At 65.3% G+C, this 57,671-nt stretch carries 54 protein-coding genes and 2 tRNA genes (1 of these 56 running past the window's edge); 45 read left to right on the top strand and 11 right to left on the bottom strand.

Annotation, left to right across the window (positions count from 1 at the left end; genetic code table 11):
• From VN934_02065 to VN934_02030, 8 genes are all read left to right on the top strand, one after another.
• Window positions 1-1,096, top strand: the 3' portion of a protein-coding gene (locus VN934_02065) for a protein phosphatase 2C domain-containing protein (GenBank protein HXM17576.1). It extends 17 nt beyond the left edge of the window; only the last 1,096 of its 1,113 coding nucleotides appear in the window; the start codon falls outside the window, past its left edge; the stop codon is at window positions 1,094-1,096.
• Between the two features lie 51 nt (window positions 1,097-1,147).
• Complete coding sequence (locus VN934_02060; protein HXM17575.1) at window positions 1,148-1,843, top strand: hypothetical protein; 696 nt, start codon at window positions 1,148-1,150, stop codon at window positions 1,841-1,843.
• Window positions 1,828-3,114, top strand: a complete 1,287-nt coding sequence (locus VN934_02055) for an FtsW/RodA/SpoVE family cell cycle protein (GenBank protein ID HXM17574.1) — start codon at window positions 1,828-1,830, stop codon at window positions 3,112-3,114. The genes VN934_02060 and VN934_02055 overlap by 16 nt, the downstream gene beginning before the upstream one ends.
• Window positions 3,115-3,247: 133 nt before the next feature.
• Window positions 3,248-3,736, top strand: a complete 489-nt coding sequence (locus VN934_02050) for a hypothetical protein (protein ID HXM17573.1) — start codon at window positions 3,248-3,250, stop codon at window positions 3,734-3,736.
• Between the two features lie 58 nt (window positions 3,737-3,794).
• Complete coding sequence (locus tag VN934_02045; GenBank protein HXM17572.1) at window positions 3,795-4,724, top strand: divergent polysaccharide deacetylase family protein; 930 nt, start codon at window positions 3,795-3,797, stop codon at window positions 4,722-4,724.
• 13 nt (window positions 4,725-4,737) lie between these two features.
• Window positions 4,738-5,757: a medium chain dehydrogenase/reductase family protein gene (locus VN934_02040; protein ID HXM17571.1), complete on the top strand. Its 1,020-nt coding sequence runs from the start codon at window positions 4,738-4,740 to the stop codon at window positions 5,755-5,757.
• 78 nt (window positions 5,758-5,835) lie between these two features.
• Window positions 5,836-6,729 carry a hypothetical protein gene (locus VN934_02035; protein HXM17570.1) on the top strand — a complete coding sequence of 298 codons (894 nt, stop codon included), beginning with the start codon at window positions 5,836-5,838 and terminating at the stop codon, window positions 6,727-6,729.
• A 37-nt stretch (window positions 6,730-6,766) separates the two neighbouring features.
• On the top strand, window positions 6,767-7,393 hold the full coding sequence (locus tag VN934_02030; GenBank protein HXM17569.1) for a hypothetical protein: 627 nt from the start codon (window positions 6,767-6,769) through the stop codon (window positions 7,391-7,393).
• Between the two features lie 7 nt (window positions 7,394-7,400).
• Here VN934_02030 and VN934_02025 read toward each other — a convergent pair whose 3' ends face one another.
• The 4 genes from VN934_02025 to VN934_02010 are packed head-to-tail and all read right to left on the bottom strand — an operon-like array spanning window position 7,401 to window position 9,650.
• Window positions 7,401-7,997 (bottom strand): hypothetical protein, encoded by a 597-nt coding sequence (locus tag VN934_02025; protein ID HXM17568.1) that lies wholly within the window; start codon window positions 7,995-7,997, stop codon window positions 7,401-7,403.
• Window positions 7,998-8,001: 4 nt separating this feature from the next.
• On the bottom strand, window positions 8,002-8,400 hold the full coding sequence (locus VN934_02020) for an SRPBCC domain-containing protein (protein HXM17567.1): 399 nt from the start codon (window positions 8,398-8,400) through the stop codon (window positions 8,002-8,004).
• A 33-nt stretch (window positions 8,401-8,433) separates the two neighbouring features.
• Complete coding sequence (locus VN934_02015; protein ID HXM17566.1) at window positions 8,434-8,826, bottom strand: vitamin K epoxide reductase family protein; 393 nt, start codon at window positions 8,824-8,826, stop codon at window positions 8,434-8,436.
• Window positions 8,823-9,650, bottom strand: a complete 828-nt coding sequence (locus tag VN934_02010) for a 2,3,4,5-tetrahydropyridine-2,6-dicarboxylate N-succinyltransferase (GenBank protein HXM17565.1) — start codon at window positions 9,648-9,650, stop codon at window positions 8,823-8,825. The genes VN934_02015 and VN934_02010 overlap by 4 nt, the downstream gene beginning before the upstream one ends.
• A 98-nt stretch (window positions 9,651-9,748) precedes the next feature.
• Between VN934_02010 and VN934_02005 the strand changes: the two genes are divergently transcribed.
• The 4 genes from VN934_02005 to VN934_01990 all read left to right on the top strand — a co-directional run bounded on the left by VN934_02005 (window position 9,749) and on the right by VN934_01990 (window position 11,396).
• Window positions 9,749-9,824 (top strand) — tRNA-Gln (locus tag VN934_02005).
• A gap of 1 nt (window position 9,825) precedes the next feature.
• Window positions 9,826-9,901 (top strand) — tRNA-Glu (locus VN934_02000).
• Window positions 9,902-9,975: 74 nt separating this feature from the next.
• Window positions 9,976-10,446, top strand: a complete 471-nt coding sequence (locus tag VN934_01995; protein HXM17564.1) for a cupin domain-containing protein — start codon at window positions 9,976-9,978, stop codon at window positions 10,444-10,446.
• 425 nt (window positions 10,447-10,871) lie between these two features.
• Window positions 10,872-11,396, top strand: coding sequence for a hypothetical protein (locus tag VN934_01990; protein HXM17563.1), 525 nt, complete (start codon window positions 10,872-10,874; stop codon window positions 11,394-11,396).
• A 22-nt stretch (window positions 11,397-11,418) separates the two neighbouring features.
• Here VN934_01990 and VN934_01985 read toward each other — a convergent pair whose 3' ends face one another.
• The gene (locus VN934_01985) at window positions 11,419-11,799 is read right to left on the bottom strand and encodes a DUF1801 domain-containing protein (protein HXM17562.1); all 381 of its coding nucleotides are present in this window, start codon (window positions 11,797-11,799) and stop codon (window positions 11,419-11,421) included.
• 50 nt (window positions 11,800-11,849) lie between these two features.
• Between VN934_01985 and VN934_01980 the strand changes: the two genes are divergently transcribed.
• The 11 genes from VN934_01980 (at window position 11,850) to VN934_01930 (ending at window position 25,523) form a co-directional block, all read left to right on the top strand.
• Window positions 11,850-14,021: a hypothetical protein gene (locus VN934_01980; GenBank protein ID HXM17561.1), complete on the top strand. Its 2,172-nt coding sequence runs from the start codon at window positions 11,850-11,852 to the stop codon at window positions 14,019-14,021.
• 39 nt (window positions 14,022-14,060) lie between these two features.
• Entirely contained in the window at window positions 14,061-15,107 is a 1,047-nt protein-coding gene (locus VN934_01975) for an NDP-sugar synthase (protein HXM17560.1), read from the top strand.
• 111 nt (window positions 15,108-15,218) lie between these two features.
• The gene (locus VN934_01970) at window positions 15,219-16,505 is read left to right on the top strand and encodes a glycosyltransferase (GenBank protein HXM17559.1); all 1,287 of its coding nucleotides are present in this window, start codon (window positions 15,219-15,221) and stop codon (window positions 16,503-16,505) included.
• The gene (locus VN934_01965; GenBank protein HXM17558.1) at window positions 16,502-17,593 is read left to right on the top strand and encodes a hypothetical protein; all 1,092 of its coding nucleotides are present in this window, start codon (window positions 16,502-16,504) and stop codon (window positions 17,591-17,593) included. The genes VN934_01970 and VN934_01965 overlap by 4 nt, the downstream gene beginning before the upstream one ends.
• A 52-nt stretch (window positions 17,594-17,645) precedes the next feature.
• Window positions 17,646-19,802 (top strand): UvrD-helicase domain-containing protein, encoded by a 2,157-nt coding sequence (locus tag VN934_01960; protein ID HXM17557.1) that lies wholly within the window; start codon window positions 17,646-17,648, stop codon window positions 19,800-19,802.
• A 17-nt stretch (window positions 19,803-19,819) separates the two neighbouring features.
• Window positions 19,820-20,575, top strand: coding sequence for a 4-hydroxy-tetrahydrodipicolinate reductase (gene dapB, locus VN934_01955; protein HXM17556.1), 756 nt, complete (start codon window positions 19,820-19,822; stop codon window positions 20,573-20,575).
• Window positions 20,572-21,585, top strand: a complete 1,014-nt coding sequence (locus tag VN934_01950) for an aspartate-semialdehyde dehydrogenase (GenBank protein HXM17555.1) — start codon at window positions 20,572-20,574, stop codon at window positions 21,583-21,585. The genes dapB and VN934_01950 overlap by 4 nt, the downstream gene beginning before the upstream one ends.
• Complete coding sequence (locus VN934_01945; protein HXM17554.1) at window positions 21,582-22,823, top strand: aspartate kinase; 1,242 nt, start codon at window positions 21,582-21,584, stop codon at window positions 22,821-22,823. The genes VN934_01950 and VN934_01945 overlap by 4 nt, the downstream gene beginning before the upstream one ends.
• Window position 22,824: 1 nt before the next feature.
• Window positions 22,825-23,727, top strand: a complete 903-nt coding sequence (gene dapA, locus VN934_01940; protein ID HXM17553.1) for a 4-hydroxy-tetrahydrodipicolinate synthase — start codon at window positions 22,825-22,827, stop codon at window positions 23,725-23,727.
• Window positions 23,691-24,491, top strand: coding sequence for a WecB/TagA/CpsF family glycosyltransferase (locus tag VN934_01935; GenBank protein HXM17552.1), 801 nt, complete (start codon window positions 23,691-23,693; stop codon window positions 24,489-24,491). The genes dapA and VN934_01935 overlap by 37 nt, the downstream gene beginning before the upstream one ends.
• A 33-nt stretch (window positions 24,492-24,524) precedes the next feature.
• Window positions 24,525-25,523 carry an NDP-sugar synthase gene (locus tag VN934_01930; GenBank protein ID HXM17551.1) on the top strand — a complete coding sequence of 333 codons (999 nt, stop codon included), beginning with the start codon at window positions 24,525-24,527 and terminating at the stop codon, window positions 25,521-25,523.
• On the opposite strand, the gene VN934_01925 is transcribed toward VN934_01930, so the two are convergent.
• The 6 genes from VN934_01925 to VN934_01900 all read right to left on the bottom strand — a co-directional run bounded on the left by VN934_01925 (window position 25,520) and on the right by VN934_01900 (window position 31,569).
• Entirely contained in the window at window positions 25,520-26,404 is an 885-nt protein-coding gene (locus VN934_01925) for a YegS/Rv2252/BmrU family lipid kinase (GenBank protein ID HXM17550.1), read from the bottom strand. The genes VN934_01930 and VN934_01925 overlap by 4 nt on opposite strands.
• A gap of 1 nt (window position 26,405) precedes the next feature.
• Window positions 26,406-27,875 (bottom strand): ATP-binding cassette domain-containing protein, encoded by a 1,470-nt coding sequence (locus tag VN934_01920; protein HXM17549.1) that lies wholly within the window; start codon window positions 27,873-27,875, stop codon window positions 26,406-26,408.
• Window positions 27,868-28,797, bottom strand: coding sequence for a branched-chain amino acid ABC transporter permease (locus tag VN934_01915; protein ID HXM17548.1), 930 nt, complete (start codon window positions 28,795-28,797; stop codon window positions 27,868-27,870). Before VN934_01915 ends, VN934_01920 begins: the two co-directional genes overlap by 8 nt.
• Window positions 28,797-29,657 (bottom strand): branched-chain amino acid ABC transporter permease, encoded by an 861-nt coding sequence (locus tag VN934_01910; protein HXM17547.1) that lies wholly within the window; start codon window positions 29,655-29,657, stop codon window positions 28,797-28,799. The genes VN934_01915 and VN934_01910 overlap by 1 nt, the downstream gene beginning before the upstream one ends.
• 43 nt (window positions 29,658-29,700) lie before the next feature.
• Window positions 29,701-30,888: an ABC transporter substrate-binding protein gene (locus VN934_01905; protein HXM17546.1), complete on the bottom strand. Its 1,188-nt coding sequence runs from the start codon at window positions 30,886-30,888 to the stop codon at window positions 29,701-29,703.
• Between the two features lie 66 nt (window positions 30,889-30,954).
• A complete protein-coding gene (locus VN934_01900; protein ID HXM17545.1) occupies window positions 30,955-31,569 on the bottom strand; it encodes a phosphoribosyltransferase family protein in 615 nt (204 codons plus the stop codon).
• 104 nt (window positions 31,570-31,673) lie between these two features.
• Between VN934_01900 and ribD the strand changes: the two genes are divergently transcribed.
• The 22 genes from ribD to purF form a co-directional block, all read left to right on the top strand.
• Window positions 31,674-32,795, top strand: coding sequence for a bifunctional diaminohydroxyphosphoribosylaminopyrimidine deaminase/5-amino-6-(5-phosphoribosylamino)uracil reductase RibD (ribD, locus tag VN934_01895; protein HXM17544.1), 1,122 nt, complete (start codon window positions 31,674-31,676; stop codon window positions 32,793-32,795).
• Complete coding sequence (locus tag VN934_01890; protein ID HXM17543.1) at window positions 32,777-33,406, top strand: riboflavin synthase; 630 nt, start codon at window positions 32,777-32,779, stop codon at window positions 33,404-33,406. Before ribD ends, VN934_01890 begins: the two co-directional genes overlap by 19 nt.
• Before the next feature lie 7 nt (window positions 33,407-33,413).
• On the top strand, window positions 33,414-34,619 hold the full coding sequence (locus VN934_01885) for a bifunctional 3,4-dihydroxy-2-butanone-4-phosphate synthase/GTP cyclohydrolase II (protein ID HXM17542.1): 1,206 nt from the start codon (window positions 33,414-33,416) through the stop codon (window positions 34,617-34,619).
• Between the two features lie 7 nt (window positions 34,620-34,626).
• The gene (gene ribH / locus VN934_01880) at window positions 34,627-35,088 is read left to right on the top strand and encodes a 6,7-dimethyl-8-ribityllumazine synthase (protein ID HXM17541.1); all 462 of its coding nucleotides are present in this window, start codon (window positions 34,627-34,629) and stop codon (window positions 35,086-35,088) included.
• 39 nt (window positions 35,089-35,127) lie between these two features.
• Window positions 35,128-38,187: a pentapeptide repeat-containing protein gene (locus VN934_01875; GenBank protein HXM17540.1), complete on the top strand. Its 3,060-nt coding sequence runs from the start codon at window positions 35,128-35,130 to the stop codon at window positions 38,185-38,187.
• Between the two features lie 10 nt (window positions 38,188-38,197).
• On the top strand, window positions 38,198-38,458 hold the full coding sequence (locus VN934_01870) for a hypothetical protein (GenBank protein HXM17539.1): 261 nt from the start codon (window positions 38,198-38,200) through the stop codon (window positions 38,456-38,458).
• Window positions 38,392-39,582, top strand: coding sequence for an RtcB family protein (locus VN934_01865; GenBank protein ID HXM17538.1), 1,191 nt, complete (start codon window positions 38,392-38,394; stop codon window positions 39,580-39,582). Before VN934_01870 ends, VN934_01865 begins: the two co-directional genes overlap by 67 nt.
• A gap of 14 nt (window positions 39,583-39,596) precedes the next feature.
• Entirely contained in the window at window positions 39,597-40,817 is a 1,221-nt protein-coding gene (locus VN934_01860) for a serpin family protein (protein HXM17537.1), read from the top strand.
• Between the two features lie 15 nt (window positions 40,818-40,832).
• Window positions 40,833-42,146 carry an aspartate aminotransferase family protein gene (locus VN934_01855; GenBank protein ID HXM17536.1) on the top strand — a complete coding sequence of 438 codons (1,314 nt, stop codon included), beginning with the start codon at window positions 40,833-40,835 and terminating at the stop codon, window positions 42,144-42,146.
• Window positions 42,143-43,222: an S-methyl-5-thioribose-1-phosphate isomerase gene (gene mtnA / locus VN934_01850; protein ID HXM17535.1), complete on the top strand. Its 1,080-nt coding sequence runs from the start codon at window positions 42,143-42,145 to the stop codon at window positions 43,220-43,222. Before VN934_01855 ends, mtnA begins: the two co-directional genes overlap by 4 nt.
• Window positions 43,219-44,244, top strand: a complete 1,026-nt coding sequence (locus VN934_01845; GenBank protein ID HXM17534.1) for a hypothetical protein — start codon at window positions 43,219-43,221, stop codon at window positions 44,242-44,244. The genes mtnA and VN934_01845 overlap by 4 nt, the downstream gene beginning before the upstream one ends.
• Before the next feature lie 45 nt (window positions 44,245-44,289).
• A complete protein-coding gene (purB, locus tag VN934_01840; GenBank protein ID HXM17533.1) occupies window positions 44,290-45,741 on the top strand; it encodes an adenylosuccinate lyase in 1,452 nt (483 codons plus the stop codon).
• A 17-nt stretch (window positions 45,742-45,758) separates the two neighbouring features.
• Entirely contained in the window at window positions 45,759-47,033 is a 1,275-nt protein-coding gene (locus tag VN934_01835; protein HXM17532.1) for a phosphoribosylaminoimidazolesuccinocarboxamide synthase, read from the top strand.
• Complete coding sequence (gene purL, locus VN934_01830) at window positions 47,030-49,393, top strand: phosphoribosylformylglycinamidine synthase subunit PurL (protein ID HXM17531.1); 2,364 nt, start codon at window positions 47,030-47,032, stop codon at window positions 49,391-49,393. The genes VN934_01835 and purL overlap by 4 nt, the downstream gene beginning before the upstream one ends.
• Complete coding sequence (gene purQ / locus VN934_01825) at window positions 49,386-50,123, top strand: phosphoribosylformylglycinamidine synthase I (protein ID HXM17530.1); 738 nt, start codon at window positions 49,386-49,388, stop codon at window positions 50,121-50,123. The genes purL and purQ overlap by 8 nt, the downstream gene beginning before the upstream one ends.
• 1 nt (window position 50,124) lies before the next feature.
• Window positions 50,125-50,679, top strand: a complete 555-nt coding sequence (locus tag VN934_01820; GenBank protein ID HXM17529.1) for a hypothetical protein — start codon at window positions 50,125-50,127, stop codon at window positions 50,677-50,679.
• A 2-nt stretch (window positions 50,680-50,681) separates the two neighbouring features.
• Window positions 50,682-51,173 (top strand): hypothetical protein, encoded by a 492-nt coding sequence (locus tag VN934_01815; GenBank protein ID HXM17528.1) that lies wholly within the window; start codon window positions 50,682-50,684, stop codon window positions 51,171-51,173.
• A gap of 11 nt (window positions 51,174-51,184) precedes the next feature.
• Window positions 51,185-52,297: a formate--phosphoribosylaminoimidazolecarboxamide ligase gene (locus VN934_01810; GenBank protein HXM17527.1), complete on the top strand. Its 1,113-nt coding sequence runs from the start codon at window positions 51,185-51,187 to the stop codon at window positions 52,295-52,297.
• 25 nt (window positions 52,298-52,322) lie between these two features.
• Entirely contained in the window at window positions 52,323-53,456 is a 1,134-nt protein-coding gene (locus tag VN934_01805; GenBank protein ID HXM17526.1) for a DUF1297 domain-containing protein, read from the top strand.
• 17 nt (window positions 53,457-53,473) lie between these two features.
• Window positions 53,474-55,015, top strand: a complete 1,542-nt coding sequence (gene guaA, locus VN934_01800; protein HXM17525.1) for a glutamine-hydrolyzing GMP synthase — start codon at window positions 53,474-53,476, stop codon at window positions 55,013-55,015.
• 145 nt (window positions 55,016-55,160) lie between these two features.
• The gene (gene purD, locus VN934_01795; GenBank protein HXM17524.1) at window positions 55,161-56,519 is read left to right on the top strand and encodes a phosphoribosylamine--glycine ligase; all 1,359 of its coding nucleotides are present in this window, start codon (window positions 55,161-55,163) and stop codon (window positions 56,517-56,519) included.
• Between the two features lie 11 nt (window positions 56,520-56,530).
• On the top strand, window positions 56,531-57,671 hold a 1,141-nt coding region (gene purF, locus VN934_01790; protein ID HXM17523.1), incomplete at its 3' end, for an amidophosphoribosyltransferase.

Below are 57,671 nucleotides of genomic sequence, written 5' to 3'. Positions count from 1 at the left end.
CACCGACATCGGCGCCGGCCAGCGCGCGAACGACGACGCCTGGTGCGTCGAACAACTGCACCCGAACGTCACGCTGCTGGCGATCGCTGATGGCTTCGGCCGGGCGGACGGCGTTCAAGCTTCCGCGATCGTCGTGGACGGCGTTCGCGAAGTCATCCGCCGAGAGCTGCTGCGCGCCACCTTCCCACAGCGCAGCCTCACCCCGACCAATATCCGCGAACTCCTGACCGAAGCGTTCGCCGAAGCGAACGATCGTCTACTGCACGGCGGCGGCAGCACCGACGATCACGTCGCCGCAGCCTCGACGTGCACGGCCGTGCTGCTCGTGGACGACAAGGCATTCGTCGCCCACGTGGGTGATTCGCGGGCGTTTCTGATGCGCCGCAACGAGTTGGTGCAGCTCACACCCGACGAATCGATCGTCCCCGAGTTCGTGCGCAGCGGCGGCGGCAAGCAGCGCCTGGCCAGACCGCAGCGCATAACCAGGCCGCTGCTGACCCGCGTGCTGGGCGTCGAAGAAGCTGCCGCGGTGCCGCCGCGCGTGGCGCACTACACGCTGCACGCGCGCGACGCGGTAGCGCTGTGCACTGACGGTGCGTATCGCGGCGTCGCGCTGTCCGATCTGCAAGCCGCGCTCTCGGCCCGGGAGAGCGTGCACGAGTGCGCCGCACGCGTTGTGGCTTTGGCGCGGGGCGCCGGCGGGGCCGATAACGCCACGGTCATCCTCGCTCGGGAAGCCACCGTGCACGGGTCGCCGTCAGATGCAGCGCCGCGCCGCCGCGGTACGCCTCGCCCGCTGCTGATCGTCAGCACGGCACTCGCCGTCTTCGTCGTCGCCACAACCGGCCTCGTCGGTTGGTGGGTAGGCGACAACCATCTCTATTTGGGCGCCGACTCAGGCGGCAGAGTCGCGCTGTACGCGGGCGCTCCCGCTAGCGTCTTCGGCGTGCCGCTGCACGTGACTCGCAAGACCTATCCGGTCTTGGAAGAGAGCCTGCCGGCCGACGTGCAAGCCAAGCTGCACGAAGGCTTGCCGATCTCCAAAGCCGCCGACGCCGACGCGTTCGTGTTGCTCAAAGGTCACACGCAGAAATAGCGCGTAGTTAAAGTCGATTCACTCAAAACGAACCTAAGAAGAGGAGCGTTGATGTCCATCAAGGGCTACACTTGGCATATGGCCATCCTTGGAGTCGCCGGCGTCTTGGCGATGGGGTCCAGTTGCGGCACCACTTCCGGCGGACCGCCTCCGCCACCGGCTCCGCCTCCGATCACCGTGTCAGCTGCGGATCCGTTAGGAGACACGATCCCCGGGGCAATCGGAACCGTTTACGACATCACCAATATTTCGATGACGCGGAGCGCCCCCGTGGCGGGTCCGCGCAACACCGTGTCCGTGACCATCACGTTCGCGCAGCCGGTGGTGATCCCGCCGCCGGGCGGCTCCCCGACCGCCACGACCCTTGCCGCGATCGTCGGCTTCGACATCGACGGGAACTTCAGCGACGGATTTACCGAGGGCTTTTGCGGGCCGACCGGCACGTACAACAACGATGAAGAAATTGCCATGTTCAACCGCCTTGCGGACGGCAACTATCCGATAGCCAACAAATCAGGATTCAACGGCGAGGCGACGCCATTCGTGAGCGGCAACACCATCACGTTTCTTTTGGGGCTCGCGACCATCGGCGGTGCTCCCTTGAGCTTCGACATAACGGCTGGAAATGGCCCCAATCCGACCGACTGCGCGCCGAACACCGGGTATCTTACGGAGAATTCCGTTAGAGTGCCATTGAGCACGGTACGCGGCGTCAGCAGGCCGTGGGGTCCGTGGAAGGGGCACTAGCTAAAACCTCGCAAGCGGCGGTCGGGCGGCCGCCGCTACCCCGCGCTCGTTGGCTGAACCCGGCGCTGCTCGTCGTGCTGTGCGGCGCCGGCGTCGTCCTCGCACTGCTGCTGCCGCTGGACGGCTATTTCCCTTGGTGGACGCTCTTGCTCGCAGGCGCCGGGTTTTTGCTGTGGCAAGCCGGCGCACCCGACGCGGCGGAGCGCGACCAGACCCTCATCCCCATCGTCGTGGCGCTGTGCGCGCTCGGCATACTCGTGATCAGCAGGATCGACCCGTATCTCGGCCGTCACCAGATAGGCGCGCTGATCGTCGGCCTCGCGATCGTCATCCTGGGTCAGCGCCTTTTCGCGCAGTACCGCCGCCTGGAAAGCGTCACGTATCCGTGGGTGCTGGTGTCGCTCGCGCTCTTCGTGCTGCTCATGCTCTTCGGCCAAGAAGTCAATGGCGCTCGCCTCTGGTTTCGCATCGGCCCGTTCAGCGCGCAGCCGGTCGAAGGCATCAAGCTGTTCATGGTGTTCTTCATGGCGGCGTACCTTGCGCGCAACGGCGAGGCGATCGCCGCGCTGCATTGGCACGAAGTGCGCGCAAACGTCAAGCTGCTGGGACCTCTCGTGCTCGGTTGGGGCGTCTCCATCCTCACGCTGGCGCTGCAGCGCGACGTCGGCATGGCCGCGCTCTTCTTGGGCATCTTCCTCGTCATGCTGTATGCCGCGTCGCGCCGGCTCGACATCGTGATCGCAGCAGCCGTGATCTTCGCACTCGGCGCGTGGCTCATCGCGAGCCATTTCTCGTACGTGCAGACGCGCATCGGCGTGTGGTTGAATCCGTGGAACGATCCGCTCGGCCGCGGATACCAAGCCGAGCAGAGCTACTTCTCGCTGGCGGCCGGCGGTTTGTTCGGCACGGGCTATCATCTCGGCCATCCGGGCTTCATCCCCGACGCCGCGACCGACTACACTTTCGCCGCCTGGGCAGAAGAGTTCGGTCTCATCGGCGGCCTGGCGCTGCTCGCGCTGTACATGGTCCTCGTCGTGCGCGGTTTTGCGATCGCCTTTGCAGCCGGCGATCGCTTCACCGCATTGCTGGCGACCGGCTTTTCGGCGACGCTCGCGATCCAAGTGTTCGTAATCGTCGGCGGCGTCGTCGGCCTTTTCCCGCTCACCGGCATCACGTTGCCGTTCTTCTCGTATGGCGGGTCCAGCATGGTCGCGAATTTGGTGATGCTGAACCTGCTGTGGCTGTTTAGCGCTCGCGCTAAAAGCTCATAAAGCAGGCCACCGAGAGCCGAAAAGGAAACCCCGGAGCGGGACATCCGCAACCTGCCGCCGCTCTTTTCCGTTTCTATACTAAAGACGCGCAGCCCATCGGCCCCCGCTTCCAAGCCCTCAATAGGAGAACTTCATGCGAACGCCCCACAAATATGGCGCCGCCGCCATCGTCGCCGCGGTCCTCGCCGCAGCGGGCTGCTCGAGTCACTCGTTGTCGATCACGATGACCCCGAACCCGATCGTCGTAGGCCTGCTCGACAAACAGGCGACGATACACCTCCATGCTGTCGCGCACGGTTTTGGCAAAGTGCCGATCAACAGCGTGCAGCTTGCCGCGTTCAACGGCTCGGACGCGCTTATCGCGAGTCAGACCGAAGCGGTGGACCGGAGCATCCCGGCGACGCCCCTCGGTTACGTGATCGATCGTGACTTCACGGTGCCGATCAACGGTGCCGCTGTCGCGCTTTCGGGAGCGCGCTACATCACGGTCAAGGTGCTCGATCCGGGGGGTGGCGTGCTCGCGGAGCAGCGCATCAACATCACCATCAACGCGCTCAAGGGCCTCCCGCTGCCCGATATCTTTAAGCCGTCAGCTTCGCCAACCCCCTCACCCGGCCACTGACCGCCATAGCCTGATGTAACGAGGGCCGCATCGCGCAGCGTGCGAACTTCCGTGCGGTATGCCACTCAGGCGTCGCCGCAGGCGACGCGCGCGTCCGCCCCGTCAGTCTGCATGGATCCCGCTTCTTGTCGTAGCGGCGGTTCTGGTAGCCGTTTGGTTCACCGTCGGCTATCTGAAGGAACGCAACGCGGCGAATAGCCGCGCACACAAAGCTCACGCCACCGCCCGGCATGGCGCGGTCAGCGTGGGAGCGCCTTCGCCGCCCATCCCGTCGCGCCAAGTAAAGGGCGCTCCAGGCGCGAGCCCGCTCGCGAGCGGCCCGAGTCCGCTGCCGCGCGTGGCGATCATCATCGACGACTGCGGCAATGACTTCGAACGCTGTAACCGCTTCATCCAACTGCCGGTTCCGTTGACGTTGGCGATCTTGCCGCTGACCCCGCATGGACGCGACATCGCGAATGCGGCGCTGGCCGCCGGCCAGTCGGTGATGCTCCACCTCCCGATGCAGCCGGAGTCGGACACGCACAATCCCGGACCAGGAGCGATCACCACGCAAATGACCGACGCTCAGATCGCCGCGCAAGTCGAACAGGATATCGCTTCACTGCCGCCGGTGCCCGGCGGCAACAACCACATGGGCAGCAAGGGGACGAGCGATCCGCGCGTCATGCGCGACGTGCTCGCGGTCTTCAAGCGGAACAATCTGTTCTTCATCGACTCGGAGACGAGCAACACGAGCGTCGGCATCCAGACGGCGAAGTCGCTCGGCGTGCCGAATGCCGCGCGAGACGTGTTCCTGGACAACGAGATCTCGCAAAAGGCGATCGAAGAGCAATTGAAGGCCGCGCAAACGGTTGCGCTCAAGACTGGGCAGGCCATCGCCATCGGTCATCCAAATCCCGAAACCGCGGACGCCATCGCAAAGATGATCCCGGAAATGATCGGAGCCGGCGTGACGTTCGTTCCCGCGAAAACCCTGGTCAAGTAGAAGAGGAAAAGTCATGCGCGCTCTGTGGCTCACAAAGCACGGCGGTCCGCAAGCGTTCGAAGTCCGTGAAGCGCCCGAACCCACGCCGGCCGCCGGGCAGGCGCGCGTGCGCGTGCACGCGGCGGGTCTCAATTTCGCCGACCTGCTCGCCAGTCAAGACCTGTATCCGGGCGCCCCGAAACCACCGTGCATCTTGGGCTACGAGGCGGCCGGCGTCGTCGACGCGGTAGGCGAGGGCGTCGAAGCGGCGCTCGTCGGCAAGCGCGTCATGGCGCTGGCCCACTTCGGGGCGCAGGCAGAAGCGGTCTGCGTTCCGAGGCGCTTGGTCGCGATCATGCCCGATGCCATGTCGTTCGAAGAAGGCGCGGCGTTGCCGGTGAACTTCATCACGGCGTATCATATGTTGCACCGCGTCGCGCATGTGCGCGCCGGCGAATCGGTCCTCGTCCATCAAGCAGCGGGCGGCGTCGGTATCGCCTCGCTGCAGATCTGTCGCAGCATCGGCGGCTTGACGACGTTCGGCACCGCATCGTCCGGCAAGCTGCCCATCGTGAAGTCGTACGGATGCACTTACCCGATCGACTACCGCGCGACCGACTATGCCCTCGAAGTGCGTCGCATCACGGATGGCGCGGGAGTCGATGTCGTCCTCGACGCCCTCGGCGGCGCGGACTGGAAGAAGGGATACGATCTGCTCAAGCCGTGCGGCCGGCTGATCTGCTTCGGGTTTGCCAATCTTGTCGGCGGGGATAAGCGTAATCTGTTGCGCCTTCTCACCCAATTGCGGCGCGTGCCGAAATTCAATCCGCTGGAGCTGATGCCGCGCAATCGAACCGTCGCGGGCGTCAATATCGGCCGGCTCCTGGACGCGGCCGACATCCTCGCCGAAGAGATGACCGAGCTGATGCGGCTTTACGAGGCCGGCGCCATCAAGCCGCACATCGACAAGGTTTTTCCTGTCGCCGACGCCGTCTCCGCGTTCTTGCGCCTGCGACAGGGCAAAAACGTCGGCAAAATAGTCCTCGCGTTCTAGACCGCGCCTCAACAGCGCGGCATCGGTCCGCAATGACTTCGCCTCAAACCGGCAATACGTGCGCGCCACACTGCGGCAATGTCCGCAGCGCGCCTCAAGCTTGCTGATGTGTCTCGTCCGCCGGATACGTCGGCGCTTGTTCCTTGCAGCGAGACCGAAACCGCCGAGGGGATCGAGGAAGTCCGCCATCGGCTGCTGCGGCGGCGCAAGTCGCTGCTCGCGCGCAGAGCCGACGCGGCGGGGCTGGACGGCGTCATCGCGTCGCTGCGCCGGCTGCAAAACCCGCAATTGTGCCTGTACCGGACTTCGCGCGGCTGCGTGTTGTCCGAGCCGTTCAACGGCATTCCGAGCGTAGTTTTGAACGCGCCCTGCGAGACCGCCCAAGCAATCGTGTCGCGCATGGCGGATGCCGAAGCTGCGCCTGAGCTTGCGAGCGTCCTCGCGCCGTTCGGCGAAAGCGCCTTGCGTGCTGCCGCGCGCGCCGGCGTGCGCATCACGCTCGTGCCGGAAGGCGAGCGCTTCGGGCGTTTTTCGGAGTCGGTCGCGCGCTGTGCACCCGGCATCGACGACTGGCCTTCGCCGCCCTCCGGGCTGTTCGTGGTCGCGGACCGGCAGGTCTTGCTGCGCAAAAATTCGCTGCGCATGACCGCCGCGCACGAGTTCGCGCACGCGCTCGACTCGGTCATGGCCAAACGGCCGCGCTCGTATTTCTCGTTCGAAAGCGAAGAACTGCGCTATTATTTTGCCACCGCGACGGGCTACGTCAACGAATACGCGGCCAGTGGACTGGACGAGTATTTCGCCGAGAGCCTGCGCGCGTACGTCGAGATCAACGACGAGCGCTGCGCGTGGCTGCCGTTGACGCGCCAAGATCTGTACCTGCGCGACCCGCGCATGTTCGCGCTGGTCGAGCGGCTCTTCAGATCGAACCTTGCGCACCGCGAACGACGACTCGAAACCCGTCCCGCATGAAGGGTTCTTTCCGCGAACTTCAAAAGGCCACTCCGCCATGAGACGACTACTTATCGTCGCGATTTTCGCCGCGCTCGTGACGCCGAGCGCAGCGCTTGCCGCCGCGCCCGACGCGGGAATCGCTCGCGCGGTGTCAAGCGTGAAATGCTACGCGGAGAACGCGGTCAAGCCGGTCGCGACGACCAGCGTGTTCTTCAATGCCTTCGCCGCGGTCGGGGTTCAGTGCGGCAATGCAGCCTGGGTTTTGGTCTTGCGACACGGCGCAGCGGGTTGGATTAAAGTAGGCGACACGCTGAGCAATGCAGGCACGACGATACCGTTCGCCATGCAAGGCGTGCCTGCGGATGCTGCAAAGGGACTGTGGGATCGCTGGCGCGCGTGGGGCGCGGACCAAAACGCCAGACCAGGGTCCAAGGACGACCTCGCGGCCATCAAGAGCGCTTCACTGAAGCGCGCGCCCAAGCTCAAGGTCCTGCACACCGTCGTGTACGGTGATTGGGGCTTGATGTTCTGGAGCGAGAGCGTAGCCGGAGGCGAGGAACTGTGGCATAAGGCGCGCGGCGTTTGGTCGCGCGTGGCCGGCGGCGGCGGAGCGATGGATCCGCTGTTGCTCTCGGCGTTTGGGGTGCCATACTCCATCGCGATGAGATTGGCACCATCCTAGCTGCGCGCTAGGGAGCGCTCCAGGTCGTCTTGCCGGAATTGTTTTTCAAAAACGCGCCGGCGGTTTGATCGGTGTACACGCCGAAGAACGCGCGGGCCTGGCCCGCACCGTCGGTCACGCGGAGGAACGGCTTGTCGGACCCCACGATGACCGCTCGCTCGTTCTGATCGCTGCCGTTGAGCAGCAGCTGACCCACGCGATTGGTCGTCTCCTCGAGCCTGATCAACCGGTGCCCGCTGGCGTTGCTGATGCGAAAGACCCCAAGCCCGTCGGGCGCGAGATACATCGAGATCCGGTTCTGGCCGGTCGAATCGTTGAGATCTACATAAGGCTGGCCGGAGTCGTAGCCCTCCCAGAGACGCGCTTTGCCGCTCCCGTCGTAGAACACGAGCTTATCGCCGTCGATGCGAATGCTCTTCCCGCCGGTCCCCTCGATCGTCAGCGGGCCTGTTCGAGAGTTTTGCGTCGCGCCCATCAGCAGCGCAGCCACTGCCACGCCCGCGGCGAGGATGCCGCCGATCCGCCAGCCGCGGTTTTCCCGCTCGACCCGTTCGAGCCGGGCCGCCAACGATTCCAACAATGCGGGTCCGGACATGCTTGACATGGCGCTATCCTTTCTTGGGTTTGAAGTACGTGTTCAAAGCCTTCCAATAGTGCAATTCCCAACCGCTCTTGAGGTCCTTGGCGTGGGCCGCAGGCACCGCGGAGTGCACAAGGGTCACCTTCGCGCCCCTGCCGCTGCGCGCAAGTCGAATGTCGACGATCGACTCGGGGCAGTTCTTTGGCCAGGAGGACGATTTCCAGGTTTGGATGATGCGTTTTCCTGGCTGAAGCGCGAGCATGGTGCCCGAGAGCACGCCGTACGCCGACATCTTTTCGCCGACCTTGCCGATGCGCGCGCGATGGCCGGTGAACGTCGAATGCTTCTTGGAGTCCGTCAACGCCGCGTACACCTCGCGCGGGGTCGCGGCGATGCGGGCGGATTGGTGAAAGGTTGCAAGCTTCATGGAGACTCCTGGACCGGGGCTAAAGCCCCGGCACTACACGGGGTGGGCGACGAGGACCAAAGCGAGGACGCTCCAGTTCACCACATGCCCCGTCCAACAAAACGGACACGGCATGCGCGTGCGAAACAACAAACTATATGCGAGAATCACGGAAAGCAGGCCTGCCGCCGCGGATGCGACGAGCGCTCCGTACCACACCGCTGTGTTGAGGAGCAGCCATGCCGCGGGGAGCATCAAGACGTAGTAGGCGATGCCGAACGCGCTATTGGGGATCCCGCCGAAGACCCTCGCCATCGGCTGCTGCACGACGCTGGGTTCGGTGAGCTGTCCTCGAGCAAAGCGGTTCGCCTTGTCCTGCATGAACAGCGCGGCGCCGAGGCCGACGCAGCACAGCACGCAGATGAGCGGCGAGACGACCGGGATCAACCGCCGACGTTGAAGTCGCGCAACGCCGCGTTGAGCGACGTCTTGCGATCCGTCTCCTCGGTGCGCTGTCCGATGATCAAAGCGCACGGCGTGCTGTAGGTGCCGGCGGCGAACTCCTTGGGTTGGACGCCCGGGATGACGACCGCGCGCCGCGGTATGACGCCCTTGCTGACCGTCGCGGGCACTGTCGTGACGTCCACGATCGGCGTCGAGGCCGTCAACACCACGCCCGCTCCGATGACCGCCTCGGCGCCCACGTGCACGCCTTCGACGATCACGCAGCGCGAGCCGATGAACGCGCCATCTTCCACGATCACAGGGCGCGCGGCGGGCGGCTCGAGCACGCCGCCGATGCCGACGCCGCCGGACAGGTGCACGCCGGCGCCGATCTGCGCGCAGCTCCCGACCGTCGCCCACGTATCGATCATCGTGCCGTCCCCGACCCATGCGCCGACATTGATGAAACCCGGCATGAGGATGACGTTGGGGCTCAGGTACGAACCGTAGCGCGCGGTGCCGGGAGGCACGATGCGTATCGTGCTGTTGTCCCAAAACGATTTGAGCGGGATCTTATCGTAGAAGTGCATCGGACCCGCTTCGGTCGGCTCGCTGTTATGCAACGCGAAATAGAGGAGGATAGCTTCCTTAATCCACTCGTTGATCACCCACTCGCCGTCCACGGGTTCAGCCGCGCGCACCCAGCCGCTGTCAAGCGCGCCGAGAACGCGCTCCACGGCTTTGCGCACCACGCCCGAAGCAAGAAGAGAGCGGTCCTTGTACGCGGCCGATATCGTGGCCGCGAGAGCTTCGCGGTCGAGCTGCATTGCGCCGCAAGCGTTCGGCGCTTGCCCGCATCGCCCCCGCGCGCGTTTGGCGCGAAATCGAAAGCAAAACGCCCGGCGGCAGCGAATCGGACATGCGATCCCGGGTGGTGTAATTGGCAACACGCCTGGCTCTGAACCAGGAGAGTCAAGGTTCGAGACCTTGCCCGGGAGCCACGGCCCCATCGTCTAGAGGCCTAGGACGCCGCCCTCTCAAGGCGGAGACAGGGATTCGAATTCCCTTGGGGCTACCACTGACCGGGGCTTTCCAAGATAAGTGCCGCCTCTAGTTCGCGACGAAAACGCGCACGCACGTAGGAGACAAACCGTGGGTCTTCATCGCCGCGGATCCGGACCAAAGATCCGCGTTCTCACCGGGCACATGGAGTGGATACTGACGCCGTCCGACACCGGCGGCCAGTACTGCATGCTTGAGACGTTCGTACCACCTGGTGGGGGCGTACCGCCGCACCAGCATCCGGATCACGAAGCCTTTTCGGTCATCGAGGGATCGATCGAGGTTGCGCGTATGGACGAATCCGGTTTAGGTTGGATTCCCGCTTCAGCCGGCGATGTGATCAACGTGCCGAGCGACGAGATCCACGGCTTTCGAAATACAACCGGTGCGCCAGCCCGACTTCTCGTGACCGGTTCGGCTCGGCTGGGCGCGTTCTTTGAAGAAGCCGGTGTTCCGCTTGCGGTAGACGCGGCCCCAAGTCCGCCGACCACGCAAGACGTTCAAAGGGTTATGGCGATCGCGCAAAAATATGGCCATCGTTTCCAGGCCCGCGAGCATTAGACGATTCTGGTTCTCCTGCGAACCTCGGCCGGCATACTAAGGTGGTTGAAAGGTAGTTGTAGGCTAGAACCCGCACCACTACAAGGCCGCCAAGGACTCTCAAGGCGGAGACAGCTCCTTCCGCGGTTATGTACTTGAAAACTACGGAGACGACTCATGCAAGTCTACATCTTCAGGGGCGCAGGCCGCGTCTTCGGTTTCACAGAGGACAGCACGGGAGCAAACCTGCCATCGCGGTTCGGGGACTGGAGCGCTTTCAAGACACTTACGATGATCAGAGGGGAGTCTCAGCCTGGCGTAAATGTCGATGACTGTATCAATGATATCGAAAAATACGGATTGCACTTAACCGACGCCCATATCCGTATTACCGAGCAGGTTGTTTGATGCTCGTTAGCCGCGACCATCCAGACGGAGGTTCAACCATGTCGATTACCCGATCGCTTGCGTACCTCGCACTTGTCGCCACGCTTGGCTGCGCGTTTGGTGTGGGGAGCGCAGCACCCTCGCTCGCGGCGAACTCAGCCAACGCAAAGGTGTGCCGCCTCATGCCGACCGCTGACGTGGAACGCGTCCTCGGAAAAAAGGCCACGAAGGTCTACGGCAGCGACAACGCCGCCGTGTCGATTTGCACCGCGGTATTCGGTGGGGGCACGGCGGCAACAGTGGAATACGCACAAGTGCAATACGCCAAGCCCGGCAGCCCCGGGCTGCCTCCCGATGTGCAGACGATGCTCAAGCTTCCCCGCAGGATGAAAGCGAACGGAGAGAACGTCGTCGTCCAGCAATTCGGCAACGTCGGCTGCTATAGCCTCAAGGTGAAGACCGTGTTGTCCGCGACTTGCGGCGATCCGAGCGGCTACATCACAATGATCGTTGGTCGCGTCGGGTCAATGGTGCCCTTCGACACCGTTCGAAAATTACTGGCGACCGCAAAATCAAAGATCTAAACGCGACCGCTAGGCAGCTCGTTCAGCGCTGTTTCCTGCGTTCGTTCTCCGCTATCCGCGCCTTCACCAATTTCTTCACGAGGCCGGCAGACAGAGGCTTGTCCAGAAGGAAGCGGATGGTACCTTTAGACGTGTCAAGCTTCTTTAGGTCGTTCTTGAACTTCCTCATCACTGCCATGCTCATGGGAAAAAAACTGCAGTGCTTCGAAAACGCGGCGAATGCGACCAGCGAGCCTTTGTACCTGAAGGTGGGGATCTGATAGCTGATGGCCTCGGTCGCCTCCGGCGGCACAGCTGAACGAATCGCCGCGCGCACTTTTTTCAGTGTGCTGCGCGCAGGCTCCGGGACCCCCGCGATGTATTTGTCCACGTCCTTGCGATAAGCGGAATTCGTTTTTTTCATAATGCGCGGTTCCCGAAGGGGACTCTCGAATCATGTGTAAGCAGCGCCAAATGAGTGCGGGGTTCGGCGCGTTGCCGGCCGCGGCTGCGACGGCGGCCGCGGCAATCGCACTTTGGCTGGCGTGCTTGCCGGCAGCGGCCGCCGTCGATCATCTCAAGTCCTACGCCGCTGCGCGGGTGGACGTGCCGCCCAAGTTCGATGCGGCGCTCTCGGACCCGGCGTGGCAAAAGGCTGTCACCGCGTCGGACTTCCAAGACCTTACGGCGCGCAAGACCGCCCCGCTTGAGACCACGGCGTATCTGCTCTACGACGACAAGAATGTGTACGTCGCATTTCGCGTCAGGCAAGAGGGCGTGCCGATCCACGCGGACCAAACGACGAACAACATCGGCTTCGGCCAGGATGACTGCGTCGGCGTGGGCATCGACACGAGCGGCGCAGGTTCGGCGGTCTACTATTTCGAGACCACCCCGCGCGGCGTGCGCTATCAGCAGTCGATCGAGTCCGCTCGCTACGCGCCGCCCTGGGAGGCGCAAGCCGCGGTCCAAGGCTCCACCTGGACCGCCATGCTCACCATTCCTCTGAACGACTTGCGCGCCGCCGGCGGCAAGAACCAGACTTGGCGCATCAACTTCGTCCGCAACGTCGCCGCCACCGCCGAGCACTACACGTGGGCATATGACGGGCTCATGCAAGACGGGCAGCCGCCGAACTGGCCTGCACTCACCGACGCGCGCTGGTGGCCCGCCCTGAGCGGTCTCGACATCGCCGGATCGGCGGCTCGGCCCAAGCCGCGCGCCGAGATCTACGGCCTGGAGAGCTTCGGCAAGGACCGCAAAGTCTTCCAGCAGTCGAACAACACGTTTGCGACGCAGAGCGTGCGCAACTACGGGCTCGACTTCGTCTATCCGGTGACGAGCACCATCGCGGCGGTGGGGACGCTCAATCCCGACTTCTCGAATGTCGAAGTGGATCAGCAGACGATCGTGCCGCAAGAGTTCCAGCGCAACCTGGCGGAGTATCGCCCGTTCTTCGCCCAGGGCGGGCAGTATTTCACGAACATCTCCTTCCCGCTCGGCGGCCTCATCGGCCCGGCGGATCAGGTTCTCTACACGCCGAGCATCGGCACCTTCGATCGCGGTTTCAAAGTGGAGGGAACCTACGGCATGCAGCAGCTCGGCGCGCTCTCCGTGCGCAGCACGGCACAGGGCGCGCGCCTGGACGATGAGGCGTTCTCATTCAAGCATGCGCTGCAGGACCGCACGTTCTTGTACTGGGTCAACGCGGTGGAAGGCCATCACGACATCGGCAACGACACCACGGTCGAATCCGGCATCGCCGGGCGAAATCTCAAGACCGGCTTCGTGTGGGGATACGATCAGTCGCTCGAGCAGCGTCGCATCATCAGCGACCCGACGCATCAGTTCGCATACGGCCGATCGGGTTTCCTCGACGTCCACAAGCCGAACTACGAGTGGAACATCGGTTATCTCGATGTCGGTCCGGGCTACGGCCCGATCGACGGTTTCACCACCGTCAACGACATCCGCGGCCCGGAGGCGTTCACCGATTTTCTCACGACGACGCGGGCCCTTAAGACCTGGACCGGATTTTTCGCGGCCGACCGGTTCCTGACGCGCGCGGGTGCGGTCCACGAAGCGGATTTCTTCGGCACGACGGATCTCTTCACGAAGGGGCTGTTGCACCTCAATCTGACCCAAGCGACCAGCTCGCTCGACGACCCCGTGCTCACCGGCGGAATCATGCTGCCATTCAATCAATCGTCGTTCACGCTCGGCTATCGCGACGGCACACCCTCGCCGGTCGATTTCTTCTACGGGGCCGGCCCCTTCGCGACATTCTACCTGCAACAGTTCAATGTGTTCACCACGCGGCCGATCGGAACGCGGTTCAACGTATCGCTCACCTACGCGGGGACGCACGAGCGCTCGGCCGCGATCGGCGTCGACGGGCAGATCCTGCGCAGCCTGGCCGTGGGCGAGTCGTTGGGGCCTGAGACGAATCTGACGCTTGCTTTGCGCTCGATCAACGGCAACGGCGGCTTCGCGACCTCCGGCGTGAATTTCGCGGCAGGCCTGCACAACAAATTCAAGAGCGGCAGCGAGTTGTTCGTGTCCTTCGGCACGCCGGCCGCGCCGACGACGCTGGATCGGGTCATCGTCAAGTATTTGTGGCGCATCGGCGGCGGCGCCGGCACGTAGGACTCCAGGAGGGCCGCTCGGAAGGCTAACGGCACTTCCGTGCAAGCAGTCATCTTAGTCGGCGGCGAGGGCACGCGCCTGAGGCCGCTCACCTATGCGTTGCCCAAACCGATGGTGCCGCTCCTCGGGCGGCCCTTCATCGGCTGGATCATCGAGCGCTTTCGCACGGCCGGCGTCGACGAGGCCATCCTCTCGTGCGGCTACCTGCCGGCGGCGATCCAAGCGCATTTCGGTGACGGGCGCGCGTACGGCGTGCGCCTCAAATACGTGCACGAAGTCGAACCGCTGGGCACGGCCGGAGCCATCAAGAACGCGGTCGATCATATCGATGGCACCATTTTCGCCTGCAACGGCGATGTGCTGACCAGCCTCGATCTCGTCGCGCTGCTTCAGGATCATCGCCGACAGGGCGCCATCGCCACGATTCATACGCGCCCTGTCGAAGACCCAAGCCAGTTCGGCGTCGTCGAAACGGACGCCGTTGGGCGCGTGTTGCGCTTCGTGGAGAAGCCGAAGCCGGGCGAGAGCAGCGCGCGCGACATCAACGCTGGGACCTACGTGCTCGAACCGGCGGCGCTCGAGGCGATACCGGCAGGCCGTCCGGTCTCGATCGAGCGTGAGACCTTTCCCCAACTCATCGAAAAGACCGGCGCGGTCTTCGCGCGCTGCACCGAAGATTATTGGATCGACGTAGGCCGCCCCGACACGTATCGGCAAGCCCACCATGATATTCTCGACGGCCGATTTGCCGCTCCAATCGGCGTCGAAATCGCACCAAGCGTGTGGTCGGCTGATGGCGCGCCGCTGCCACTTGGAGTCGAGGTGCGCGGACCGGTGTATGTCGGCGCGGGCGTGGAACTCGAACCAGGTGCCAGCCTCGAACCCTATGCCGTGTGCTACGACGGCTGCAGCATCGGGCGCGATGCGATCGTCGCTGACAGCATTCTGTGGCCCGGTTGCTCGGTGGGCCAAGGAGCTTGCGTTCGAGGCGCGATTTTGGGGATCGACGTCGCAGTGGATCGCGAGGCCGTTGTTCCGCCCGGCGCGGTGCTCGCCAGCGGCGAAAGTATCACCAGGTCCCGCTAGACGGCTGTCCCGTCCCGCCATGCACCTCGTGCAAGTGTTTGTGACCTGCGTCCAATGGTATAATAGTAGCGATACATCCGAATTTGAACCAAGCTTTTTCCTGAAGGTGCAATGCTAACGCGTACGTTGCCTCCGCTTCTCATTTCTGCTCCCTGGCGCGCCCGCCCGAAGGCTGCGCTTTGGGTAGGCTCGTACCCGCCGCGCGAGTGCGGCATCGCGACGTTCACTGAAGATATCCGCGGCGCGTACGATGCGCTGACCAAGGAGTCGAGCGACGTCATCGCCGTGACCGATGCCGACAAGTCCTATGCCTATCCCGCATGCGTGATCGGCGAGATCGGGCGCGATCACTTCGCTTCGTACGCCGCTGCGGCACGGCTGGCGAACGCGCACCGCGCAGATGTCATCAACCTGCAGCACGAATACGGCCTCTTCGGCGGCGAGCGGGGCAACATGCTCCTCGAGTTCATGAGTCGCGTCCGCAAGCCGATCGTGACGACGCTGCACACCATCCTCCCGAACCCGGAGCCCAGCCTTCGCCACGTCACGCGCGAGATATGCAACCGCAGTGACGCCGTCATCGTGCTCGCCGAGGCCGGCCGGCGCTTGCTGGACCAGCACTACGGCATCGATCCTCGTCGCGTGCACATCGTGCTCCACGGCGTTCCCGACGTGCCGCTGCGCGTGAGCCGCCATTTCAAGCGCCCGCTGGGCCTGCGCGGCAAGACCGTGCTCTCGACCTTTGGTCTGCTCAGCCGCGGCAAGGGCATCGAATACGTCATCGACGCGCTGCCTTCGATCTTCCGGCGGAATCCGGACGCGGTCTACCTGCTGCTCGGTGAGACGCATCCTGGCGTGCGCCGGCACGAGGGCGAAGCCTACCGCGAATCGCTGTGGCAACGCGTGTGCGAACTTGGCATGCAAGATCGCGTGTTCTTCGACGACCACTACATGTCCGACGAAGAAGTCGTCACGCACTTGCTGGCGACCGACGTCTACGTCTCGCCATCCCTCGACCCGCACCAAATCGTCAGCGGCACGCTCTCCTACGCCGTAGCGTGCGGCAGAGCGGTCGTCGCAAGCGCCAGCGCCTATGCGCGCGAACTGCTGGGCGCGGGTCGCGGCATCGTCGTGCCGTTCCGCGACGCTGCAGCCGTCGCTTCTGCGGTCAACTCCATCTTGGGCGATCGGCATCTGCGCACGTCCATAGAGCTCTCCGCCTATCGCTTCGGCCGCCAGATGATCTGGCCGCGCGTCGCCCGCGCATATGAAGACGCGTTCGCTGGGGCGATCCGCCAACAGGTCGTGGTGCGCGAAGCCGCGCGGATGCCTGCTGGTGCGGGGCTGCTGCGTGAAGCCCTTCCGGGCCCGCGACCGCGAGTGACGGCGGCCGATTGAGCCTGCGGGCGGTGCATGCCGAACGCGCCCATAGCGCGCCGGACTGGTCCAGATATACCGCCGAGGCGCTGGCCGGAAGACTTCCTCGCTTCGATCATTGCCTGAATCTCTTCGATCGCTTCGGCATGGTGCAGTTCGCGCGCGGAGCGGTGCGCGATCTAACGTCCGGCTACTGTCTTGACGATAACGCGCGGGCGCTCATCGTGGCGACCCTCGCGCTTGCGCTGAAGCAGGACGACCAAGACGCCGCTGCTATCGGCCGCGCCGCGCTGCGCTTCGTCGAGACGTCGCAGCGCGCAGACGGCGCGTTTCACAACCTGATGGACGAGCACGGCGATTTCACCGACGAGATCGGCTCGCCGGATAGCATCGGCCGGGCGGCGTGGGCCTGCGGCGTGACGATGAGTCTGTGTCCGCGCGGCATCTGGCGTGAAGCGGTCACCCTTGTGCTCGAGCGCTCCCTGCCGCATCTTCGCGACCTGGAAGGCATCAGGCCGAGGGGCTACGCTCTGCTCGGGCTGTGCCACGCGGCGAAGAGCCTACCCCAGGTGCGGCCCCAGGTCGATGAACTCGCCTTAGACCTCGCGTCGGCCTTTGAGGCGAACGCTTCTGACGAGTGGCCGTGGTGGGAACCCGAATTGACTTGGGGCAACGGGCGCTTGCCCGAGGCGATGCTGCGTGCCTTTGAGGTGACCGGCGAGCAGCGCTACCGCGACATCGGGATGCGCTCCCTGAATTTTCTCGCCTCGGTCACCCAGCCGCAAGACACGTTCTTGCCGATCGGCAACGACGGCTGGTACGTGCGCGGCAAGCGGCGCCCGCTGTACGACCAGCAGCCGATCGAGGCTTGCGGTATGGTGGACGCGTGGCTTGCCGCAGCCAAGGTCACCGCAGACTCGGGCTATCGCGATCGCGCACTTCGAACTTTCGAATGGTTTTTCGGCAACAACAGCGATGGACTGATGGTGGCGCACCCGCAGACGGGCGGGTGCTGCGATGGTCTCAAGCACGGCAGCCTCAACCAGAACATGGGCGCGGAAAGCACGTTATCGTACTTGCACGCGCACCTCTCCATCGCGCATGGCTAAGCATCACGTGTAGGCGTTGAAGCGGATCGGGGCGAAACACAACGGTTAGCCTATGGATCCGCTTGAACTCCTGAACGAAGAGCAGCGCGCGGCGGCGTCCCACACGGACGGCGCCGTCCTTATTTTTGCGGGCGCGGGCAGCGGCAAGACGCGCGTCTTGACGCATCGCATCGCGCACCTGCTCGCGGGCGACAAGGCGCCCGCGCATCGCATCCTCGCGGTCACGTTCACGAACAAGGCGGCCGGCGAGCTCAAGAGGAGGCTGCATGCGCTCGTCGGACCACAAGCGCACGGTTTGTGGGTCGGAACGTTTCACTCCATCGGCGTGCGCATTCTTCGCCGCGACGGCAAGACGGTCGGCGTCGCTCCGAATTTCGTCATCTACGACGAAGCCGACCAACGCAGTCTTCTAAAGGAAGTATTGCGCGACCTCAACCTCGACGAACGGCATTATGCGCCTGGCGCGGTGCTGGCCCAGATCAGCCGGGCAAAAGAGCGGCTGATCGATCCGGCGGCGTTCGCGGACTCCGCCGACGGTCAACTCTCGCCCAACGTGGCAGCGCTGTATTCGGAGTATCAGCGACGTCTCAATCTGTCCAACGCGCTGGATTTCGACGACCTCATCATGCGCACGATCGCGCTGCTGCGCTCCGGCAGGAGCGAGGCCAAACAATGGTCCGAGCGCTTCGCGTACATCCTCGTGGACGAGTACCAGGACGTCAACGAAGCGCAATATCGAATGGTGCGCGGTCTGTCCGCTGGATCCGGCAACATCTGCGTCGTGGGCGACGACGATCAGTCGATCTACGCCTTTCGCGGGGCGGATCATCGCATTATCCTGCGCTTCGAGCGCGACTTCGCCAACGCCGCCACCTATCGGCTCGAGCGCAACTACCGCTCGACCTCGCCCGTGCTGTCGGCGGCCAACGCGCTCGTCGCCCACAACACCCAACGCCATCACAAGAAGTTGTGGACGTCGCGCGAGAGTGGCAAGCCCGTGCGCGTCTACGCCGCATCGACTGACCGTGACGAGGCGCGTTTCGTGGTGGAGACCATCCGCGAAGGCGTCATCGGCGACGGGCGCAGTTTGGGCGATCACGTGGTGCTGTACCGCACGAACGCGCAATCGCGTGCTTTTGAAGAGGCGATGCTCGTGGCCGGCATGCCGTACCGCGTGGTCGGCGGGGTCGGTTTCTACGCCAGGGCCGAAGTCAAAGACGCGCTGGCCTACCTGCGTTACTTGCTCAATCGCGACGATGGCGTGAGCCTGCGCCGCATCATCAATGCGCCGAAGCGCGGCATCGGGCCGACCACGCTGAACTCGATCGCCGACGAGGGCGCGCGCCGAGGACTGACGTTCGCAACGGCGCTCGCGGATCAAGACGTGGTGGGTGCGGTAGCACCGAAGAAGGTCAAGGATATCGCGTCGTTCATGCGCGACATCGAGGCCTTTGCGACGATCGCCAACGATCAGGGGCCGGCAGCCGCGCTGCTGTCGATCATCGAGGACACGGGGTACGCGCGCGAGCTGCGCGAGGAGGACACGCCCGAATCGCGCGCCCGCCTCGAGAACCTTGAGGAACTGATCGGCGTGGCGCGCGACTACGCCGAACGCGAGGGGCCCGACCTTGCCGGCTTCTTGTCGAACATCTCGCTCGTGTCGGACCTCGACGCGATGAAGGAAGGCGAGTCAGCCGTCACGCTCATGACGCTGCACATGGCCAAAGGCCTGGAGTTTCCCGTCGTCTTCCTGTGCGGACTTGAAGAAGGCATTTTTCCGCACAACCGCGCGCTGGTGGACCCGCACGAGATCGAAGAGGAGCGCCGCCTATGCTACGTCGGGGTGACGCGCGCCATCGATGAATTGTATCTCACGTACGCCAAACGCCGCACGACGTTCGGCAGCGCCTATCTCCATCCGCCATCTCGCTTTCTCGAGGAGATGACAGGCTTGGAGTTTCTCAACGCGCCGGCGATGCCTAGCATCGGACTCGGCGGGACCTGGGAGGACGTCGCCGTTCCGGCTCCGATCGAGCGCGAGATCGAGCTGGTCGCGGGCGACGCGGTCAGTCATCCGAAATTCGGCAGCGGCGTGGTTTTGGAAGTGCGCGGCGCGGGTGGGGACGCGTTCGTGACGGTCGACTTCGGAGCGGTCGGCCGCAAGAGCATCATGCTCAACTACGCGAGATTGGAAAAGGTCCAAATTTAGTTCGTGAGAACATCGCCATGATGATTCGCGTCGGAGTTGCGGGAGCGCACGGCAAGATGGGGCTTGCGACCGTGGCAGCGCTGCGCGCAGCCGATGACCTCGAATATGCCGGCGGGCTCGTGAAGCCGGGCACCGCACAGGGCGCCGACGAGTTCGACGCCTTCGTCGATTTGGTGCAGCGGGCCAAGCCCGACGTGCTGGTCGACTTCACCGTGTTTCCCTTTTCCAAAGAATTAGCGCTCGCGGCGATCGGGCGCTGCGTGCGGCCGGTCATCGGCACCTCGGGCTACTCTAGTGACGACATCGTGGAACTGCGCGCGGCGTGCGAACGATCTCGCATCGGCGCCGTGTTCGCGCCGAACTTCGCGCTCGGCGCCGTGCTGATGATGAAGTTCGCAGCCGAGGCGAGCCGCTACTACAAAGCGGTTGAGATCATCGAAATGCACGAGTCGGGAAAAAACGATGCGCCGTCAGGCACCGCGATGGCGACGGCGCGACGACTGGCAAAGACCGGCGCTTTCGATCGCGCGCAGACCAAACTCACCCGCGCAGAGGGCGCGCGCGGCGCCGCGCTGGACAACGTCGGGGTGCACAGCCTGCGCTTGCCCGGCGTGGTAGCGCATCAAGAAGTGCTTTTCGGCGGTGTTGGGGAAACGCTCTCCATCCGCCACGACTCGTTCTCGCGCGAGTCGTTCATGCCCGGCGTGCTCCGGGCGGTGCGCGCAGCGCCGGGATTAGACCGCTTCGTGGAAGGTCTGGAAGAGTTGTTGTGAACGCGGGCCCGCGGCCGCAAAACGTCGCCATCGTCGGCGCGACCGGATTGGTCGGCGAGACGCTGCTGCGCATTTTGGACGAACGGCGCTTTCCGGTCGCGGCGCTGCGCTGCTACGCCACCGCGCGCTCGGCAGGCGCAACCGTGCGGGCGTGCGGCGTGGACGCGACGGTCGAGCGGCTCGAGGACGTGAGCGAGCCTTTTAGCGGCGTCGACGTCGCATTTTTTGCGGGTGGCGACGCGGTGAGCCGGCGCTACGCGCGCGGCGCCGCCGCAGCCGGCGCGCTGGTGGTGGACAAATCAACCGTTTATCGGCTCGATCCGTCCGTTCCCTTGGTCGTGCCCGAAGTCAACGCGGGCAGCATCGGAGCTCATCAGCTGATCGCGAATCCCAACTGTTCCACCATCCCGCTCGCCGTCGCGCTCGCGCCGATCGAGCGCGCTTTCGGCCTGTCGTGGGTGAGCGTCTCGACCTACCAAAGCGTCTCGGGTGCGGGAAAGGACGCCGTGGAAGAACTCGCGGCGCAGAGCGCCGGCAGCAGCGTGCGCGCCGCGCTGCCTCGCCGCATCGCGGGCAACGTCGTGCCGGAGGTCGGCCCGTTCGGCGACGACGGATATGTTGAAGAAGAGCAAAAGATCGCCGCCGAGCTGCAGAAGATCCTTGCACTGCCCGAGCTGCGCGTCTCGGCCACCACCGTGCGCGTGCCGGTCGTGGTCGGTCACAGCGAAAGCGTCTCGTTCGCCCCGAAGAAGCCGGCTCCGATCGATGAGATTCGCGCCCTGTTGAAGAGCGCGACCGGCGTGCGCTTCCTCGAGGGCAACGCATACGCGACGCCGCTCGAAGCCGCCGGCAGCGACGAGGTTTTCGTCGGGCGCCTACGCGCCGACCACGCGCACCCCGGAGCGTACTTGTGCTGGATCGTCTGCGACAACTTGCGCAAGGGCGCGGCGACCAATGCCGTGCAGATCGTCGAGGCGGCGCTGCGCGAGCGAGCAAGAGTGCCGGCGTGAGCGCGCGCGCAAGCGGAGCGCAACAGCCGCGGGCCGCGGCGCGCGAAGTCGTCATGAAGTTCGGCGGCTCATCGCTTGCCACGCCGGAACTGAGAGCTCTTGCCGTCAAGCGCGTGCGCGATAAGCTTGCAGCGGGTGCGCGGCCGGTCATCGTCGTCTCAGCGCTGGGGCGAGCCCCCGCGCCGTATGCCACCGATACGCTGTTAGACCTCGCCCCCGGCATCAAAGGCGGTCCCAATCGGGATCTTCTGCTTTCGTGCGGCGAGACGATTTCGGCGAGCATCTTTGCCGCGCTGCTGGAAAGCGAAGGCATCCCTGCTCGTGCGCTGACCGGCGCTCAAGCGGGCATCCACACCGACGCGAACCACGGCGATGCTCGGGTCGTTGCGGTCGAGCCCGACAACCTCCGCACGCTGCTCGACGCGGGCGTCACGCCGGTCGTGGCCGGCTTCCAAGGGATCGCGGAGGACGGCAGCGTCACCACGATAGGACGAGGCGGCAGCGACCTCACGGCGGTCGTGCTTGCGCGCGCGCTCGGCAATGTGCAATGCGAGATCCTCACCGACGTCGACGGCGTGATGAGCGCCGATCCCAAGCGTGTGCCCGCCGCGCACACAGTCGAGGAACTCACGTTTGAAGAGCTGGACGAACTCGCGGGCCTCGGCGCCAGCGTCATGCACGACAAAGCTGCGCAGGTCGCGCGCGACGGGCGGACGCCATACTCTATCCGCAGTCTGCGGACCGGCGTCGGCACCGGCGTCGGGGCCGAGCGCACGCTCGCGTCGGATCATCCGGTGACGGGCATCGCGACGATGCTCGGGTACACCTTTCTGCACGTCGTGCCCGAAGCAGCCGCCATGCCGGGTGGTTGGGAGACCGAGATCTTTCGCGTGATGGCGGAATCGGGCGTGAACCTCGATTGCATCAACGTCAATGCGGCCGGCGTGTTCTTCATCGTGCGAGACGACGAGCTTGAACTGGCGCGCAAGCTGCTCGACGCGCTGCCCGTCGCAGCCCGTGCCACGCGCGACTGTGCGAAGATATCCATCGTCGGCTCCGGCATGCGCGGCACTCCGGGCGTCATGTACAAAGTCGTCAAGGCGCTCGTGTCCAACGGGGTTCCGATCATCCACAGCACCGATTCGAACATCACGATCTCGATATTGGTGCCGGGCGCCGTGGCGGCCGCGGCGGAGCAATCCTTGCACGACTACTTCGGCCTAGGGAAGGACGCGTAACATGTCACGATTCGGGCCCGTCGTCACCGCGATGATCACCCCGATGCGCGACACCGGCGCTGTGGATTACGACGAAGCCGGGCGGCTTGCGGCGTGGCTGTGCGAGCGCGGTACGACGGGCTTGGTGATCGCGGGCACGACCGGCGAATCGCCGACGCTGAGCGATGAGGAGAAATTGCGCCTCTTCGTGGCCGTCGCTCAAGCGGTCCGCGGCAAAGCCAAAGTCATCGCCAACACCGGCGGCAACGACACGCACCACTCGGTCGAACTGAGCAAGAAGGCCGAGCAATGCGGCGTGGACGCGCTGTTGCTCGTCGGACCGTACTACAACAAGCCTCCCCAAGCCGGCTTGATCGAGCATTTCACGGCGATCGCAGATGCCGTAAAGACCCCGATCGCGATCTACAACATCCCCGGGCGCACCGCAGTCAACATCCTGCCGGACACGATCGTGAGTCTGTCTAAGCACCCGCTCATCGTCGCGGTCAAAGAATCCAGCGGCGACCTGATGCAGATCGCGGAGATCATCGCCCGGGTGGCGCCTGATTTCGACGTCTACTCCGGCGACGATCACCTGACGCTGCCGATCGCGGCGATCGGCGGACGCGGCATCGTGAGCGTCATCAGCCATGTCGCGGGTGAAGACGTCCGCGCCATGCTTGACGCGTTCCAAGCGGGCGACAGCGGCCGCGCCGCCGCGCTTCACGCGAAACTCCTGCCGCTATGCAAGGCGCTCTTTGCGGTGACCAGCCCGATCCCGGTGAAGGCGGCCATGCGGCGCTTCGGCTTCGCGACCGGACGCTGCCGTCCGCCGCTGTGTCCGCTGAACGCCGAGCAAGAGCGGGCGCTCGACGCAGCGATCGCGCCATGGCTTCGGACGCTGGCCGCCGCACCGGCGCGTTGACCGCCGGCACACTCGCGCAGAACTCCGTCAGGATTCTCGGCTGCCGGGTCGATCGCGTCGACATGGCGGGAGCCGTCGAGCAAATCGCCTCCTTTATAGAGGCCGGGCGCTTCGCGCAGGTCGTGACGCTGGGCGCCGAAATGGCGAACCTGGCATACCGGGACGAGCGCTACCGAGACGTCATCAACGCTGCAGACCTGGTCGTGCCCGATACCCTTGGCATCGTGCTCGCATCGCGCTGGCTCGGGCGCCCGGTTCCGGAGCGCGTTCCCGGCATCGACCTCCTCGAGCGTTTGTGCGCGGAGAGCGTCGCGCGCGGCTGGCGGATGTTCTTGCTCGGCGGCTCCGATGGCGTAGCGACACAAGCCGGCGCCGCGCTCGCCGGCCGGCACGCCGGCCTGCAGATCGCAGGCGCGCAGCACGGCTACTTCCCGGCCGAGGACGGCGAGAGCGTGGCACGCCGCATTCGCGAGTCCGGCGCTCGTCTCGCGTTTGTCGGCATGGGATTCCCGCGTCAGGAATACTGGATCTCCGAGCACCGAAACGCGCTCGGCCCCGTGACGTGCATAGGAGTGGGCGGTGCGTTCGATGTCGTTTCCGGCCGCATGCCGCGCGCGCCGCTTGCGATCCGGCGGGCCGGCCTGGAGTGGCTGTATCGTTTGGTGCGCGAACCTCGCCGCTTCGCGCGGCAACTCGCGCTGCCGGTTTTCGCAGCGCGTGCGCTCAGACAGGCGTTCTTCGAGCGAGGCCATGGCGAGCGGTAGGCGGGCCAACCCCAACGGTCAAAGAGTCCACGCATGCGCGGGATGATCCTAGCAGGCGGTCTTTCCACCCGCCTGTATCCGCTCACGCTGAACGTGCCCAAGCCGCTCGTGCCGGTGCTCGACCGGCCGGTCGTCGCCCACGTCCTCGAATACTTGCGCGCCAACGGCGTCGATGACATCGCCATCAACGTCCACTATTTCGCCGATGCGGTGCGCAAGTACGTCGGCGAGGGCGCGAAATGGAACGCGCGCATCACGTATCTGCACGAGACGGAACTCATGGGCAGCGCCGGCGCGGTCAAGCAGCTCGCGGCCCGGTTCAACCAGACCTTTGTCGTCATCGGCTGCGATGACGTCACCACCATCGATCTTGCGGCGGCCATCGCCTTCCACCAGCGACGCGGCGCCACCGCGACGATCGTGCTGGCGCAAGCGGAGAACGTCAGTCAGTACGGCGTGGTGGTGACGGATTCGGACGGGCGCATCAAGAGCTTCCAAGAGAAACCGGTGCCGGGGACGGAGCTGAGCAACTTCGTCAACACCGGCGTGTACATCTTCGAGCCCAGCGTCCTCGAGCACATCCCGGCCAACACGTTCTACGATTTCGGCAAGCAGGTCTTCCCCTATCTCTTGAAGGCCGAAGAGCGCTTCTACGGCATGCGCCAGGAGGCGTATTGGTGCGACGTCGGCACGCCGTCGGAATACCGGCGCGTGCATCGCGACGCGTTGACCGGCGTCGTGAAGCTGGCGATCGCCGACGGCGCAGCGCTGCGCGACGGCGTGCTGACCGGTCCGGGCGTCACGCTCGATCCCAGCGCTCGAATCGTTGGGCCGTCGTGCATCGGCAGCCGCTGCGTGATTGAAGCGGGCGCGCTCATCGAGCAGTCGATCCTGTGGAGCGGCGTACGCGTCGGCGCGGGCGCGCGCATCCGCGACGCGATCTTCGGCGTCAACGCCGTCGTAGCGCCCGGCACGGTCCAAAACGGCGGTGAATATGCCGTCGCGGGGCACATCACCGCGCGAGACGCCTAAGCCAGTATTCTTGCGCCAAGCGCGACCAGCGAGATGTCTGCGCGCGTGGTTTCGGTGAGTTCGCCGTCCACGTGCATCGCCACGCTTCGCGCGAACTCGATCGTGAGTCGATCGGTGCGGATCGCGGTGACATTCGGATCCTTGCCGTGCACGCCGGCCTTAATGCGCTGCATCAGCCCCAGCCGCCGGAAGAGCCCGAGCACGTCGCGGAACGCGTAGCAATCCAACATCCCATCGTCTAGCTCGGCGAGCGGAGCACCGCGAAAGCCGCCGCCGTACCACTTGCCGTTGCCGATCGTGATCATCACGAGGTCGTCAAACGGCACGGGGCTCTGTTCGGCGGCGGCTACGCGTGAGCCGACCGGCTTGACGGTGAGCAAGCCTCGCAGCGCCGCCAAATAGTACGACGCTGCATGAAAGACGCCGCGCGCACGGATCGCGGCCGCCATGCGAGCCACCTCGGCGTCCAGTCCGATGCCCACTCCGTTGACGAAGCGCTTTCCATTGACGATGCCGAAATCGATCGAACGCTCGCGCCCTCGGGCCAGCACGTCGAGCGCCGTTCGGACGCCGTCGATGTCCAGCTCTCGCGCGAGGTCGTTCCCCGAGCCGCATGGCACGACGGCCAACACGCACCGGCCCGGATGCGCAAGCGCGTTCAACACCGCGGAGATCGTACCGTCTCCGCCGATGCATGCGATGATGGGCTTCTTATCACCTACAAAACTATTGAGCCGGCTCGCGAACTCCTGGTCGCGGCTTAGTTCCAGCACGGCGACCGTCTTGATCTCAGGCGTCGTCAAAATCGCACGCGTTGCCGCGATGACATTGCCGCCGCCCGAGCGCGGATTCGCGACGATGACGCATGCCCGTGCTGTCACGTCAAACGCCCAGGCTCTTTTCCAACCTCGAGCGCTGCGCAGCAAAGGCGCGCGCCGTGTCGTGCTCGACCACGCGGCCGTGCTCGAGCACGTACACGCGGTCTGCGACGGCGAGCGCCAGATCGATGTTCTGCTCGGCCAGCAGCACCGTCTCGCCGTCGTCGCGCAGCGAAGCGATGGTGCTCTCCAACGAGCGTACCAGCGCCGGACTCAAGCCCTCGCTCGGCTCGTCCATGAGCAGAAGTGTGGGATTGCGCAGCATCGCGCGAGCGATCGCAAGCATCTGCTGCTCTCCGCCCGACAGATTCACGCTCGATTGACCGGCCCGCTCGCGCAAACGTGGGAAAAGGTTGAAGATCCGCTCGCGGGTCCAAGGTCCGGGGCGCGGACTCAAGTCAAGCTCCTCGGCCACGCTCAGGCCGGCGAGCATGTGACGCCCCTGCGGCACGAGCGCCAGCCCAGCGCGTGCCCGAGCGAGCGTGGAGGCGCGCGCCAAGTCGCGGCCATCCAACCTCACCTTGCCGGCCGACAACGGCACGAAGTTCATCAGCGCATGGAGCAACGTGGTCTTTCCCATGCCGTTGCGGCCCAGGATCGCGACCACTTCGCCTTTGCGGACGTCGATGGAGACGTCTTCGAGCACGAGCGCCTCGCCGTATCCCGCGCGTAGACCACGCACCTCAAGCAGTACCGGGCCGGGAGCACGTTCGGGCCGGCGAGCCGCCACCGCGGCGCCGCTGCCCATGTACACTTCGATCACCGCCGGGTTGTTGCGAACGTCATCCGGCGGGCCCTCGGCTAGCACGCGGCCATTGTGCAGCACGGTCATGCGGTCGGCGAAGGCCTGCGCGAACTCGAGATCGTGTTCGATGAGCAGGATCGTGAGATCGCGCGGCAAGCCCCGCAGCAACGCGCCGATCCGATCGCGCTCCGACTTCGCCAGGCCGGCTAGCGGTTCGTCGAGCAGCAGAAGATGCGGCCGCTGCGCCAACGCGCTCGCAAGTTCCAATTGGCGCGATTCGCCGTGAGAGAGGCTGCCGGCGAGGCTCCCCGCTCGCGCAAGCAGCCCGACTGCGTTCAGCGCCTCGCGTGCGAGCTGTTCGTGATGGGCAAAACGTTCGAGCGGCGTCACGCAGTTCCAACGATGACCCTCGCCCGGCAGCAATGCGAGCACGACGTTTTCCAGGACGGTAGCCTCGGGGAACAAACTGCTGGTCTGAAAGGTGCGCGACAGCCCCAGGCGCGCGATGCGTTCCGGCGACATGCCGGTCGTGCGCACGCCTGCCAGGTCCACGTCGCCCATCGTGGGCCGCAGCTCGCCGCTGATCACGTTGAACAGCGTGCTCTTGCCCGCTCCGTTGGGACCGATGAGCGCGCGACGTTCGGCGCGCTCGATCGAAAGGGAAACGCCATCCAGCGCGACCACCCCGCCGAAACGCTTGGTGACGGATTCGACCTGGAGTTCAGGCATGTTCGCCGCCGCCTCCGACCATCGTCCGGAACGACGCGAAGAGGCTGGTGAGCCCGCGCGGCGTGAACAGCACGATCGCGATCAGCACAGCGCCGATGACGAACATCTCCCACTGGTCGGTCTTCGAGGAGATCCACGCCTCGAGCAGCGTGAAGACCGCTGCGCCGACGACACCGCCCCACAACGTTTGCCGTCCGCCGAGCAGCACCATGACGAGCAGCGTCACCGAATTGGTCCAATGCAGGTCTGCCAGGCTCACGAACGCGCGATGGTGCGCGTGCAAGACGCCGGCGAGTCCGGTGATCCCGCCGACGAGAACGATCGCCCAATACTTGTACCAGAAGGCGGAGAGTCCAAGCGCCCGGACGCGGGTCTCGTTTTGACGCGTCGCCGCCAGCACGCGCCCGAACGGCGAGCGCACGAGCAAACCGAGCGCGAGCATCACTGCGGCCAAGATTCCGAGCGCGACGAGGTAGAACGCCGGGTCGCTGATCGCCAGCTTCGGCACGACGAGCCCGTCGCTGCCGCCGGTGAGGCTGTGCCACTTGTCGGCGGTCGCGTACGCCAATTGCGAGAACGCGAGGGTCACCATGAGGAAGAAGATGCCGTGGCTGCGCAGCGTGAGCGGCGCCGTGACGGCGGCGAAGATGGCGGCGCAGACAAAACCGGCGGCGAGCGTCAGCCACAGATCGGCGCCGAAATGGGCGGCTACGATCGCAGCCGCATAGGCGCCGATGCCGAAGTATGCCGCCTGGCCGAGCGAGACCAGGCCCGCGTAACCCACGAGCAGATCGAGCGCCGCCGCCGCGATGGCATACAGGGCCACTTCGGTCGCCAGATACAAAGCGTAGCCGTGCAGATACAACGGCGCGAGCGCCGCGACGAGCGCGATGCAGCCGAGCAGGATCGTGCGCGGGCGCATCAACCAGCCCTCCCGAGCAACCCCTGCGGCCGGAAGCTCAACACGAGCGCCATCAGCGCGAAGATGAGAAATGAAGCGGATTCGGGGAAGAACAGCCGCCCGAAACCGTCCACCAGCGCGACGATGATCGCGCCCACGAAAGCCCCGGTGATGCTTCCGAGGCCGCCCACCACCACCACGATGAGCGCCAGCAGCATCATGGTGAGGTCGAGACCGGGCGCCAGCGCGACGATGGGCGCACCGGCCGCTCCACCGAAGGCGGCCAGCGCCGTGGCTGCTGCGAAAGTCAGCGCGTTCACCGTGCCCGTCGGGACTCCCAGCGAGGCGGCGATGCGCGGATCGCTCGTCACCGCGCGCATTTTCGCGCCCCATGGCGTGCGCATCGCGAGCAGGACCACGACGAAGAGCACGACGCCCAGCGCGATGATGAACAAATGATACTTGGGATAGAGCACGCCCAGCACCGACACCAGTCCGGAAAGCGCCGGCGGCGCCGGCAGCGCGCGAATATCGGCGCCCCAGATCCAGCGTGTGACGTCCGCCAAGACGAATGCCAACCCGACAGTCAGCAGCACTTGATCGAGTTCGCGGCCGTACAGGCGCCGCAATAGCAAGCGCTCGACCACGATGCCGAAGAGCGCGCCTGCGACCGGCGCGACGAGCAGCGCAAGCCAAAAACTGCCGCTGTGCTGCGCGACCGAAAAGCCGAGGTAGCCGCCCAGCATGTACATGCTGCCGTGGGCCAGATTCGCGATTCGGCCGACGCCGAAGATCAGCGAGAATCCGGACGCCAACAGGAACAACAGCATGGCGAACGCCAGGCTGTTGAGTCCCTCAATCGTATAGAGCTGCAGCGGCACGGCGTTCCTGTGACGTCAGCCGCTGCGGCGCGTCGCCGAAATCCTAACCGGGATCCCGGATGCGCCCGAGGTCCGCGACGACCCTATTGTGCACGCCGGTCGCCGTCAGCACCGCCTCGCGCAGATAAACATCCTGAATGACGTTGTGCGTGACCGGATCGAACTCGAAGCGACCGCGCGGACTGTCGAACTTGACGCTCTCGAGAGCCGCCACGAATTTCTTCTTGTCCGACGTGTCGCCCTCAAGCGCGTTCACCGCGTCCACGATGACGCGCGCCGTGTCGAAGCCGCGCATCGCGTATACGCTGGGATCGGTCCCGTACTTGATCGTGAAGCCTTTGACGAAATCTTTGTTCGCCTGGTTGTTCATCAAGAGCGCCCAATGCAGCGTGCTGCGCGCGCCGAGTGCGGCATCGCCGACCTGAGCCAGCGTGTTCTCCTCCACCATATCGCCGATCACCGCCAGCTTCACTCTGCCGGCCAGGCCATATTGCTTGAACTGATTGAGGAAGATGGTGCCGTCGCTGCCGGCGAGGAAGCCGAAGAGCACTTCCGGCCGCGCGGCCGAGATCTTGGCGATGTACGAGCTGAAGTCGGGGCTGCCGAGCGGCGGATACAGTTCGTCGATGATCTTGCCGCCCGCCGCAGTGTAGCTCTCTTTGAACCCGTTGACGCTTTCGTGCCCGTACGCGTAGTCTGCGGCGATGATGTAGACGCTCTTGGTGAGGTGATCGGCGACCCATTTGCCCAATGGGAAGCCGAACTGCCAAGCGGTGAAACTCGTGCGGAAGATATACGGGCTCTTACGGGCGCGCGTCAACGCGTTACCGCCGGCGTTGGCGACGACGAGCACCGTTTGGGTGCTGTGCACCAGATCGCGGATGGCGTATGCGGCTGGCGTGGCGACGATGCCGGCGAGCAGATCCACTTTGTCCGATTGGATGAGTTTGGTGGCCTTCGTGACAGCGACGCTGGGATCGCTTGACTCGTTCTCGGCGATGACTTGGATGTCGCGGCCGCCCGCCTTGTTGCGCATCTGATCGAAATACAGGCGCATGCCCTTTGTGATCTCGTCGCCGAGCTGCGTATAGACGCCTGACGCCGGGAGGATCACGCCGATCTTGAGCGCGTCGCGCGCCCGGGCCGCGCTCGGCACTAGCTCGGGAAAGAGCGAGAGGCCGCCGGCGGCCAAGCCCGCGGCCACAAAATCGCGTCGCGTGATACGGCTCATGACAATACCCTCTCAAATACTAGTGGGAGCGCAAGGTTCGTCGCGATGAGCCACGCCCCTTCGGGATCACACCCGGATCGCGACGCACGCCGCGCGCACCGAAGCCGCTCCACAACGCCGCAGGACCGCGGCGCAGGCCTGCAACGTGGCGCCAGTGGTCGCGACGTCGTCTACCAACAAAACGCGCGCGCCCGCCAAATCGTTCGCCGACGGACCCGGCACGAATGCGCGCTCGACATTGGCCGAGCGTTCGGGCAATGCCAGCGTGCTCTGCGGCAGCGTGGCGCGCGAGCGCTTGAGCGCCTCCGGCACGAGCGGCGAGCGAGGATGCACCGACGCGATTCCTGACGCGATGACGCCGGCCTGGTTGTAGCCGCGCTCGCGCCGTCGCTGCGCGTGAAGCGGCACGGGCACGACGACGTCGAAAGGCTGCTCGAGTTTCGCGCCGAGCATCGTGCCGAGCTGCACTCCGAGCCGGGGGCGATGGCGATACTTCAAGGCGAGCACGATGTGTCGCAGCGCCGAGTCATAGCGCCCGAGCGCGTCGATCGGCGGAGCCCGATCGTCTCCCGCACGGCGCACGAGCGCGGCGTCTTCGATGCGCGCGAAGCACGCCGCGCAGAGATCACCGCCGAACGCTCCACACGCCGCGCAACGAGCCGGGGCGAAAAAGTCGAGCAAGGCGCGCACAATGCCGTGACATCACGCGGACCTGACAGTTTGTCTATCAAGCCAGCGGGATGTAGTGCCGGGGCTTTAGCCCCGGATGGTGAACATCTCACACTATGGCTAGCTCGCGTTTCATGCGCGAAGCGCTGCGCCTCGCCGCGCGTGCGAAAGGCAACACGAGTCCGAACCCGCTCGTCGGCGCGGTCGTCGTGCGCGACGATGAGATTATCGGACGGGGCTTTCATGCTCGCGCCGGTACGCCGCACGCCGAGGTGGTCGCGCTGAACGAGGCCGGCGCGCGCGCGCGCGGCGCGACGCTCTACGTGACGCTGGAACCATGCCTGCACCATGGCGCGACGCCGCCATGCGTGGAGGCCATCGCCGCTGCGGGCATCACGCGCGTCGTCGCCGCGATGGAGGATCCCGACAAGCGGATGCGCGGTGCCGGCTTCGCGGCACTGGGCGCGCGGCAGATCGCGTGCGAGATCGGCGACGGAAACCCGGAAGCGGCCCGGCTCAATCAGGCGTACGCGCATCAGCGCGCGACGGGTCTTCCGTTCGTCACGCTGAAGATGGCGCAAAGCCTTGACGGATTCGCAGCGCGCCGGAGCGGCGAACGCACGCAACTGACGGGTGCGGCCGCCGCCAGATTCGTGCGCGCGCTGCGTTACGAAAACGACGCGGTCATGATCGGAGTCGACACTGCGATCGTGGACGATCCCGCGCTCACCGTGCGCCCGCACAAGGCGCGCGCGGTGCCGTACCGGCGCGTCGTGGTCGATTCGCACGGCAGGCTTCCATTGAGATCAAAACTCGTGCGCGATCGTAAACATGCCGCCACCATCGTGGCGACGACCGCAGCCATGCCGTCATCGGTCCGCCAAGCGCTCACCAACGCGGGTGCCGTCGTGCTCGAATGCCGTGCCGCGCAGGGCCGCGTCGATCTCATGCACCTGCTCGCACAGCTGGCTGAGCAAGGGATGATCAGCGTGCTCTGCGAAGGTGGTCCGACGCTCGCCGGTGCGTTACTGCGCGCACGCTGCGTCGGCAAAATCCACTGGCTCATCGCCCCTCTGTTCATCGGCTCGCACCAGATCGGCGACGCGAACGGCGCCAAGGGCGTCGTCGCGGGAGCGCTCGATACGCGCTTGCGCGTCGAAGCCGTCCGCAAACTTGGAGAGGACGTGCTGCTGACCGCGACTCCGGAGGACGCCCCACAATCTTCACTGGACTCATAACCCGCACGGGACTGGTCTGCCGAATTCGCCCGATCGAAGGGGGCTCGCGTCTGGTCATCGAGTGCACCGGTCTCTCCAGACCCGCGCTGCTTGGCGCAAGCATCGCGATCAACGGCGTGTGCCTCACCGTCGTGGAGGGAGACGAGAAGACTCTGGCGTTCGACGTCATTCCCGAGACGCTGTCGCGCAGCAATCTGGGAGCGCTGCGGCCCGGCGATATGGTCAATATCGAGCCGAGCCTGCGCCTCGGCGATCCGCTGGACGGCCACATCGTGTACGGTCACGTGGACAGCACCACGCCCATCCTGCGCAAAGCCTCGGAACCACCGGGGTTTCGCCTGTGGTGCTCGCGGCCCGTAGCGCTCGCGCCGATGATCGTAGAGAAGGGATACGTGGCCCTCGACGGCACGAGCCTGACCGTCGCAGGCGTCGCGGAAGACGGCGCATCGTTCGCCGTTGCGCTCATCCCTGAGACGCTGAAGCGCACGACGCTCGGCGCTAAAGGCGAAGGGGAGATCTTGAACTTGGAAGTCGATCCGATCGCGCGCTACGTGCAAGCTCTTTTATCGGCACAGACGCACGCGCGCCCCGCGTCCGCGTCCGCGAATTAAGAAGATCATGCCGCTCGCCACGATTGAAGAAGCGATCGCCGACATCCGCGCCGGCAAGATCATCGTCGTCATGGACGACGAAGATCGGGAGAATGAAGGCGATCTGACCATGGCCGCGCAGATGGTCACGCCCGAGGCCGTCAACTTCATGACCAAGCACGGGCGCGGGCTGATCTGCGTGCCGATCATCGGGCGGCGGCTCGACGAGCTGCACATCCCCATGATGGTGAGTGAGAACACCTCGCCGCTGGAGACCGCGTTCACGGTCTCTATCGAAGCGAAGGGACGGACCACGACCGGGATCTCAGCGCACGATCGCGCAGCGACCATCAACGCGCTGCTCGACCCGAGCGCAAAACCGAGCGACTTCTTGTGCCCAGGCCATACCTTCCCGCTGCGCGCGCGCGACGGCGGCGTGCTCGTGCGCGCTGGTCAAACCGAAGCGGCGGTCGATCTTGCGCGGCTGGCCGGACTTTATCCCGCCGGCATCATCTGTGAGATCCTGGATGCCGACGGCAGCATGATGCGCCGCCCGCATCTCGAATCGTTCTCGGCCGAGCACGGGCTCACGCTCATCACCGTCACCGATCTGATCAAGTACCGGATGCGCCACGAGAAGTTGGTGAAGCGCGTGGCGACGTTCAAAATGCCGACGCGCTTCGCCGAGTTCACCGGCTACGGCTACGAATCGCTCGTGGACGATGCGTGCCACGTGGCCCTCGTGCTGGGCGAGATCGGCGACGGCAAAGATGTGCTCGTGCGCGTCCACTCCGGCTGTCTGACCGGAGACGCGCTCGGCAGCAAGCGCTGCGACTGTGCCGCCCAGCGCGACGCGGCGCTGCAGATCATCGCGGCATACGGCCGCGGCGTTTTTCTGTACCTGCATCAGGAAGGCCGGGGGATCGGCCTTGCCAACAAGCTGCGCGCATACGAACTCCAGGACAGCGGCGCCGACACGGTGGATGCGAATCTCAAGCTCGGCCTCCCGGTGGACAAGCGCGAGTACGGCACAGGTTCGCAGATCCTCCACGACCTGGGCGTGCGCGAGATGAAGATCATCACGAACAACCCGCGCAAGATCGCCGGCCTCGAGGGTTACGGCCTGAAAATGACCGGACGTGTGCCCTTGATCATAGACGGCGACGAATACAATGCAGATTACCTGAGGACGAAGAAAGAAAAGCTCGGCCACCTGTTTGAACCGGCCCCTTAAGGGAGACATGCGCTTCGCCATCGTCCGCAGCCGTTTCAACGAGCCGATCACGCAAGCGCTCCTCGACGGCGCCCTACGCGCTTTCGACGAGGCGGAGATCGGGCGCGACGGCATCGACGTCACTGAAGTACCGGGCGCGTTCGAGCTGCCCGTCGCCGCGTTGTGGCTGGCCAAGACGGGGAAGTACCAAGCCGTGGTGTGCCTCGGCTGCGTGATCCGCGGCGAGACGCCGCATTTCGAGTACGTGGCCGGCGAAGCGGCGCGCGGCATCGGCGAAGCCGCGATGCAAACCGGTGTGCCGGTCATCTTCGGGGTGCTGACGACCGACACAGCCGCGCAAGCGTGGGCGCGCGCAGGCCGCGATGGGCACGCGCGGGCCGAGCACGTCGGCGAGCCGGCGGAGACGAACAAGGGGCATGAAGCGGCGCAGAGCGCCATCGCGATGGCGCGGCTCCGCGCAACGTTGTAGCCACGGAGCTTTAGCTCCGTGTTCTTGGGGTGCAAATCCATGGACACAGCGACGGACGAAAGACTGAACACGCTTCTCACCGGAGCGCCGTTGCATTTTCCCGGCGAGACGGGCGAGGCGGCGCGCATCGTGCAGCCGGAATGGATCGTCGAAGCGGTGCGGCTCGGCGTGGCCGTGGACATCGACAATGCGGTTCTCACAGGGCCTCTCGATCTCGAGGGCCGCTACGTCCCCGCAGGCTTCTCCCTGACGAATTCGCATTGCCCGGCGCTCGTGCTCACCGAAGCGCGCTTCTTGCAGGTCGCGCGCTTCGACGGCTGCACGTTTGACGGCGAAGTCAAGCTCAAAGGCGTACGCGCGGATCAAGACCTGTCATTCGCCGGCGTGCGCTTCGCTCGGGCGTTGGATCTCTCCGACGCCGCCATCGAGGGCTCGCTCGTGCTGAAAGGCGCGACCCTGCCGGAATCACTGCTTGGGTCCGGCGTGCGAACCGGGGCCGCATTCGACGCTGCGGGCGCACGCCTGCAGGGTCGCGTGGAACTGGCAGGCGCGCACATCGGCGGGGATCTCATCCTGGACGGGGCCGCCTGCGAACGTGAAGTGCTCTTGGCCGAATGCGCCGTCGGGCAGAATTTCTCGGCCAAGAAATCCTTGTTCGCCGGCGATTTCGACGCGCGCCATGCGCAGGTGCAAGGCCGCGCAGACTTCGTCGAAACGACGTTCAAACAGCCTGCCCATTTCTGCGGCATGCACGTCAATGAAGCCGTCACGGCAAGCGCGGCGGCGTTCGACTCCGAGACCGATTTCAGCGAGGCGCAACTCGGACAGCTCGCCTTGTCCAACATCAACTTCAAGGCCGCCTTCACGATGAAGGATGCTCGCATCGCCCGGCAGTTCACGTGCGTCGCTTCGACCTTCGCCGCAAAAGCGAACCTCGCGGGCGTCACCGTCGGGGGTGATTGCACGCTTGAGGACGCGGTGTTCCACGGCGATGCGTCGTTCCACGGGCTCGACGTGAGCGGCGCGCTCGCGTGCGAGTCGGCGACCTTCGAGCAAGGCGCGGACTTCATCGAGACGCGTCTGGCGAAAGGCGCAGACTTCACGCACGCGACGTTCAAAGGCGAGACGGCATTTGCCAATGTGCTGGTGGGCGGCGCGCTGGATTGCAAGCGCGCTTCCTTCAACGCAGTGGTCAACTTCAGCGCGGCACGCGTCGAAGGCGCAGCGTCATTCGAGTGGACGACGTTTCAGTCCGGCGTGCAGTGCACCGGAATGCGCGCCGGATCGCTGACATGCGCGAACGCCGTCTGCGATCGGGGCGCCGATTTCAGCGCCGTGGAGATCAGCGGCAACGCCGATCTGACGAGCGCGACGTTCAAAGCCGACGCAAGTTTCAGCAACGCCGCCGTCAAGGGAGACCTCGTCGCAAACGAAGCCGCATTCAAACGCGCGGCGGGGTTCGCACACGCGAAAGTCGGAGGTTCGGCACGTTTCGACAAGGCCACGTTTGATGGCAGCGCCACGCTGCGCGGCGCCGCGGTGAGCGGGGATCTCAGCTGCACGGGCGCGACCTTCGCCGCGGAACTCAACGCCGGAGCCGTGCGCGTGGGCGGCGCAGCCGACTTCGGTGGAGCGAACCTGAGGGGCCCCATGGCATTCGGGTCGGCCGAAATCGGCGGTCGGCTCAATTGCGAAGGCGCGTCGGTCTCCGGCGAGGCGGTCTTTGCGGGAACGAGGGTGCGCGGCGCTCTCATCATGAGCGGCGCGACCTTCGCGAAACCTGTGAATTTCGACGGACTCATCGCGAGCGACGAGTGGTCGTGCGCGAAAGCGACGTTTGGCGGCGCGCTGCGCTGCCACGACGCGCGCGTCTCTGGTCCCGCGCAGTTCTCCGGCGCTTCGTTCAAGGGTCCGACAGCGTTTCACCGGTCGGGTTTCCTGAAGCCGGCGACGTTCGATGCAGCCTCGTTCGAAGGACCTGCGGAGTTCAACGGCGCGCAATTCGGAGCGAGCGCGAGTTTCGCCGGCGCCACCTTCGCCGATCGCGCCGATCTTGAAGGCTCCAGCATCAAAGGCGACCTTCTCTGCGCAGCGGCCGCGTTTCACGGCGAGGCGCGCTTCACCGGCGGCAACGTCGGCGGCGCGGTCGATTTTTCAGACGCGACGTTCAAGCAGCGCGCCATCTTCGACGGCATCGTCATCGGCGGAGCACTGCAGTGCGAACGCGCCAATTTCGAAGCCGAGGCGCATTTCGTCGGGAGCCGGATCAATGGACCGGCGCGCTTCTCGGAAGCAGTGTTCGAGAAAACCGTCGACCTGCGCTGGGCTCGCTTCAAGACGCTCGATATCGGCGAGCGCGGCGCCGCTGCCGCGCCGCGCGCCCCGGCGCGAGCCAAAGGCGCCAACGGCGCGATGGCTGCGCCATCCGCGCAGCAGCGCAAGGCGCGAGAACGCGGCGCTACCCTCGACCTGCGCGGCGCGCACTACCTCATCATCCAATCGGAAGTGCAGGGCGCCGGCGAGGCCGCGACTTTTCCGGCCGAGCGCGCCGAACGGCCGCCGCGCGCGACCGGATTGTCGGCGCGCGTGCAGTCCGGCTTGGCAGACGAAGCGTACTTCGCGCGCCGCGAGCGCGAAGGCAATGCCATCCATCCCGCGCGCAAGGTCTGGACGCGAGCTTTTTGGGGCGATCTCCTGCGCCTGCTTGGCGACCGCTTCTTGCGTTACAGCGCCGGCTACGGCGTGAGACCATGGCGCATGCTCGCTTGGCTCGCCGCACCCGTCGTGGTCGCCTTCCTGATCTTGGCGTTCGTGCCCGGCGCGGCGAAACTCGCCGCGACGCCGCAATCGAAATACGAGTGCGATCAGACGGCGCCGCTTGGGGACGCAGCCTGGCTGAGCGTCGCGTATTACGCCTCGCTCGATCCAGGCGGCCTCACCGCATGGCGCGCCGGCGGCTGCGTGCTCACCGGAACGCAGATACCGGCTTGGTCGTTCGCGCGCATCGAGCGCGGCCTCGGGTGGATTTTCATCCCGTTGGCCCTGCTCACGTTCACCGGCGTGCTGCGCTACATAGGCGGCGACCGCCGGCAGGACTAAGAGCCGGCGCATGCCGGACAACTGGAAGGCTGACCTCGCGCGCAGCGACGGTTACTATTCGTTGCGGAGCGAGGCGACGCGCGGCGTCGAAGTCCGGCTCTTCCTGACCGCAGCGCTGCTCGCGGACCTCGAGGACAAGGTCTACGACCAGATCCTCAACGCCACGCGCTTTCCCGGGCGAAACTTGTCGTCATCACGCCCGACGTGCATCACGGCTACGGCGTGCCGGTCGGGTGCGTGCTGCTCACGGAAGCGAGCAGCGGCGCGATAGCGATGGGTCCGGTCGGCTACGACATCGGTTGCGGCATGGTGTCGGCGTCATCGCGTGTGCCGGCGGAGGACGCGACGCCCGCGCGCAAGCTGGCTTTCAACCGCGCCGCCATGCGTCGCATCGAACTCGGGCCCGGCGGCAAGAGCAGGACGTTGCGGAATCTCGACGAGCGCGAATTCGAGCACCTCGTGCGCGGCGGCGCGCAATACTACATCGAGCACCACGGCTCGCGCGTCGATCGCAGCCAGGCCGAGCGCGATCGTCTGCCGGTGGACGACGCGTGGTCGATCCCGTGGGGCGGGCGCGGCAGACCGGAGCGCGGCATCCGCCAACTCGGCAGCCTGGGCGGCGGCAATCACTTCATCGAACTGCAGCGATCCGAGCAGTCCGGCACGTTGTACGTCCAGATCCACACCGGCTCGCGCGGCTTCGGACACGGCCTGGCCACCAATTATTTCGACCTTGCCAAGAACGAAAAGCCCGACAAGATCCGTCATCTGGACTTGGGGTACTTCACGCCCGATTCGAGGCACTACCGCGAATATCTCAATGCGGTGGCCGCCGGGGGAAACTTCGCGATCATCAATCGCTTCATTCTCTACGAGCAGATCGCGCTCGCGTTCGAGGAAGTGTTCGAGGCGCCGCTGGATCTCGTCTACGAGATCAGCCACAACCTGGTCCAACGCGAAACGCAACCCGAGTTCGGCGACGTTTGGGTCCACCGCAAGGGCGCGACGCGCGCCTTCCCGGCAGGGCATCCAAGTCTCGAGGGGACGCGCTGGGCCAAGACGGGCCACCCCGTGCTCATCCCGGGCAGCAACATCGACCACTCCTATATACTGCGACCGCTGCCGGGCTCGGTGAAGAGCGCCTATTCGGTGAATCACGGAGCGGGCCGGCGCATGTCGCGCAGCCAGGCACACCGCCAGCTCGACCAGCGTGAGATCGACGCGCAATACCGGGGCCGCGGCATCCAGGTCAATACCGATGGTCGAGTCCCGATCGACGAGTCCGGCACGTGCTACAAATCAGCGCAGGAAGTCGTTTCCTGTGTGGTGGAGGCGGGACTGGCGCAGATCGAGTGCACGCTCGTCCCCCTGTCATCGATCAAGGCGATGGAGTAAGAGGAAGAGACCCAATGCGACTGGCTGCGATCGCGCTGCTGACGGCGGCGCTGGCGACGATAGGAGACTCAAGCGCGGTGAAGGCGAGCATTCCGCCTTTCGGAGCGAACGACGCAGCGGCGGCAGACAACGCGTTCGGCTTTGCTTTGCTTCGCGCCGTCACGAAAGGCAAACAGGCCAATGCCGTCCTGTCGCCGGTGAGCGTGGGCTTGGACCTCGCCATGGTCTACAACGGCGCGCGCGGGCAGACTGCGACCGAGATGGACGCGGTGCTGCAGCTGAAAGGCACGTCGCCGCGGGCCCTGAACAGCGCGAACAGCTCGCTTGAGAAAACGCTGCGCGCCCCGGTCAAAAGCGTCGAACTCGACGTGGCGAACTCGCTGTGGTCGGATCGCCGGCGGTTGGCGCTCGATCCTGCGTTCACTAAAGCCCTGGCAGCGGCATACGCAGCCGAGATCCGCGATGTAGATTTTTCCGCGCCCGCGACGCTCGGCGCGATCAACGCCTGGGCCGATAAAGAGACGCGCGGCAAGATCAAGAAGATCCTCGACAGCATCTCGCACCAAGACCTGCTGTTCTTGATCAACGCCGTCTACTTCAAAGGCGAGTGGTCCGCGAAATTCGACAAGAAGCTCACCGTCGACCGCGATTTCAAGTCGGCCGGCGGAAGCGTGAAAAAAGTGCCGCTCATGCAGCAAAGCGGCGAATACCGCTACGCCGAGACAAAACTTTTCCAAGCCATCCAGCTGCCCTATGGCGACGGCGCTCTGCGCATGTTCGTCTTCCTCCCGGACAAATCGTCAAGCCTGGCCGAACTGGTCGAGACTCTCGACGCGGCGAATTGGTCGCGCTTTACCAGCGAGTTCAGTCCGCGAAGAGGCCACATCGAGCTGCCTCGTTTCAGCGTGGAATACAGCGCGCTGTTGAACCGCCCGCTGATGGAGCTGGGCATGCGGCGGGCGTTCAGTCCGCAAAGCGCCGATCTGGGCGCGATGTTCGTGGCCGGCAAGAGCCGAGCGAATCCGTTCATCGGGTTCGTCAAGCACGACACGTACTTGCGGGTCGACGAAGAAGGATCGGAAGCGGCGGCCATGACGACGACGGGCATTCGGACGACCTCCATCCGCATCGAACCCCCGCCGTTCACGATGGTCGTGGACAGACCGTTCTTCTGCGCCATCGCCGACGGACGCACCGGCGCGCTCCTGTTCGTAGGTGCGATCTACAACCCGTAACGAATAGAGGCGTTCATGGCACGCGCAACCACGAATCGCAACGCAGCGCGCAAGTCCACCCACCTGATGGCTTGCGCCAAGACATATTACAGCGAACCGCTCACCCTCGTGCAGGGCGACGGCGCATACGTCGTCGACGACGAGGGCCGCCGCTATCTCGACTTCTTCGCCGGCATCGCGGTGCTGGTCGCGGGCCACAATCACCCGAAGGTGAAAGCCGCCGTGCACGATCAGGTGGACAAGATCGTGCACACCTCGACGCTGTACCTCAACGAGCCGGTGCTCGACCTCGCCGACAAGCTCGCGGCGATGTCCCCGCCGGGGCTCGACAAAGTGTTCGTCGGCAACTCGGGCACGGAGGCGAACGAATTGGCGGCCGTGCTCGCGCGCCACTTCACGAAGCGCAGCGAGTTCATATCGCTGGCGCACGCCTACCACGGCCGTTCGGCATGGACGGTCGGCGTGAGCGGGCTCTCGACCTGGCGCAACTGGGGCGCGGAGCCCTCGAACGTGGCGTTCGCGCCGAACGCCTACTGCTATCGCTGCCCGCTGGGTCTGACCTATCCGTCATGCGAGGTCGCCTGCGCGAAGGCGGTTGAAACGGTCATCAAGACGGCGACCTCGGGAAACGTCGCTGCGTTCTACGCCGAAACGATCCAAGGACTCGGCGGCATCATCACGCCGCCGCCGGAATACTACGGGCTCGTCAAGCAGATCCTCGACCGCTATGGTATTCTGTTCATCGCCGATGAGGTCCAGACCGCGTGGGGCCGGCTGGGCAAGAATCTGTTCGGCATCTCCGATTGGGGCGTGACGCCCGATATCGTCACTTCCGCCAAGGGCCTGGCCAACGGCATGCCGATCTCGGTGGTCATCGCGCGGCGCGAGATCGCCGACGCATATCAAGGCCCGCACATCAACACTTTCGGCGGAAATCCGGTCGCCGCGCGGGCCGCCGTGGCGACGCTCGAAGTCATTGAAGAAGAGCGATTGACCGCCAATGCGGGCGCCATGGGCGATCGCCTCATGTCGCGGCTTCGCGAATCCGCGCAACGCCACGCCATCGTCGGCGAGGTGCGCGGCCGCGGTCTGATGATCGGCATCGAACTGGTGGAGAATCGCGCGAGCAAAGAGCCGTCGGCACAAGCCGCCGAGCGCGTGCTCGAAGCGTGCAAGGAGCGCGGCTTGCTCATAGGGCGCGGCGGTCTGTACGGCAATACGCTGCGCATCCAGCCGTCGCTTGTGATCACCGCGGGGCAAGTCGATGAAGCCGCGGTCATCATCGACGCCGCACTCGCAGACGCAAGCAAGGAGTTCGCGCGCGCGTGAATCCGGCGCACATCGCGTATGACTCCGGCGTGCTCCGCATCATCGATCAAAGCAAGCTGCCGGGCTCGCTCGAGCTGCTCGAGCTGCGCGCCCCGGACGACGTGGCGCAGGCCATCGCTGCGATGAAGGTCCGCGGCGCGCCCGCCATCGGCATCGCCGGCGCGTACGGCATGGCCATCGCCGCGCTCATCGCGGCCGCCGCGGCGACGGATTCCAATCAATTCCTGCAGCAGATCGCAGGCGCCGCGGAGCGCCTTGCGAGCGCCCGGCCAACGGCGGTGAACCTTTCCTGGGCCGTCACTGAAATGCTGAACGAGGCGAAGCGGCGCATCAACGCCGGAGAATCGCCGGTGCAGGCCGCGCTCGCCCTGCAGATCGCGGCGCGCGCCCTGCACGAAGATGACGTGGCGACATGCCGGAGGATCGGCGATGCGGGCGCGGCGCTGTTGCCCGCCGGCATCAACGTGCTCACCCATTGCAATACCGGCGACTTCGCGACCGGCGGGTACGGCACAGCGCTTGGCATCGTGCGCTCGGCCTGGCGCGCCGGCAAGATCGGCAGGGTGTTCGTCGGCGAGACCAGGCCTCTGCTCCAAGGCGCGCGCCTCACGACCTACGAGTTGGCGGCGGACGGCATTCCCTATACTCTGATCACGGATTCCGCCGCGGCGCACTTCCTCGCGCGCGGCGAGATCGGCACCGTGCTCGTCGGCGCGGACCGCATCGCGCGCAACGGGGACGTGGCCAACAAGATCGGCACGTATGCCTTGGCGATCCTAGCGCGCGCTCATCGCGTGCCGTTCATTGTCGCGGCGCCGCGTTCGACGTTCGATCCCGGCATCGAAAACGGCACGGCCATCAAGATCGAAGAGCGCGATCCGCGCGAGGTGCTTGAGGTCGGCGGCGTGCGCGTCGCGCCGGAAGGCGCGCGGGCCGCCAATCCCGCGTTCGACATCACGCCGGCCTCTCATATCGAAGCGATCGTCACGGAATTCGGCGTCTTGCGGTCGCCGTACGAAGACTCGATCGCCGCGATGCTGCAGCAGACGCCGGTGCGCGCCGGTGCTTCGCAGTGACGCCGGCGAAAAAAGCCCCGTCCAAAGTCGGCTATCTGGATTTCGTCGCTGCTCGCGACGTGCCCGTTCCACCGCTGGTAGTCGTCGCGGGCAAAGAGCACATGCTCGCGGACGACGTGGTGCGCCTCGTCATCGCCGCGGCCCTGCCCGACGAATCGCTGCGCGCCCTCAACCTCGACGTCGTGGATGCAAGCGCCGGCACCAGCGCCGGGTCGATCATCGAGAAGATCGCCGCGTTGCCCTTCCTGGCGCAGCGGCGCGTCGTGGTGGTGCGGGGCACTATCGATCTTAAGAAGGAAGAACGCGACGAGATCGTCGAGGCGGCGACGGACGTGCCGGAATCCGCCCTGCTGTTGATCGACCATGCGGGAAAGCCGGCGCGACCGCAGGGGCGCAAGCCGATGGACGAAGCCGCAGCCTTCGCCAAAGCGACGCCGGCGTCGCTGTTCGTGGACTGCACGCTGAACGCGGCGGCCTCCGCGAGATATGTCGAGATGCGCGCCGCGGAGCTTGGCGTGAAGGTGGACGCAGGCGCGGTCACCGCGCTCGCCTCGATGGAAAATGCGACCGAGATCAAGAACGTGCTCGACCGCCTCGCGCTTTCGCTCAAACGGATCCGGCTCGACGACGTGCGCGAGTACGCGCTGCCCAGCAGCGACGTCAAATTTTGGGATCTTGGCGGGGCGGTCAACGCGGGCGACACCGAGCGGGCGCTCAGACTGGCGCACGAAATCGTCTCCGGTCCTAGCGACGCCGTCGGTCCGCTCATCTGGCTCGCCGCGGACGCGCAAATCGTGTGGGAGCTGCGCAACGGATCCCGCGCCGACGCGTATGCAGCGGCGACGGGCCAGAACTTCTGGCGCATCAAGAACATGCTCGGCGCGTGCCGCGACTTGTCGGCAAAGGAGCTCAAAGAACGCGTAGACGTCACGATGGCGGCGCTGGAGCGATCGCTGACCGGACGCCGCCAAGCCGATCAAGCGCTGGACGAAGTGATCGTCCGCCTCACCAGCAAGAAGTGATGTGAGAGGCCGGCGAACCGCCCGCGCCGAAAGAAAATCACACCGATGACCTCCAGCTATTCATCACCGTTTTCTTGGCGATACGGCAGTCCCGCCATGCGCGCGCTGTTCTCCGAGGAGACCAAACGGCGCATGTGGCGGCGCATGTGGCTCGCTCTCGCGCAGGCGCAGTCTAAAGCCGGATTGGTCTCCGAGGCGGAGCTCGCCGATCTGCGCCGCTACGTGGACGCGGTCGACATCGCAGCCGCCGACGCCATCGAGAAAGAGATCCACCACGACCTGATGGCCGAACTGCGCGTGTACGCGGGCCAGGCGACGGTCGGGGGCCGCAAGCTGCACCTCGGCGCGACGTCGATGGACATCGAAGACAACGTCGACACGGCGCGCATGCGCCTCGCCCTCTCGATGCTGTGCGCCGGCGTGCGCGAAGCGCTGGATGCGTTCGCGGTCAAAATCGATCAATTCGCGGACCTGACCTGCATGGCATACACGCACCTGCAAGCCGCGGAGCCCACCACGCTCGGCTATCGCATGAGCATGTGGGCGCACGATCTGTATTTCGATTACGAGAATCTCAAATGCCTGGCCGCGTGGCTGCCGAGCAAGGGCCTGCGCGGCGCGGTCGGAACCGCGGCATCCTTCGAGCGCCTGCTCGAAGGCACCGCCGTGACGCACGAGCAGCTCGAACGCGAAGTCCTCGAAGCCTTCGGATTGCGAGCGGTGATGATCACCGGCCAAACCTATCCGCGCCGCCTGGACTACGTGGTGGTCGCCAACGTCGCGGCCTTGGCCGCTTCCTGCAGCAAGTTCGCGTTCGACGTGCGCGTGTTGGCGAGCAGCCCATTCGGAGAATTGGGCGAGCCGTTCGGCAGCAAGCAAGTGGGCTCGTCGGCCATGCCCTTCAAACGCAACCCCATCATGTGCGAGCGGATCTGTTCCTTGGCTCGCATCATCGCCGCAAACGTCGACGTGATGTGGCACAACGCCGCGGACAACCTGCTGGAACGCACGCTGGATGACTCCGCCAACAGGCGCTCGGCCATCGCCGAGACGTTCTTGACGGCGGACGAGATCGTCTCGCTCGTGCGAAAAGTGATCGCGGGCCTGCGCGTCGACCAGACCCGCATCCGCGCGAACCTCGAGAAGTTCGGGCCCTTCGCCGGGACCGAAGCGTTGCTGATGGAGGCCGTCAAGAAAGGCGGCGACCGCCAGGCGCTGCACGAACGGCTGCGCGAGGCTTGCATGCGCGCGTGGGACGCGCTGGAGAAGACCGAGAAGAACCCGCTCGAGGAGATGCTCGCTCGCGACCCGGAGTTCGCCAAGCACGTCGGCGCGGACGAGCTGAAGCGGTTGATGGACGCCACCCGCCACACGGGGTTCGCAGCCTCGAAAGCGCGCGAGTTCGCGGCGAAGGTGCGAACGCTGGAAAAAGCGCCGGCCGACGCCACGCTCGGAAATGTAGTGCCGGGGCTGGGAAATGTAGTGCCGGGGCTTTAGCCCCGGAAAGGATAGCGATGAACAAAGGACCTGAGGTCGCGCGCGGCAAGACCAAGATACTGTACCAGCATCCGGAAGAATCCGGATCGGTGATCGTCGCGCAGCAAGATCAGATCACGGCGGGTGACGGCGCCAAACGCAATGTCATCGCCGGCAAGGGCAGGCTTGCCGCCCTGACCACGTCGCGCATCTTCCGGCTGCTCAACGCGTGCGGGCTGCCGACTCACTACCTCGCGGGCGGCGAGGACGCCGACGGCAACGAGATGATCGTGCGCCGCTGCGAGATGATCCCGATCGAAGTCGTGGTGCGCGGGGTCGCAGCCGGATCGTACTTGAAGCGCAATCCCGGCGTGAAGTCGGGCAGCGTGCTCGCGCCGCGCCTGGTCGAGTATTTCTTCAAAGATGACGCGCGTCACGACCCGCAATACACCGCCGAGCAGGTCATCGACGAGAATCTGGCCACGCCGGCGGAACTCGCGCAGATGAGCGACATCGCGCGCCTGGTGTTCGACATCCTCGCGCATGCGTGGCGGCAGCAAAGCGTGCTGCTCGTCGACCTCAAAGTCGAGTTCGGCCGCGTGAAGAATCCCGACGGCACCACCGAGATCCTGCTCGCCGACGTCATCGACAACGACTCGTGGCGCGTATGGCCCGGCGGCGACCAGGCGCTGATGCTCGACAAGCAGATCTATCGCAATCTCTCGACCCCTTCGGCCGGCGATCTCGAGACGATCAGGGCGAAATACGAAGAAGTCGCCGAGCGCGTGGGCAGATTCCAAAAATCTTCGGGCGGCATGGTCTGCATCATGATGGGTTCCGCCGCCGATGCGGCGCATGCCGAGCGGATCGCAAAAGCGCTCTCGATGTTCGGAGTCCCGACCCGCCGGCACGTGGCGTCGGCGCACAAGACGCCGCAGTACGCCCTCAGCCTCATCCAGCAGATGGACAACATGCTGGGGCGCGTGGTGTACGTGACGATCGCGGGCCGCAGCAACGCGCTGTCTGCCTTCGTGGACGCCGCGACCGCCAATCCGGTCATCGCATGCCCCGTGCTCGGCTCGAACTGGGCGGGCATGGAGATCCTTTCGAGCTTGCACTTGCCCTCCGGCGTCGCCAGCGCGGTCGTGCTCGAGCCCGAAAACGCCGCGCTCGCCGCCGCCAAGATCTTGGCCGTTGACGACACGGTCTTGTTCGGCCGGGTTCTCGTTTCGCAGTACCGCTCGCGATCCAACGTTCTGGAAGCCGATGCCCGCCTGAACGCGCCGCCGCCGAACGGCAAGACGGGCGCGTGACCGGCGCCGCGCAGCTCGAACACGCCGCAGAAGCGCTTTCGATAGCGGGTTGCGGCGACGACGAACTCGTGCGCCTCGCTCGTCGCGAGGCGCTCGCGCTTAGCGCGGCGGAACTACGCGCCATCGCCGAGCGCATCGGCCGCAATCCGACGCGCGCCGAGGCGCACGCGTTTGCGATCCAGTGGAGCGAGCACTGCTCGTACAAGAGCAGCCGGCCGCTCTTGAAGAAGTTGCCGACCAAAAGTCGCGACGTGCTCGTCGGCGTCGGCGAGGACGCAGGCATCCTTCGCGCGGCGACGATCGAGGGTGTCGAATACGGCGTGGCGGTGGCGCACGAGAGCCACAATCATCCATCGCAGGTCGTTCCCTTCGAAGGCGCGGCGACCGGCATCGGCGGCATTTTGCGCGACGTGCTGTGCATGGGCGCTGAAGTGGTCGTCAGCGCCGATCCGCTGCGCTTCGGTCCGCCTGCGCTCGGCACCCACGCCGCATACGTGGCGGCGGCGGCGGTGGACGGCATCGCGGCGTATGGCAACGCGGTGGGCGTGCCCAACATCGCCGGTGACGTCTACTTCCACGAATCCTTCACCGAGAATTGTTTGGTGAACGTGGTCGCGCTCGGCATCGTGCGCGCCGATCGCATCATTCACAGCAGGGTGCCGTCCGACGGCGCCGGCTACGATCTCGTGCTGGTCGGCAAGGCCACCGATGGGTCAGGCTTCGGCGGCGCAGCCTTTGCGTCGCTGATCCTGGACGCTGCTCAAGCGCAAGCCGACAAAAGCGCGGTTCAGGTCCCCGACCCATTCTTGAAGAACGTGATCATGCGCGGCACGTACGCGGCGTTTCGAGAAGTCGCGGAACGCAAGCTCTCGGTCGGGTTCAAGGATCTTGGCGCCGGCGGCATCATGGGCAGTTCGAGCGAACTGTGCAGCGCCGGCGGCTTCGGCGCCGCGATCGACATCGAAAAGGTGCCACAAGCAGTCCGGGGCTTGCCGCCGTTCGTGATCGCGTGCGCCGAAACGCAGGAGCGCATGCTGTGGGCCGTGCCGCCCTCGTTCACGCCGACGCTGCTCTCTATCTACAACAAGCGCTTCACGTTGCCGGAAGTGGCCGCCGGCGCGCAGGCGGCGGTCATCGGCACCGTGACGCGCGAGAAGCGCTATGTGGTGAAGTCCGCCGGGGCTACGGTGATGGACCTGCCGATCGACGTCCTCACCGGCCCCGTCCCCACCCCGGACCGCAAGGTCGCCTCTTCGGTGAATGTAGCGACCCGAGCGCAGCTCGGGTGTAGCGTTCCGAGCGCCAGCTCGGACACGAGAGCTATCCTCCTCCGCGTTCTCTCCCACCTCGACGTCTGCAGCCGGCGGCCGCTGATCGAGCACTACGACATGGTGGTGCGCGGCGCAACCGTCATCCCTTCCGGATATGCGGACGCGGGCGTGTTCCTCATCAAGCGAGGAGCGCGCGCCGGCATCGCGCTCTCGGTGGATGGCAATCCGCGCTACGGCGTAATCGACGCGAGTCTCGCGGCGGCACATGCCGTGGTGGAGTCGGCGCGCAACGTGGCGGCGGTCGGCGCGCAGCCGATCGGCCTGACCGATTGTCTCAACTACGGAAATCCTGAGGACCCGCTCGCTTACGACCAGCTCGTCCAAGGGGTGGACGGGCTCGCAGAAGCGGCGCTTGCCCTGCAGCTGGGCGCCCCCGGAGAACCCCTGCCGTTCGTCAGCGGCAACGTCAGTTTGTATAATGAGGCTGCGAGCGGTCGCGCGATCTCGCCGTCGGCGATCGTGGCGTGCATCGGCCGCGTCGACGATGTCAGGCGCATCGCGACCATGCAGCTCACGGCGGCCGAACGCAATCTCTTTCTGCTCGGCCCGCGCACCAGTCGACTCGGCGGTTCCGTCTATGCAGCCTTGATGGGCATCGCGGACTCAGCGCTCCCCGCCATCGATTATCGCGAGGCCGTGGCGTCCATCAAGACGGTCGTCCGGTGCGTGCAGCGCGGGATCGCCAGCGCCGCGCATGACATCTCTGACGGCGGACTGCTGGCGTGCGTCGCCGAGATGTGTCTCGGCGGCGACGCCGATGGAGCGATCGGCGCTCGTCTGCGCGCGACGAGCGAATGGGCGCAGTGCGGAGAGCACGCTGCGCTCTTCGGCGAAGCCGGTGGTTTCGTGGTCGAGGTCGCTGACGAACGGCTCAAAGCCTTCCACGAGACATGCAAGGAAAACGCTGCCGAACCGGTGCTTGTGGGAAGAACGGGCGGCAGCGGCTTGAGCGTCAAAGGCAGCTGTGACGTGGGGCTCGCCGCATTGTGCGAGGCCTGGCTGTCGCCGCTCCAGGAACTTTATGCGTAGCCCGAAGGTCGCAGTCATCGTATTTCCCGGCACGAACTCAGAAGACGAGACGGTCGACGCCTGCCGTGATGCCGGCATGGATGCGTCATTGTTCTGGTGGAGCGATGATGTTGCTTTGCTGCGCAGATTCAACGCCTACGTCATGTGCGGAGGCTTCGCGCACGAGGACCGGGTGCGCGCGGGCGCGATCGCCGCGAAGAGCCCGATGGTTGCGGTCGTGAAGGAAGAGGCAAAGCGGGGCAAGTTCGTGCTCGGTCTGTGCAACGGCGCGCAGGTGGTCGCGGAGAGCGGCATGCTCGGCGACGTGGCGATCGCCCGCAACCTGCCATCGCGCCGTTTTCAGTGCCGGTTCGTCGAGGTCGTGACGGATGACGAACCTGATCGCTGCGCGTTCACGCGCGGCTTGTCGCCGGGTTTTTCCATGCGCATGCCGATCGCGCACGGCGAAGGCCGCTTCACCGGCGCGCCTGCGTATTTCGACTCCCTCGAAGAGCGCGCTCAGATCGTGTTGCGCTACGCAGGCACGGCACCGAACGGCGCCATGCACCGCGCCGCGGGGATCTGCAACGAAGAAGGCAATGTGCTTGCGCTCATGCCTCACCCGGAGCGCTCCGCATGGGTGTTCAACGCGTCCTACGCGACCCCGGGAATGCGCGGCAAAGACCCGAACCAAACCGTCGGCTCGCACGCGATCTTCCAGTGCATGGCGCGCTCGTTGAAAGGGGCTTGAAATGAAACATCCGCAGTCGAGCGCTATCTGGTACGTCATCGCTTTCCTGATCCTAGCCGCCGGCGTCACGTGGGCCACGATCGGCTTCGTCGGCGACATCAAATACGCGCAGTCACAAGCGCTGACGCGTTTTGTCATGCCCGCAAGCCAGGATCTCAAGCTCACCAAGTCGGGCGGGTACACGCTCTACTACGAGTATCAAAGCGACCTCAACGGGGAGATGTTCAACACTGGGGAGGAGACGGACATCCAATGCTCGGTCACGTCTCCTTCAGGCTCCAAGATCGCCGTCCAAGCTTCCGGCATGAGCTCTTCGTACAGCATCGGCTCGCGCTCGGGCAAGGCGCTCGCGGCGTTCAGCATCGATGCGCCCGGCACGTACGCGCTCGCGTGCGCTCACGCGAACGGCAGCGGACCTCGCGTCGTGGTCGCCGTCGGCCAGGCGTTTACCGCGAGTCTGCTCGTCGGTATTTTCCGCGACATCACGATTCTGATCGTCTCGTTTCTTCTGAGCGCGATTATCATCGTCGTGACGCTCGTGCGGCGCGCGCGCTAAAGGTGCTGCAGCTCGAAGTCGCGATCGAACTCACCGTGCCCGACAATACCGCGTTCACCGTGCTGGTCGCGCTGCGGCAACTCGGCTATGCGGAGCTCGCCCGCGTCGAGCGCGCCGAGGTCTTGCGGCTCAGCCTCGACCAGCCGCCCGAGAACGCAGAGGAGATCGTCGAAGCGCTCCGGCGCGCCGAAGTCATCTTCAATCCGAACAAGCACCGAATGCGACGAACGCACGACGCCGCAGATTCGAACGCTTGGGAGGCGATCGTCTCGGACCGCGACGACGATAACAGCGGGCTCGCGCGCCTGCTCGCTGATCATTTCGGCATCCGCGATCTCAAAGCGCTCGAGCGCGCAACGGCATGGCGCTTCTTTGACGAGCATGGCAGCGCGCCGAAGGAGCGCCTTGAATGGGCGTGCCGCGAGCTGCTGGCAAACCCCATTTCCCAACGCTGGTCTGTGCGCGAGGTCGCGCAAGCCGCAGCGGTGAACTAGAACAGGCAAGAATGGCAAAGAAAACCGCTGCGCATCTGCCCCAACTCTACACCATCGCCACGCTCGGCAGCCACTCCGCGCTCCAAATCCTCAAAGGCGCCAAGGACGAGGGCTTCCACACGCTCGCGGTGAGCACGCCGCAGAACGAAGCGCTGTACGCCAGCTTCGGGTTTGTGGACGAAGTGCTCGTCATACCCAAATACGGAGATTTTCCCAAGGTCGAAAAGGAGCTGAACCAGCGCAAGTGCATCCTCGTGCCGCACGGTTCGTTCGTCGCGTATCTTTCGCTCGACGAGCACAAGGCGATGACGACGCCGTATTTCGGCAACAAGGCGGTGTTGGACTGGGAAGCCGATCGCATGCGCCAGCGCGAATGGCTGCTCAAAGCCGGCTTGAAGATGCCGCGCCAGTTCCGCAAGGCGAGCGAAATCGACCGGCCGGTGATCGTCAAACTCTACGGCGCGCATGGCGGTAAAGGGTACTTGTTCGTCAAGAACGCGGAAGACTTCGCCACCCGCGCCTCGCATCTCGTCGAACAGCAATACATCATCCAGGAATACGTCATCGGCGTGCCGGTATACATCCATTATTTCTACTCGCCGTTGACCGGCAAGCTCGAGATCATGTCCATGGACCGTCGCTACGAAAGCAACGTCGATTCGCTTGGGCGCATCCCGTCGGCCGACCAAGAGGGCTGGAACATCCAGCCGAGCTACGTGGTGATCGGCAATCAGCCGATCAGCTTGCGCGAGTCGCTGCTCGCCGAAGCGTTCCACATGGGCGAAGCGGTCGTGCGGATCAGCCGCGAGCTGTGTCCGCCGCGCGGTCTCTTCGGCGCGTTCTGCCTCGAGACGATCGTCACGCCCGACGCGGAATTCTTCCTGATGGAAGTGTCGGCGCGCATCGTGGCCGGCACGAACCTGTTCATCGACGGCTCGCCGTACTCGTATCTGAACTACGACGAGCCGATGTCGACCGGCCGGCGCATCGCGCGCGAGCTCAAGAACGCGCTGCTGTCGAACAGCCTCTCGCTCGTGCTCGACCAGTCGGGCATACATTTCGAAGATTTGGTGCGGCCGATCAAACCGGTGCCGATCCCCGGCCCCGGCGTGCCGGCCAACTAGGCCGGACTAAAGTCCGGCATACCACATGAGCGATTCCGTGTCCCAGGTGCTCGCGAAGTATGAGCTGGGCGCGCTGACGCTTTGCTGCATCGGCAGTCATTCCGCGCTCGACGTGTGTCTCGGCGCCAAGCGCGAGAAGCTCCGCACGCTCGTGCTCACGGCCGCGCGGCGCGAGCGGACGTATGCGCAGTACTACAAGACCCGTTCCGACGGCAGCGGCTGCGTGGACGAGACGATCGCGCTTGGTCATTTCGCCGAAGTGCTGGACGCCGGCGTGCAAGAGAAGCTGCTCGCACGCAGCGCCATCTTCGTGCCCAATCGCTCCTTTGAGGTGTACGCGCGGCAGCGTTATTCCTACAATCAAATAGAACAAGGCATGCGCGTGCCCTTCTTCGGTTCGCGCCGCCTGCTGCGCGCCGAAGAACGCGACGAACCCGGCAATCAATACGAACTGCTCGCGTCCGCCGGCATCCGGTTCCCACGGCGCCTAAAGAGCGCAGAGGACATCGATGGCTTGACGTTGATCAAGGCGCCGCACGCGAAGGTCTCGTTCGAGCGCGCGTTTTTCGTGGCCGCCAGTCCGGAGCAATATCGCCGCCGTTCGCAGACCCTCATCGCGGCGGGCGTCATCAGCGAGCAGGGTCTCGCCGGCGCGCTGCTCGAGGAGTACGTGCTCGGCCCGACCATCAACTTGAATTTCTTCTGGTCGCCGATGCTCGGAGAATTGGAGCTGCTCGGAACCGACACGCGGCGGCAGACCAACGTAGATGGAGCGCGCAGCCTGCTCGCCATCGAACAGGCCTCGCTCGGCGGCGCGTTCACGCCCTCGATGGAAGAAGCCGGGCACATGCCGGCCACCGTGACCGAGTCCATGCTCGAGCAGGCCTTCGACATGGGCGAGCGCTTCGTCGAAGCCGCGCGGGCGGCGCGCCCCCCGGGCATCATCGGGCCGTTCGCGCTGCAATGCGTCATCGCCGCCGGACCGCCGAAGTCGTTCGTCGTCTATGACGTCAGCTTGCGTATCCCGGGCTCGCCGGGCACCAAGTACACGCCCTATTCGGCGTATCGCTGGGGCCGCGAGCTGTCGGTCGGTGAGCGGATCGCGAAAGAAGTCGTGTTGGCGCGCGCGGCTGGCCGGCTGGCGGATATTCTCACGTAGGGCTCCAAGACTAGCACATGCCGGAGACCGTCGTGATCCTCGATTTCGGCGCCCAATACGCGCAGCTCATCGCCCGGCGAGTACGCGAGGAACACATCTACTCCGAGATATTGCCCTTCGATGCGCCGTGGGATGAGATCATGGCGCGCGACCCGGCGGCGTTCATCTTGACGGGCGGGCCGGAAAGCGTGTTGGCGGACGGCGCTCCCCACGTGCCGCCGCAGCTCGCCGAGGCCGGAAAACCCGTGCTGGGCATCTGCTACGGGCTGCAAGAGATGGCCCGCGCGCTGGGCGGCGAGGTCGTGCCCGGCGAGATCCGCGAGTTCGGCAAGGCGGAGCTGGTCGTGGACGCCGTCCACTCACCGCTCTTCGCGGGCGTGGCGGCGCGCTCGCAGGCGTGGATGAGCCACGGCGACACCGTCATCCAGCTGCCCAAGGGTTTCATCACCCTCGCTCACACCGAGGCCTGCGCCCAAGCCGCGGTCGGCAACCCGGATACGAATTGGTACGGGGTGCAATTCCACCCCGAGGTCAAGCACACCGAGTTCGGACGTCAAGTCTTCCATAATTTCTTGCGCAAGATCGCGGGCCTCTCGGAAAAATGGGAGATGGCGTCGTTCATCGAGCGCTCCGTCGAGCAGATCCGAGCGCAGGTCGGTGAGGGCAAAGTGCTGTGCGCGTTGTCGGGCGGCGTGGACAGCGCGGTAGCCGCTACGCTGACCGCACGCGCGATCGGCGACCGGCTGACCTGCGTCTTCGTCGATCACGGCTTGCTGCGCGAGCGCGAGGCCGAGCAGGTGGTCGAGGCGTTTCGCGACGTGCTGCACCTGAATCTGATCGCGGTCGACGCGCGCGAGCGTTTCTTGTCGGCGCTGGCCGGCGTGGTGGATCCCGAAGAGAAGCGCAAGATCATCGGACGGGAGTTCATCGCGGTGTTCGAAGAGCACGCCAAAGAGTTCGCCGGCGCCAAATTCCTCGTGCAGGGGACGCTCTATCCCGACGTTATCGAAAGCAAGACGCCGCTCTCTAAAGCAGGCCATAAGATCAAGACGCATCACAACGTAGGCGGATTGCCCGAGCGCATGCACCTGACGTTGATCGAGCCGCTGCGCTTGCTGTTCAAGGACGAAGTGCGCCGCGTCGGGCGCGAGCTGGGTTTGCCCGAGCACGTGGTCAACCGCCAGCCGTTTCCCGGCCCCGGTCTCGCCGTCCGCGTGCTCGGCGCGGTGGATCGCGAGCGCCTGGACGTTCTGCGCCGCGCCGACGCTATCGCGCGCGAGGAGATCGAGCGCAACGCGGACGGCGAACTGCCCTGGCAGTACTTCGCGGTGCTCACGCCGCTGCAAAGCGTCGGCGTGATGGGCGACGGCCGCACGTACGCGAACCTCGTCGCGATCCGCGCGGTGAGCAGCGAGGACGGCATGACCGCCGATTGGAGCCGTTTACCAGCGGATGTGCTTGCGCGCATCGCCACGCGCATCGTCAACGAAGTGCCCGGCGTGAACCGCGTGGTCTACGACGTCACGAGCAAACCGCCGGCGACGATCGAGTGGGAATAATCCATCGTTGTAGCGTTCCGAGCGCCAGCACGGACGCGCGACCTAAAGGTCGCGCGAAGCACGAGGGGTCAGCAGGACCTAAAGGTCCTGCTCCACGATCTTGCTTGAAAACTCGCATTTGTTGTAGCGTTCCGAGCGCCAACCCATGAAAGTCCTCATCGTCGGCTCGGGCGCACGGGAACACGCGCTCGCCTGGAAGATCGCGCGGTCCTCCGGCGTTGAAGCGATCTTCGCCGCGCCGGGCAATGCCGGCACCGCGTCGCTCGGCACCAATTGGCCCGGCGTGTCCGCCACCGACGTCCGATCGATCGCGGCGCGCGCCGCGCAGGAGAAGATCGATCTGGCCGTGATCGGGCCGGAGGCTGCCCTCGCCGCGGGCGTCGCCGATGCGTTGCGTCGCGAAGGCGTGGCCACCTTCGGTCCCGGCCGCGCCGGCGCGCGGCTCGAGTCCAGCAAGGCGTACGCGAAGCAATGCATGTTGCGTTGGGGCATCCCGACGGCCGCATTCCGCGTCGCCAACGACAAGAAACAGGCTATGAATCACCTCAAGCACTGGCAGTATGGCGGCGTCGTCGTCAAAGCCGACGGTTTGGCAGCCGGTAAGGGCGTTGTGGTCTTCGATTCCGCGGACGAAGCGAGCGGCGTCGTCGAGCGCTGGTACGAGGAACGTTCGGTGCCTGGCGGCGGCACGTGCATCGTCCTGGAAGAAAAACTCGCCGGCAAGGAAGTGTCGGTCATGGCGATCACCGACGGAACTCGCGCGCAGATCCTCGAGCCGGCCTGCGACTACAAACGCGCCGGCGACGGCGATACGGGCCCCAATACGGGCGGCATGGGCGCGTATTCGCCCGCGTCGGATGTGGTGGACGGCGCCCTGCTGGAGCGGGTCAAGAGGGAAGTCATCGAACGCGCACGCCTCGGCCTGGAGCGCGACGGCATCGAGTACCGCGGCTGCCTCTACGCCGGGCTCATGATCACCAGCCGGGGTCCGTACGTGCTCGAATTCAACGCGCGTTTCGGCGATCCGGAGACGCAGGTGGTGCTGCCGCGCATCGAATCCGGCTTTCTGGAGGCGCTCTGCGAAATAGCCGGACTAAAGTCCGGCATACCACATCCGGGGTTAAAGCCCCGGCACTACAATACCGACATACCGCATTCAAGCTCGGCGTGCGTTGCGGTCGTCATGACCTCTGATGGATACCCGGAAAGTTCGAAGCCGGTCAGCGGCTTGCCGGCGCCCGCGCCTCAGGAGGACGTCACGTTCTTCTGGGGCGGCTCGAAAACGGCCGGCGACAAGATCGACGCGTCAGGCGGCCGGGTCCTCACCGTCAGCGCGCTCGGGGACTCGATCGCGAGCGCGCGCGAGCGTGCCTACGCCGCTTGCTCGGCGTACGCCGCATCACTGCCGCAGGACACCACGCTGCGCTGGCGCACGGACATCGCCGAGCGCGCGTCGAAGTCTGCAGTGAACGCGGCATTGACACCCCATGCCCCTTCGGGGTAAGTTTAAGGAAGATGAAGACCCGCACGCAAGCGCAGTGGGACGGCTACCGGCCCAAGCCGGCTGGAAGCGAAGACGCCGTACACGACGCTTGCGGCGTCTGCGGGATCTTTGCTCCGGGCGAGGACGTCGCGAGGTCGACGTTCTTCGCGCTTTATGCCCTGCAGCATCGAGGCCAGGAGAGCGCCGGCATCGCGGTCTCGGACGGCTTCGAGTTGCGCTGCCACAAAGACATGGGCCTCATCTCGCAGATCTTCACCGAGGATATTCTCGCCACACTGCCGGGCTATCTCTCGGTCGGGCACACGCGCTATTCGACCAGCGGCTCGTCGATCGTCTATAATGCGCAGCCGCTGCTGAACAGCAGCTCGCTCGGCCAATTCGCGCTCGCGCACAACGGCAATCTCGTCAACACCGAGGCCTTGCGCGATAAACTGCCCGACACGCTCGTGCCGACGAGCAACTCGGATTCGGACGTCATGGTGCGGATGCTCGCGCTCGCGCCTGATGGTCCGATGGAAGATCGCATCGAGTACCTCATGAAGGAATGCATCGGCGCGTTCTCGGTCGTGCTCTGCACCGAAACCCAGCTCTTCGGCTTCCGGGATCCATGGGGCGTCAGGCCGTTGTGCCTTGGCAAGTATGGAAGCGGCTGGGCGCTGGCATCGGAATCGTGCGCGCTGACGACGCTGGGCGCCGAGTTCGTGCGCGAGGTCGAGCCCGGCGAGATCGTCATCATCGACAAAGAGGGCATGCGCAGCCGGATGGTCGCGACCGACATCAAGCCGGCCAACTGTATCTTCGAATACATCTATTTCTCGCGACCGGACACGGCGTTCAAAGGTCGCGAGCTGTATCTGGCGCGCTATCAGATGGGGCGCGAGCTCGCCAAAGAAAAACCGATTCCCGCCGACGTCGTCATGGGCGTGCCCGACAGCGCCACCGCCGCCGCGATCGGTTATGCCGACGAGTCCGGCATCCCGTTCATCGAAGGCCTGATGAAGAATCGCTACATCGGGCGGACGTTCATCAATCCGGATCAGCGCATGCGCGCGCAGGGCGTCAAACTAAAATTCAATCCGCTGCTCGCGAATCTCACCGGCAAACGGGTCGTGCTTGTGGATGACTCGATCGTGCGCGGCACGACGACCCGCC

It is taken from the genome of Candidatus Tumulicola sp. (assembly GCA_035601835.1).
Lineage (GTDB): Bacteria > Vulcanimicrobiota > Vulcanimicrobiia > Eremiobacterales > Eremiobacteraceae > DATNNM01.
This window is presented reverse-complemented; position numbering and strand designations above follow the sequence as displayed.

Bases quoted from the DNA above. Each gene is read 5' to 3' on its own strand.
- VN934_01875 (HXM17540.1), top strand. From the start codon at position 35,128: ATGGACACAGCGACGGACGAAAGACTGAACACGCTTCTCACCGGAGCG.
- dapA (HXM17553.1), top strand. From the start codon at position 22,825: ATGTCACGATTCGGGCCCGTCGTCACCGCGATGATCACCCCGATGCGC.
- VN934_01935 (HXM17552.1), top strand. From the start codon at position 23,691: ATGGCTTCGGACGCTGGCCGCCGCACCGGCGCGTTGACCGCCGGCACA.
- VN934_01920 (HXM17549.1), bottom strand. From the start codon at position 27,875: ATGCCTGAACTCCAGGTCGAATCCGTCACCAAGCGTTTCGGCGGGGTG.
- VN934_01990 (HXM17563.1), top strand. From the start codon at position 10,872: ATGTCGATTACCCGATCGCTTGCGTACCTCGCACTTGTCGCCACGCTT.
- VN934_02045 (HXM17572.1), top strand. From the start codon at position 3,795: ATGCCACTCAGGCGTCGCCGCAGGCGACGCGCGCGTCCGCCCCGTCAG.
- ribH (HXM17541.1), top strand. From the start codon at position 34,627: ATGCGCTTCGCCATCGTCCGCAGCCGTTTCAACGAGCCGATCACGCAA.
- VN934_01960 (HXM17557.1), top strand. From the start codon at position 17,646: ATGGATCCGCTTGAACTCCTGAACGAAGAGCAGCGCGCGGCGGCGTCC.
- VN934_01985 (HXM17562.1), bottom strand. From the start codon at position 11,799: ATGAAAAAAACGAATTCCGCTTATCGCAAGGACGTGGACAAATACATC.
- VN934_01805 (HXM17526.1), top strand. From the start codon at position 52,323: ATGAGCGATTCCGTGTCCCAGGTGCTCGCGAAGTATGAGCTGGGCGCG.
- VN934_01905 (HXM17546.1), bottom strand. From the start codon at position 30,888: ATGAGCCGTATCACGCGACGCGATTTTGTGGCCGCGGGCTTGGCCGCC.
- VN934_01930 (HXM17551.1), top strand. From the start codon at position 24,525: ATGCGCGGGATGATCCTAGCAGGCGGTCTTTCCACCCGCCTGTATCCG.
- purB (HXM17533.1), top strand. From the start codon at position 44,290: ATGACCTCCAGCTATTCATCACCGTTTTCTTGGCGATACGGCAGTCCC.
- purQ (HXM17530.1), top strand. From the start codon at position 49,386: ATGCGTAGCCCGAAGGTCGCAGTCATCGTATTTCCCGGCACGAACTCA.
- VN934_01855 (HXM17536.1), top strand. From the start codon at position 40,833: ATGGCACGCGCAACCACGAATCGCAACGCAGCGCGCAAGTCCACCCAC.
- VN934_01980 (HXM17561.1), top strand. From the start codon at position 11,850: ATGAGTGCGGGGTTCGGCGCGTTGCCGGCCGCGGCTGCGACGGCGGCC.
- VN934_02050 (HXM17573.1), top strand. From the start codon at position 3,248: ATGCGAACGCCCCACAAATATGGCGCCGCCGCCATCGTCGCCGCGGTC.
- VN934_02035 (HXM17570.1), top strand. From the start codon at position 5,836: ATGTCCGCAGCGCGCCTCAAGCTTGCTGATGTGTCTCGTCCGCCGGAT.
- VN934_02030 (HXM17569.1), top strand. From the start codon at position 6,767: ATGAGACGACTACTTATCGTCGCGATTTTCGCCGCGCTCGTGACGCCG.
- VN934_01915 (HXM17548.1), bottom strand. From the start codon at position 28,797: ATGCGCCCGCGCACGATCCTGCTCGGCTGCATCGCGCTCGTCGCGGCG.
- VN934_01820 (HXM17529.1), top strand. From the start codon at position 50,125: ATGAAACATCCGCAGTCGAGCGCTATCTGGTACGTCATCGCTTTCCTG.
- VN934_02040 (HXM17571.1), top strand. From the start codon at position 4,738: ATGCGCGCTCTGTGGCTCACAAAGCACGGCGGTCCGCAAGCGTTCGAA.
- guaA (HXM17525.1), top strand. From the start codon at position 53,474: ATGCCGGAGACCGTCGTGATCCTCGATTTCGGCGCCCAATACGCGCAG.
- VN934_01885 (HXM17542.1), top strand. From the start codon at position 33,414: ATGCCGCTCGCCACGATTGAAGAAGCGATCGCCGACATCCGCGCCGGC.
- VN934_01860 (HXM17537.1), top strand. From the start codon at position 39,597: ATGCGACTGGCTGCGATCGCGCTGCTGACGGCGGCGCTGGCGACGATA.
- ribD (HXM17544.1), top strand. From the start codon at position 31,674: ATGGCTAGCTCGCGTTTCATGCGCGAAGCGCTGCGCCTCGCCGCGCGT.
- dapB (HXM17556.1), top strand. From the start codon at position 19,820: ATGATGATTCGCGTCGGAGTTGCGGGAGCGCACGGCAAGATGGGGCTT.
- VN934_02010 (HXM17565.1), bottom strand. From the start codon at position 9,650: ATGCAGCTCGACCGCGAAGCTCTCGCGGCCACGATATCGGCCGCGTAC.
- VN934_02020 (HXM17567.1), bottom strand. From the start codon at position 8,400: ATGAAGCTTGCAACCTTTCACCAATCCGCCCGCATCGCCGCGACCCCG.
- VN934_01970 (HXM17559.1), top strand. From the start codon at position 15,219: ATGCTAACGCGTACGTTGCCTCCGCTTCTCATTTCTGCTCCCTGGCGC.
- VN934_01810 (HXM17527.1), top strand. From the start codon at position 51,185: ATGGCAAAGAAAACCGCTGCGCATCTGCCCCAACTCTACACCATCGCC.
- VN934_01835 (HXM17532.1), top strand. From the start codon at position 45,759: ATGAACAAAGGACCTGAGGTCGCGCGCGGCAAGACCAAGATACTGTAC.
- purD (HXM17524.1), top strand. From the start codon at position 55,161: ATGAAAGTCCTCATCGTCGGCTCGGGCGCACGGGAACACGCGCTCGCC.
- VN934_01870 (HXM17539.1), top strand. From the start codon at position 38,198: ATGCCGGACAACTGGAAGGCTGACCTCGCGCGCAGCGACGGTTACTAT.
- VN934_02025 (HXM17568.1), bottom strand. From the start codon at position 7,997: ATGTCAAGCATGTCCGGACCCGCATTGTTGGAATCGTTGGCGGCCCGG.
- VN934_02060 (HXM17575.1), top strand. From the start codon at position 1,148: ATGTCCATCAAGGGCTACACTTGGCATATGGCCATCCTTGGAGTCGCC.